The organism is Paenibacillus sp. J31R120 (assembly GCF_056269225.1).
This window is the reverse complement of record NZ_JBWDNN010000006.1, coordinates 115,344-173,014: the sequence shown is the minus strand read 5'-3', so window position 1 is coordinate 173,014 and position 57,671 is coordinate 115,344. Positions and strand designations below refer to the sequence as shown.

The window sequence follows — 57,671 nt, the reverse complement described above, 5'->3', positions numbered from 1 at the left end:
GCCGTGCCGCTAAGCGAGTAACCCGCCTTTACATTAGTTGGATTATTGCTTGCTGCGCCTTTTATCCAGTTCGACATTTTATCCACGATTGTCTTGCCGCGCGTCTCGCCGTACATGGCATAGTCCATGACCATTCTGAGCGGTACTCTGGCTGCATTGTAGTAATATTGGTTGGTCTGCTGGAACTCGTTCAGGAACCATTCCGGAGCAGGCTGAGCAGGACTGTTAATGATAAAGTCGGAGATTAGTCCCGTAGTCGGCGCATACGTATTGCTCACTTGGGAATAAGCCGTATAGAGCGCATTGATGACATTCAGCCACGTATTGTCCCCAGTCACATCGTAGAAAGCGCGCAGATGGCTCATCATCCAGTCCGAAGGTCTGGAATTGTGAGTTGTCTTCGAGTCCCAGTCTCCCAGATTCAGACGATTGTTGTTCGTTACGTTGCTCGATTTGATCGCATTGATCATCTTGGTCGCTTCTTGCAAGTAGTTGATCGTACCGCCCGATCCCCATTGGTTATGGGCCAAAATAAGCGAATACGCAATATCCAGATCGCCATCCGTTGCCGAGCTGAAATTGCCCTGTGCATTCACATGGTCGGCTACGACCCAGCCCATCAGATTGGAGTTAACAGAGCTTTTGAAAGCTCTTGCTGTCTTGAACAATCCGTCATAGATCGTTTTGGCATTGGCATCATGACCAGCCATCAGCGCGGTAATAATCATGCCGTAGCCCTGTCCCTCGGAAGTGCCAAGCGGTACGAATCCGCCTGAGCTGCCTGTAATCTCACCCTTGACATAGTAGCCGCCCGGCAAAGAGGCAAGATTGTTTTTCAGATACTTCCCTTTCCAATAGTCATAGTAGGATGCGACCGATGCATTCATAGCTGCCTGGGTTACATGATTGGGCTTAATAATGCCGGAATAGGAAACTTGCTGTGGGAAAGGGCGCAGCTCACCCGCTCCATATGCTGTATCTAATAGTAATGATTGCGTTTTCATTAAAGTCATGAGCAAAGCCATTACAAGGCTTATCATCATGACTTTCCTCATTGTCTTACCTCTTTTCAAGTCTTTCCCGCAATTAGCCAGATTCGTGTTCATCACGACACCTCCAACGGTTTTTATGAGACTTGAAGAGAAGAAATCGAGCAAGCCTTGCTCATCGCTATGCTATTCCTTACTGCCCAGTGTGAATCAGCCTTCTCGTAGATTCTCTAACGATCAATTCCGGTTGAAGCTTGATATGCTCCACCGCATCATGATGATGCTCTTCCTTGCTCCCGATCTGCTTGAGCAGCAGCTCGATCGCTTGTGCGCCGATCGATTCGACGGGCTGGCGCACGGTTGTTAGCAATGGACGAAGCTGAGTCGCGAACAACTGGTCGTCATACCCGACGACTGATACATCATCCGGTATACGGAGGCCGTTGTTCTTCAGCGCGTCCATGACGCCGAATGCCATCATATCATCCCCGGCAAAGACAGCCGTCGGAAGACTTCCCGACTTGATCCAGCGCTCCGCAATCTCGTATCCCGACGGAATATCGAAGTTGCCTTGCTCAATCCGGGGTTCAAGTCCCGCTTCCTTCATAGCTTCCTTGTAGCCGCGAACCCTCTCTTTGCTGCTTAGGAACGAATCGGAACCGCATATATGAGCGATGGAGATATGTCCAAGATCAATCAGATGTCTCGTCGCCTCGTAGCCGCCGCGGAAGTTGTCCACTTGCACAGACGGCGCGAGGGAATTCTCCTGCTGATTGTCGACGAGGACGTAAGGGATATTTTTGCGCGTCAATTCTTGCTCATATCTCTCTTCGTTAATCGGGGACAGCACGATCATGCCGTCTACCCGATCCTCTTGAAATATAGCATTATGCATATCATTTTCATCTTCTTGCGAGATGAAGAGCGCCAACAAGTAGTGATGCTCCGCCATCTTATCATTGATTTCCTTCACTACGGCATCGAGGAAAGAGTCGTTCAGCGTCATGATCGCAATGCCGATAACCCCTGTTTTCCCCCGTGCCAGGCTGCGGGCAGCGGCGCTAGGAGAATAACCCAGCTCCTTCATGGCATGAAGAACCTTCAACCGATTCTTCTCCCGCACCGTTCCCGCGTTATTAATGACCCGTGACACCGTCACAACTGATAGTCCTGACTTCCGTGCCACGTCGAATATGTTCACTTTCATCCGTGCTTCTCTCCTTGCGATAGTCCGCGTATCTCTTTACGATATCACATTTTGAGTGAAGTTGGCAGTACCGCTGCCTGGCACGGATCGAATCGATGTCTTAGGCGCTCGCAAGCGTCCTTAGTAATGTGATGGCTTCTGCGCGAGTAAGCGCAGCATCCGGTCCGAACGGCTGCGATTGCGGCTGGAACAACCGGGCGCCCGCTTCGCCAAGAGCCAGAATGGATGGTTTGGCCCAAGCTGGTATAGCAGCATCATCCGAGAAGCCCGTTGCTGCAGATTCAGCCGACAGCTCCAGCTTCCTCGCGGATGCCAGCAATACGGCCGCTTCTGCTCTCGTCAGCTTCTGCGACGGCAGGAATTGTGCTCCGAAGAGGCCATTCGCAATTCCCGCTTCTACGAGCTGTGCTACATAGCGGTTAGCCCAAGGCGCGATGGCTGCCTTGTCTTCGAATGTCAGCGCAGCTCCATTGCCATTCAGCTTCAGCGACTTCGCCAGCATGACGGAGAATTCAGCACGGGACACGCCTTCATCCGGCTTGAATGTGCCGTTCGGGTAACCGTTCACGATGCCCTCTGCAAGCGACTTTACGATATCCGCTTCAGCCGCGTGGCCTGCAATATCGGTAGAAGCTACGCCCGTCGGCGACCACCAGTTGCCAGACACTACGATCATGCTAAGCAGGCGGATCGAGTTGCCATAGTAATAGCGCCATTCCAGTGCGACGGAGTTTGCTTCCTCTGTGTGGTAATCCCACAGATCGTTCAGCCACTGCTGATTGCTCTTGTCGATCATCGCGCTGACCATGAGCGGAGCCGTAAATTCAAGGCCGCCGTCCCACTCGCTCAGCTTCGTCTTGCCGTCAAGCGAATAGCCGGACCATACTTCATATGGTGCGGTATGCTTCTCAGATACAAATGTGTTCAGCGTAGACAATTGATCATACGCTCTCTTATCGCCCGTCAGCAGGAAGTCGGACGCAATCCGCCAAGGCGTGCGGCAAGAGTTGTAGTTATACGCGCCGTCGAATTCCGACTCCAGGAAGTGCCCGCTTTCTGTCGTCCACTTGAATTCCGATACCGGCTTGTATGTGCCGTCCGCATCGCGATAGACGAAGTCCGGCAGCAATCCCGTTTTCGGGCTGTACGTCTTGTGTACATCATTAACGATGCCGTATGTTGTCTCAAGCACATTCAGCCAGCGCTTGTCGCCAGTCACTTTGTAGAATTCCTTCAAATGCTGAAGCATGAAGTCCGAAGGACGAGTAGCCGGCTTGAAGCTTGGCTCGCTGTCAGAGATCGGAACCCAGTCACCCAATTGCAGGTGGAAGTGCTCTGGATGAACTTCGCTCTCCATGATCGCATTGATCACTTTGACCGCTTCGCCCTTGTAGTTAATCGCGCCTGCGCTGCCCCATTGCTTATCGGCAAGCAGCAAAGCGTAAGCAATATCCATATCGCCGTCGATAGCGGAGTCGGTGCCGTTCACGTCGATGATTGCGCCATCGCGGTCAGCCTGCTGCCATGCCATCAGGTCAGGATGAAGCTCGCTCGGATGTGCGCGGAAAAACCGGTACATGCCATCGAAAATCCCTTTCGCTTCCGGATCATGTCCCGCCATTAGCGCAGTAATCATCATGCCATAGCCATGTGCTTCAGATACGGTAATGGCATCCCCGTTCCAGCCGCCGTCGTTGTACCAGATATAATACTGGCTGTTATCGTACGGGTTTTTCTTGATGTATTTCAGCTTGTATTGGTCGTACAGCAATGCAACCTCGGCATCCATCTGCTTCTGGGTCACATGGCTCGGCTTGATGCTTCCTTCCGCATAGCTCATATGCTGTGGGAAGGGTCTAAGCGGCTTATCCGACTCGCCCGAGCCGCTAGCAGCGCTTGCGGCATATCCAATCGGTGCCAAGGTAAGAGATAAGGCCAGGGCAACGACCAACACCATGATGGAGATAATCGCCACAGGTGAGTAAGGCTTGTAGGAATCACGAATCTTCATGTTCTTCATCACTGCCTTTCAGTAAATAGTTGAGAACTAAAAATTTAAGCGCTTTAACTTTTGATGTGCTTAACTCCCTTGCTACTGAGCTTCTCTCACTCCCTTCGATATGAAAGCGCTTATATACGTATTGTAAAATCGTGCTAATTGAAAGTCAATAAGAAAATTAAAGCGTTTTAACTTTTCGTTCAAAACGCACAATAGACGGGCTATTTTTAACACTGCGCCAGGGCTGTTCCGATCATCCTATTCAAAAATAGCTTCATTAATAGCTTTATTATTTGATTCATTCATTGCTTCATTAATAGCTATATTTATGGCCCGCCAATAAAGATTGATAAGTTTGTGTAAAGCGAATTTGTTTGACAACCTGATTCGGAATGTGATTTAATATCCTATGCATATAATGAGAATGACTATCATCATCAACATCTACAGAAGGGTTGGCGTTCCAACAATGAGTCGAAAGTTACTTGCTCCATTTATTCTTATGATGGTGTTGATCATCAGCGCGTGCGGAAGCAACAATACCGCTAGCAATCCATCTCCATCCCCAAGTGCGAGTGAATCCACAGCCCCCGATGCTGGCAACAACGGCAATAGCGGGACGATTACTTATCAATCCGAGCTTGGCCCGGTAGAAGTCCCTGCTAATCCGCAGCGTATTGTCGCGCTATCCAGCGCACCAAATTTGCTCTCGCTCGGCGCTAAGCTCGTCGGGGTCGACGAGTGGACTTACGGCAATCCCCTCTTCACAGAGATGTTGACAGATACGGCTGTTGTGTCTGATACAAACCTGGAAAAGATCCTGGAGCTGGAGCCGGACCTGATTCTGGCCGGGGCTCAACTGAACAACATCAGCAAATTGCAGGAGATCGCGCCTACAGTTGTGTATACATGGGGCAAAAACGATTACCTGACGCAGCAGCTGGAAGTCGGCAAGCTTATCAATAAAGAAAAAGAAGCGCAGGCTTGGATCGAAGATTTCACCAAACGCGCTGAAGAACTGGGCAAGAAGGTTAAGGAGAAAATCGGCGAAGACGCAACCGTATCGGTAATTGAAGTTGGCGACAACAAGACGTTCTATGTATTCGGTAATAACTTTGCCCGCGGAACTGAGCTGCTGTACCAAGCGATGGGGCTGAATATGCCGGAAAAAGTAAAACAAGACGCGCTTGAAAGCGGCTTGTTCACACTATCGACTGAGGTGCTGGACCAATATGCCGGCGATTGGATTATCCTGAGCCGCAACTCGAAGGCTGACGTTTCCTTCATGGAGCTGGAGACATGGAAGAACATCCCTGCAGTCAAGAACGGCCACGTCATCGAGATCGACACAGAAGCTTCTTCTTATAGCGACCCTACTACTCTTGATAATCTGTTTAAGATTTTTGAAGAAGGGTTTTTGAAGTAAAGACGTTATAATTGTCAAAAAGACCGAGATCGCTTAGCGCGAATCTCGGTCTTTTTGTTTGTTTCTTATAAGGCATTGGTGAACATTGTGCCTTCAATCAGTCACATTTAACATTAGCCAAACTTCCGCTGCCGCAAAGCCTCGAACAGCAGTACCGTTGTCGCCATTGCGACGTTAAGCGACTCCGCGCCGCCCTCCATCGGGATGATGACCGATTCGTCGACGAGCGCCCGTACTTCCGGGGACAAACCCTCGGACTCGCTGCCCATCAGCAGCCATGTCGGCTGGCGCCAGTCGTAACCGTAGCAGCTATGATCGGCTTGCAAGCTGGTGCCGATTGCTTTCGCCCCGGCCGCTCTTGCTTGCGGGAGCATCTCCGTCAGATCGCCTTGAATAATGGGAAGATGGAATAGCGAACCCATCGTCGAGCGAACCGTCTTCGGATTATAGAGATCGACACAGCCCTGCCCCAGCACAACCGCATCCGCGCCAGCGGCATCTGCGCTGCGAATTATGGTCCCGACATTGCCGGGATCACGGACCCCATCCAGCGCAATGACCAGACTTGTGGAGCCCAACAGCTTGTTCATCGGCATGTCCGGCTTGCGAAGCACGGCAAATACCGGGGGCGGCGTATCCGTGCCGGTACACTTCCCCATCACAGCTCGGGACGCACTGATCCATTCCGCATTTGACTTATCCGTCAAAGCCATGTCCTCAAGCTCGGCAGGCATGCCGCGCTCTTCATCATAGACAATTTGCAGGACTGCCGCCTCAGACTTAACGGCCTCTTGTATGAGATGCACGCCTTCAATAATAAATTGACCCTCGCGGTCACGATTTTTCTTTACCAGCAAGGAAGCCCAATGCTTGACCTTGTCATTCTGTGGTGAGCCTATGTATATATGATTCATATCGCGCATCGAAAATAACCTGACCTTCCATCGTTCATTTCGTAGGTACAGTATACCATAACCTGCGCCACGGATGCCTTTCTCCGTTGCTGGGCATAGTAAGATTGCACAATTTTGAACCTTAGGAGGTACAACATCTTGCAAATCATCGATCTTCGCCAAGCGATTGTCAATCGCGTCCACGATAACACCAAAGAGCAGCTTACCGAGGTTATTGTCGATTCCGTCGATCACGACGAGAGGGCTTTACCCGGACTAGGCGTGTTGTTCGAGATGATCTGGAAGGAATCAAGCTCATCGGAGCAAAGCCAGATGGTCGAATCGCTCCATCGCCATCTTCATCAAGAGGATGCAGGCAATCCGTCTCCGTCCTAATATCTGACATCCGCAGCATACACATGTACGCCGTCCACGATCGCATCAGTGACCCAAGGCATTCCTTGGAACCGGTCGACTACAATGAGGTCGGCGAATTTGCCCTTTTCAATGGATCCAAGCTGATCGCTGGCGCCTAGCGCCTCAGCAGGATGCAGCGTTGCCATACGCACTGCGCCAGGAAGATCTGTTATGTGTTCATCTGCTAATTTGAACAGGGCAGCAAGCATGGATGAGGGGTGGTAGTCAGAGCATAAGATGGCTGCCGCTCCTGATCGGATCGCCTCCGAGGCACTTAGATTGTGATCATGCGAGCCTCCCCTTACGACATTGGGAGCTCCTACACAAACGGACATTCCTTGCTCCATGCCGTATATCGCGACTTCCATCGTAATCGGGAATTCGCTTACGGATACGCCATAACTCCGGTTATCATCGACCTTCTCCAAGGTATCATCATCATGAGAAGCGATAGCCATCCCTTTATCTATGGCCAATTGGCATAACTCCCGCAAGCGGTTCCAGTCTACGCTTTGCTGCTTCACCATCAAATCATCGACAATTTGCCTGACCTCTTCGATGCTTACACCCTGATTTTTCATCACATAAGCCTCGAATGACCCTGGCTTGCGGTATTGACCTTGACCCGGAGAATGGTTCATGAACGATAAATAATGAATCTTGCCCTCTTCTATGAATCGTTCGATTATCGGCAGACCATCCCGGTGCGTGACTTCATAGCGCAGATGCACGCGATTGCGAATCATGGACCGCTGTTTGCTGTATCGGTGAATCAGCTCCACCATCTCCGTCAGCAAATGATCCCCTCTCAAGCTAAGACCGACTCCCAGCGACAAGGAATGATACATCGTCGTAATGCCGTGAACAGGCAGCTTGCGCTCAAATTCCAGAAACGCCATATCGAGCGGAAACAGCGTATTCGGTCTCGGCTGCACTTCCTTCTCAATCGCATCACAGTGAATATCAATCATTCCAGGCATCACGTATCTCCCGACCGCTTGCAGAACCGCCGCATCCCCATTCCAGTGTTCGAACCAGTGCTTCTTGTCTTTCTCTTCAATAATCGCCGCAATTCGTCCATTCTCCACGGCAATCGAAGCCTGAATAATCCGATCTTGCAGGACGACATTGCCATCTGTAATCAGCAATTTGCCGCCTGGACATGAACTTCCGGGATGTGAAGGCCTAAGCATGGGACTTCGCTCCTTATTTATATAAATTGTTAATTTTAGCATATCATAGTATTTATTCCATGCAAAATCAATCCATCCTATACCCTTCTATCCGCATAAAAAAACCGCAAGCTGATTGGCAGCTGCGGTTATCGTCCCTATTCTTCTCTTGGAAAATATTGATAGATCTCTCCGGACTCGAAAGAATCGATCAGACGGTCCAGCCATTTATAATATTTTAACGCTTCGTCGATTTTCGATTTGTCACTTTCAAGCAGTGTTCTGAAGGCTTCATCCTCATCATGCTCTGCTATAAGCGCATCGATCTCTTTCATGCTGCGGCCAAGCGCGATCATGTTTTGTTCCAGGGCCTTCCTCCATTTAATAGAGAAGAAATCGGCAAAGTTCTGATGCCAATCCGGGACAACCTCATACAGATCCTTCCGCGAGCCTTTGCCCCACACTTTATTGATCATCTTCAAATCATGCAGCGTCCGCATCCCCGTGCTCATCGACGTCTTGCTCATGCCCATCGTCTGGCTCATCTCATCGAGCGTAACAGGAGTTTGATTGAAATACATATTCCCGTATAAATGGCCGATCGATAACGTGATACCGTATAAGTCCATGTTTTTGCCGATCGATTCAATGACGCGTCTTCTTGTATGCAGCAGTTTGGCCCGCTGCTCTTCCGTCAATCCCGCAAGCTCGTCCATATTGTCCCTCCAAAATCGTACGCCAAACCCCTTCAAACTTACTACAGCTATTGTAATCAATTGCCCTCAGAGATGTAAAGAAGGCAATCGGATCGAAAAACGGAGTTATACGGAGTATTCTGTACGTAAAGTTTGTAAAGTTATAACTGTACACTCCTCACGCTGGCTCACGCTCTTTGACCATAACAAAGTTATCCAACTACACTAGTAGAGTCGAATTTTTCCACGAGGGGGCACGAAAGGGGAACGTTAAATGGCGATTTTAGAAGCCAAACAGTTAACCAAGATTTTCGGAGATGATCCGAAAAAGGCCATACCGCTGCTGGAGAAAGGTTGGTCCAAAGAGAAAATATTAAAGGAATCGAAGCTGACCGTTGGCGTCAATCAAGCGGATTTCTCCATTGAATCCGGTCAGATCTTCGTCATCATGGGCTTGTCAGGCAGCGGCAAGTCAACGCTAGTCCGGCTGCTTAACCGCTTGATCGAGCCTACGACCGGACAACTGCTGTTCAACGGGAACGACGTCTTGAAGATGAACCCGGAGCAGCTGCGCCAATACCGCCGGAAGAATATCGGCATGGTATTCCAGAAGTTCGCGCTCTTCCCGCACCGGACCGTCATTCAGAACATCGAATACGGCCTGGAGATCCAGGGGATCGAGAAGAAGAAGCGGCGCGAGATGGCGATGGAGTCGCTGAAGCTCGTCGGGCTATCGGGCTACGAGAACAGCTACCCGCATCAGCTCAGCGGCGGCATGCAGCAGCGTGTCGGCTTGGCGCGGGGTCTCGCGAATGATCCGGAAGTTCTGCTGATGGATGAGGCGTTCAGCGCGCTTGATCCGCTGATCCGTAAGGATATGCAGGACGAACTGCTGGAGCTTCAGACCAAAATGAAAAAAACGATCGTGTTCATTACGCATGATTTGGATGAGGCGCTGAGGATCGGAGACCAAATCGCGTTAATGAAAGACGGCAGCATCGTTCAGATCGGGTCGCCGGAAGAAATATTGATGCAGCCGGCCAACAAATATGTGGAGCGGTTCGTTGAGGACGTCGACCTGTCGAAGGTGCTAACCGCATCCCACGCGATGGAGAAGGCGGAGACGATTACGATCGACAAAGGTCCGCGCGTCGCCCTCCAATTCATGCGTGATCGAGGCGTGTCCAGCCTGTATGTCGTTGACCGTTCGATGAAGCTGCTCGGACTCGTGTCAGCTGAAGATGCGGCAGCGGCTGTGAAGGAAATGAAGGGTCTTGAGGACATCATGCAGAAGGAAGTGCCTGTCACTTCTCCGGACTCGCTATTGAATGAATTGTTTGAATTGATGGGCAACGCGAAGCTGCCTGTCGCAGTTATCGATGACACAGGACGCCTCAAAGGCGTCGTCATCAAAGGCGCTGTGCTTGCCGCACTCGCTGGCAATGGCAACTCGCTGCTGGATGGAGGTGGCTCCCATGAATCTGCCTAAAATTCCGCTCGCAAATTGGATTGAGAGCATCGAGAAGTGGCTCGAAAATAATCTGGGGCCGCTGTTCGACTTCATCGGCATGATCATCGGCGGTACTGTCAACGGGCTTGACGACGTGCTTAGAGGACTTCCGGCGCTCGTCATCATCGCTCTGTTCGTCGTGCTGGCCTGGTTCCTCGGCAAGTGGAAGATGGCTCTCTTTACCGCTGTCGGTCTGCTTATTATCGAGAATCTGGGCTTATGGGGCCCGACGATGCAGACCCTTGCGCTTGTCCTGACAGCCGCAATCATATCCGTCGTGATCGGCGTACCGATCGGAATCTTATGCGCCAGAAACAATGCGATGCAGAGAATCTTTACCCCCTTGTTAGACTTCATGCAAACGATGCCTGCATTCGTATATCTGCTTCCGGCCGTAACCTTCTTCCGACTCGGCGTCGTACCCGGCGTTATCTCATCCATTATATTCGCCATCCCGCCTACGATCCGCTTAACCAATCTGGGGATCAGGCAAGTACCGGGCGAGCTGGTGGAAGCGGCGGACGCTTTCGGCTCCACCCCGCTTCAGAAGCTGTTCAAGCTGCAGCTGCCTATCGCTGTGCCGACCATTATGGCAGGCATTAACCAGACGATTATGCTGTCCCTGTCCATGGTCGTTATCGCATCGATGATCGGCGCCCAAGGCGTCGGGGAATATGTCTACCGTGCGGTTACGCAAGGCCGGACAGGTGTGGGCTTCGAGGCAGGTCTTGCCATCGTCATCCTGGCCATTATATTGGACCGGCTTACGCAAAAGGTCGTTCAACGCACCGAAAAGCAATCCTGATGAAATGATGCTTACCAAGCCATCTTTTTATACCTTCGAAGCAGTATTGCTTCACAAAACTTTTTTAGGAGTGATTTGATGAAGTTGAAAAAATGGAGTTTAATCGTAGCGGTAGTAACAGCTCTAGCTTTGCTGGCAGCGTGCGGAAACAGCGGATCTAACGGAAACGGTAACGGCACCGCAAAAGATCCGAAGAAGGAAATCAAGCTCGCTTACGTGGCTTGGGATTCCGAGATCGCCAGCACGAATGTCGTTAGGGAAGTATTAGAGCAGAAGCTCGGCTATAAGGTCGACATGCTGCAGGTTGACGCAGGCCCGATGTGGTCAGGCATTGCGAACGGCAGCGCTGATGCAATGGTAGCCGCATGGCTGCCAACGACTCATGAAACTTATGTGAAGGACAATGAAGGTAAATTCGAGGATCTTGGCCCGAATCTGAACGGTACGAAGCTTGGTCTTGTCGTTCCTTCCTATATGGACATTACAAGCATCGAAGACTTGAATGACGCTGTCGGCGATTCCGTTAAACACACCATCGTGGGAATTGAGCCGGGTGCTGGTTTGATGATGGCTACAGAGAAAGTTCTAGAAGAATACGGCTTGGCTGGTAACTGGAAGCTGCTCTCCAGCTCATCTGCAGCTATGACGCAAGAACTGGAGAAAGCCTATTCCAACGAAGAACCGATTATCGTAACGGGCTGGACGCCTCACTGGAAATTCGCCAAGATGGATCTGAAGTATCTGGAAGATCCTAAGGGCGTATATGGACAAGATGAGCAAATCCACACCATCGTTCGTAACGGTTTGAAAGATGATCAACCGGAAGCCTATGCATTCCTGGACGCGTTCGAATGGTCCCCTGATGATATGGCTGAAGTTATGATTCAAATCGTTGAAGGCGCATCTCCGGAAGATGCAGCCAAAGCATGGGTTGAAGCCAACTCGGACAAAGTTGACGCTTGGTTGAAATAATTCTATAACGCGTCATCCTAGATTCAAACAAGAGAGGACACCGCAATCGCGGTGTCCTCTTTTTTGCTCTATAAGTGCCTGTTAAGCAGCTTCTTGCGCTTCAGCCGCAGGAGCCTCGGAAGGAGCAGCCTGTGCTTGCTGCAGCAGCGCAGCATAGATTTGATCTGCCGGAGAGAAGTTCAGCGAGAACAAGAATGCCGCTTCTTCCGCACGGTTCAAGATTTTACCAGACAGGAAGTCGATTGTTCCGTCTTCTCTCTGTTGTACCTCAGGTCCGTGAACTTGGAATGCAATCAATGCGCGTACAGCGTCGATAGCCCACTCATCTGTACCTTCAGCCAGCTTAATGCTTGCGAATACCTCCGGCGAGTATTGTCCGACAAGCATTCTCCACAGGATAGCTGCCGCTTCCTGACGGGTAATCGCTTGATCCGGCTTGTAGCTGCCTTTGCCATTGCCTTGAACGAGTCCGATCTCGAATGCTGCCTGCACGTAGCCAGCATTCGGATGGCCAGCCAAGTCCGTGAAAGCAGTCGGCTCCGTTTTGCTTGCCGGAACCGTGAACATCGAAAGCGCATTTTTCACAAATTCACTTCTTGTTACAGCCTGTTCTGGATAGAAGTTTTGGTTGCCTTTATTTTCGTAATAACCTAACGATTGAAGTCCATGGATGACTCGTGCGTACGGATGGTCGGCCGAGATGTCCGCATAGCCCGCCGCAGCGTCGCCTTTCTTCGCGTAGCCGAATGGATTCAGATACGGCTCTTTCATATAGAGCGCATTACCGCTCGCGTCCAGCTTGAACGCTGTGAACTGACCGGTTAGCTGATCAACAAACAGATTATCGTCCACTTGCTTCAACTCTCTCGTCCCTAGAAAAGCATCATGAATCGCGAGCTTTTCTTCGCCTTGAACGGCTGTCTTCAACACATTAAGGCGCAAGTCGGAGTAGAAGCCTGCGAACTTGGCCAGTTCACCAGGTTTCGCCTCGTACGCATCCAGCTTAGCCGGAGCCGCATATTGCGGGAAAAAGGTCGAAATGAACTGCGGGTAGAGCAGGTTGCGCAGTGCGCCATTTTGGTTGTAAGTCAGAAACACGCCTGTGTTTTGCTCAGGAATAAAGAAAAGATAAGAGCTGTAACCGCCCAAATCGCCTGCTTTGGTAATCACTTTCGAGCTGCTGCCCGCGCCGGGAATCTGGAACGGAGCTTCAAAGCCGTATGTCGTGTTCGGGATGAGTTCATGAATATAGGAGCGGTAAACTCCCATCTGCTTCACGGAATCCTCAGACAGAATACGGTTCGTGCCGCCGCTTAGGAATGCCAGCATGAACTTGCTCATGTCCTCAGCCGTGGACAACATGCCGCCTTGCGGCATCACGGTTGGCGTCAAGGCATAAGGTTCGATTGGCGTATTCGCTGGTCCATAGCCGACAGCCAGGTTGTCCTTCAGCTTGCCTTCAAGCAGGAACCCGCTGCTCTCCATGCCAAGCGGCTTGAAGATATGCTTCTCTATGTAGTCGGCATACGGCTCTCCGCTTACCTTCTCTACGATCAAGCCCAATACCATGGAAGCATAATTGTCATACATGTAGGAGCTGCCCGGCTCTCTGACAACCGGAGGCACATTCGCACGGACGTAATCCTCGATTTCAACAACTTTCTCAAAATCTTGATGGATATCCTCTGGCTTCGGATCACGGATCTCAAATCCGGTTGTATGCGTCAGCAGATTCTCAATCGTAACCGGTTTGTTGACTGGATTTTGCAATGTAAAGTCGTTGATATGCTTCGTGAAATCATCCTGCAGACCAAGCTTGCCCTGCTCGGCCAGTTGCATGATCGCTGCCGCCGTAATGCTCTTGGACACAGAAGCGATACGGAAGACCGAGGTTGCGGGATCTACAGCTTTCTTGCCTTCCAGGTCAGCATAGCCGTAGCCCTTCTGCGCAAGTACTTGACCATCCTTCACAATTACGACAGAAGCTCCAACATAATGAGGCTTGGTCGTCTCAGCCGCAAAGAGATCATCCAGGAACGCTGTTGCACTCGTGGCATCCAGCGTCTTGCCCGCCGCAGGCGTATCCGCTTCGGCAGCCGATGCCTGGAAGGCCGGTGTCAGAAGCGTAAGCGACAACGTTGCTGCTATGACAGATTTGAACCAGAAAGAGGATCGTACCGATAAAGTTTTCAATCTCTCACTCCATTCCTTTATTTGCTAGACTCTATCCTATCTACGAGATTGGAGCTGGAATCGTTTCATCATTTTGGCAGTAAAAAACCGCCGACGCTATGATTAGCGCCGACGGCTGAATTCCCGAGTTACTTTATTTTTTAATAAACAACACCTGCTGCGAAGGAAATCGCATCCTTAATCAGCATGTACACATCGCCATTCGTCAGGTTGTTCGGGTCCTTGATCGTGGCTAGCGTAGCGTCAAGCAGCGTTCCGTTCGTCTTCAGACGCTCCAGAGCGCCTTCCTTCTGCGCGCCCTCTTCGAGCGACAGAGCGAGCGTGTACGCCGCCTGTTCCAGCGTTAGCGGCTGTTTGGCCGGTTCGTCTATGCCCCCTACAGAGGCATCCGCCGAATATGGGAAGGCTTCGGCATAAGTTTTCGCCACGCCCTTCATATTCATCAGCATGCGCTGCGGATTGGATGCAGCGTCCAATTGGAAGTCATTCGCGTAAGCGCCTTGCGCGATGCCGATGCTTGCAGCCACTTTAAGCCCCTCATAAGCCGGATGGCTGATAAACTTGTACGGCTCCGTCTTTGGTGCTTTCAGATCCACGCCCTGCTCTGTGAGCAGCGTCCGCAGCGACTGCACCATAGCATCATCCGCAGCCAGCTGGCGAAGCGTCACCTTCTCATCCATTGCAATCTTCACAGCCGCACCGGCTGCTTGTCCCGTCGCCATGCCTAGCGGAACCACGCGCGCGCTGCCATGCGGAAGCGTATCGAAGCTCGCGGAACGGCCTACGACAAGCAGACCGTCAACCTCTTGCGGAACCAATGCTCCGAATGGAACGCCATACAGCTTCGGCGCCATCAGCACCGTGCCGCGATCCGTCTTCGCCGACGATGTGCTCTGAATATCTACCGGATAAGAACCGAATGCAATATCATCCGCATGCGTCCGCTGCTCCAGCAGATCAATCATATTCAGGCGATACATGCCCACCAAGTGGCGCGTCTCGCGAATGTACAACTCCGGAGCCAATTCGCCAAGCTCGATCGTCTCAAATTCAGGATACAGCTTCTTCGCATGCTCCAGCATAAGCGGGATTTCTTTGCGGGCAATTTCGTAAGCTTCTTCCTTCGATGCCGGGTCAAACGGGTCAACCCCAAATATTTGGACGGAGTTAACCAGCATTGTCTCATTATTTTGACGGCCGAGGTTGAAGCCGCGCGAACGGATACGCTCAGGGTTCGTAGACGGGTAATCCCACATCTCAATGTAGCCCCATGCGCTCTGATCATTGGCGCCAGTACCCGGATATTCGTCGTTGTTTAAGCGATGCTTGATCTTGCCCCATACTTCAGGTGTTACATTCTTCAGTGTAAATACCGGCGTTACTGCCATCAGCAGTTTATTATCGCCGATATCTTCACGGCCGAATGTAAACTCCGCACCTGCGGCTGCAGCAATGTCAGCGTCCTGCGTGGCATCGATAACCGCGCTTGCGCTCACATTCTGCTCCTTGCCGTCTTCCAGCGTCAGCTTGACGCCTTTCACGGCCTGTGTGCCGTCAGCTGCCTTCTCTACAATCGGCTCGATGGACTTAGCGCCCATGCGCACTTCAATCAGCTTCTCTGCTTCCACCAGCTTGTGGAATGCGTTAGCAGCTGTCGTAATATCGAAGGAATCGCCTTCGATCAGATCGAACCATTCCTTGAACAATCCTTTATTGTAATAGTCCTTGCCGTCCGGCATGCGGTTCATGTCCAGGCTGTTCAGCCATCCGAGCGTGAATAATCCGCCCAATATCTCCCGATCCTTGCCGTCAACAAGCAGCGTCTTCAGGCCATTGCGCGCAGCGGATACCGCTGCCGTTACGCCCTCCGGGTCTGTACCGACAACAATGACGTCATATTGCTCTTGAGGTGTCTCCACTTGCGGAATTTCCGTAACACTCGTCGGCTCCGGTGTTGGTCCGGCTTTATCAGACCTTGTTGCGTACCACACAACCAAAATACATGCGGCAATGACCAAAATTCCTGCGGGTAATAACCATTTCATTTTTTGATTCTTCATAACGTTCCGTGGATGCACTCCTTTGTACTGCTCTATTTTCTGTACCTCTATCAGTCTACCAAAACATAGAGTGCCTGTGGTTAATATTTTCTTAAGAGATTTGAAGAAAACCTAAAAAAATCCTCCTACGGGGCATTTTGCTCCCGTTGGAGGATTGTTATCCTAAGCAAATTATGGAGCCGTCTCCAAGAATTTGGAGTTCGGGTTTTTGTCCATTGCTGTCCGCATCGCATATTCATTCTCGAACAAAGCGACATAGTTGCCCTTCTTATCCTTAACCAGCGTAGAGTTGATCCGGAACTTGGAGGGGTCAATCTGTTCATCCACAATCCATCTTGCGAATTGGAACGTCATCCGGTGCAGCTGGATATCGACGCCGTATTCGGCCTTCATCCGATGCTCGAACACCTCGAATTGCAGATGGCCGACAACGCCCAGAATCGTCTCATCGAAGTTGCCCGTTGAGTAGAACACCTGAATGGTGCCTTCCTCCGTCAACTGGTCGAGACCCTTCTGGTATTGCTTATGCTTCAGCGCATTCTTCACCGTCACTTTGGAGAATATCTCCGGCGAGAAGGTCGGCAGCTCGTCGAATTCTACTTCCGAGCCTTGAGAGAGCGAATCTCCAATGCGGAAGATGCCGGGATCGAACAAGCCGATAATATCGCCCGGATATGCCGTCTCGACAATATCACGGTCTTGAGCCAAAAATTGCTGCGGCTGCGACAGCTTGATTTCTTTCTTGTTGCGGATATGCTTGACGGCCATGCCCCGCTCGAATCGTCCTGAGCAGATGCGCAGGAACGCAATCCGGTCACGGTGAGCCGGATTCATGTTCGCCTGAATCTTGAATACAAAACCGCTGAACTTCTCGTTCGACGGCTCTACAGGACCTGCAGTACTGTTCCGTGATGTCGGCTTTGGCGCAAGCTGGAGGAAGTTCTCCAGGAACGTCTGCACACCAAAGTTGTTCACGGCGCTGCCGAAGAAGATCGGCGTCAGCTCGCCCGCCTGTACCTTCTCATAATCGAACGGATCGCCCGCGACATCAAGCAGCTCCAGCTCCGAGATCAGCTGATCAGTCAAATAATCGCCCGCCATCTCGCGGATAATGGAATCGTTATAATCGCTGACCTTCCGCACCTCGATCGTAGAATGATCGTTGCCCTGGAACAGCTCAACCTGTGACTTCATGCGGTCGTATACGCCGCATAGCTCGCGTCCCGTTCCGATCGGCCAGTTCATCGGCACCGAACGAATGCCCAGTACCTGCTCCAGCTCTTCCATCAGATCAAACGGGCTTTTCCCTTCACGGTCCAACTTATTAATGAACGTGAAGATCGGAATGCCGCGCTTGCGGCAAACCTGGAACAGCTTGATCGTCTGCGCCTCGACACCCTTGGCGACGTCGATCAGCATAACCGCGCTGTCCGCTGCTGTCAACGTACGGTACGTATCCTCGGAGAAGTCTTGGTGACCGGGGGTATCCAGAATGTTGACCCGGTGGTCCAAATAATCAAATTGCATAACGGAAGACGTAACGGAGATCCCCCGCTGCTTCTCAATCTCCATCCAGTCCGATGTTGCATGGCGGCTGGCCTTGCGAGCTTTGACGGACCCTGCAAGCCGAATGGCTCCTCCGAATAGGAGGAGCTTCTCAGTCAGGGTGGTTTTCCCTGCGTCAGGGTGGGATATGATGGCGAACGTACGCCTTCTGTCCACTTCCTGTTTAATTTCATCACTTAATGATTGACTCATGCTTGCCTTCCCTTCACTTTATGCAAGGTTTACGACAACGCATAGCTGGAATGCTATTTGCCGCTGTTCGTGATCCAAATGACATTGTCTTCTTCCTGGCCATTCACCGGCCACCAGTGGAAGCCCTCTTCATCCAGCAGCTTTCCTGCCTCTTCCGGGCCCCACGATCCTGCCGGATAGAAGGCGAGATCGCTCTTGTCTTCGCGCCATGCTTGCGCAATGCGGTCGACGAATTCCCAGGCATGGGACACTTCATCCCAGCGGGTGAAATACGTAGAATCGCCGCGTGCGGCGTCATGAATGAGACGCTCGTACGCTTCAGGCGTATTGATGCCGATCTGACAGCTTTGGCAGAACTCCATCGATACAGGCTGTACCGCATTGTCCGAGCCCGGCTTCTTGGCATTGATCTTGATATAGATGCCTTCCATCGGATTAACACGGATTACGAGCAGGTTCGGCGCCAGATCATGGCGCTGCGCGAACAGCACGTTATTAGGCATAGACTTGAATTCCACGACGACTTCCGTCGTCTTCACTGGCATCCGCTTGCCCGTACGAATGTAGAACGGAACGCCGGCCCAGCGGAAGTTGTCGACGAATACTTTCGCCGCAAAATACGTCTCGGTCGCTGATTCTGCATCTACGGAATCCTCTTGGCGGTAACCAAGCAATTCCTTGTTCCCTACTTTGCCTTCCGCATATTGTCCGCGAACGACATTCTTGCGCACGTCATCGCCGGAAGTGTAGCCTCTCAGCGAACGAAGCACTTTCACCTTCTCGTCGCGAATATCTTCGCCATGCAGGCGGCTTGGCGGCTCCATCGCAATCATCGTCAGCATCTGCAGCATATGGTTTTGTCCCATATCTCTCAGCGCGCCAGACTTGTCGTAGTAGCCACCGCGTTCTTCGACGCCTACCGTCTCCGACAGCGTGATCTGAACATTGGCAATATAGTTATTGTTCCACAATGGTTCGAAAAATGCATTCGCAAAGCGCATAACTTGAATATTCTGAACCATTTCCTTGCCAAGATAATGGTCGATGCGGAAGATTTCTTCCTCTTTGAACACCTGGTTCAACTGCTCGTTCAGCTTCTGCGCGGACGGCAGGTCGTAGCCGAACGGCTTCTCGATAACAAGGCGATGCCAGCCCTTGGACTCCAGCAGGCCGCCGTCACGAAGGTTGAAGGATACAGGTCCGAACAGGGAAGGTGCAAGCGCCAAATAGAACAAGCGATTGCCCGGAATGTCGAACTTCTGGTCCAGTTCCGTGGACAACGCGTCCAGCTCACGGAAGCCATCGACATTATTAATGTCGAGCGACATATAGACGAAGTGCTCTGTGAACCGATTCCATAGCTCGGCATCATCCGCTTTGTAGCGGCAAAATTCGTTAATGGAATCATACAGATCAGAGCGGAATTGCTCATTCGTGCGGGGACGGCGCGCAAGGCCAACAACCGCGAAGTTTTCCGACAGCTTGCCTTCTTTATATAAACTGAAAAGCGCCGGGAATAGCTTGCGCCGGGCCAAGTCGCCGGTCGCACCGAATAGATAATAGACGGCGCCATCTGGTGAGATCGAATCTACAGTCGTATTGTAAGTCATATGCCTCATTCTTTCTATGGAATTTTTATACGAATTACATGTTATGTAGTGTAGCATATTCACCCTTTTTTCGCCATTGAACGGCTCATAAAAAATAATGATAAGTTGCACAAGTTCTTCTGATTGCAGAATAATCAGATGTTTGTATCATTGCCCTCATCTCTATCTGCAGCAAAAAAGGCGTCAGTGGCGTCAAACAGGGATATTCCCGCAGCAGCACAGCGATTTTTCGTTGTCGTCGAGGACATGCCGTTTTAGCAGTAAGGGTTGCGCCCGGAAAGCTCCCGTCCTAGTAGGCAGCGGGCAGCTCGTCGGCAGTCTTCTCAGCTTCTTCGACCGATTCAACAGCGCCGAATTCCCCCGTAATCAGCGGCACACCGAGCGTCAACTCTGTCATCCGCTTCTCCGTATGCTCATGAACCGCGATCTGAAGATTCGCCGTTCTCCCTTTGCCAATCGGCTGTGATGTCTGCAAGAGCGCTGAACTGTATGTCGTGCTTTGCGTTCCGCGGTCCCGGTATTCCTCCAGCGCTTTGCCTTGCGACAGACGCTCAAGCCGCGAAGCCATCTCGGGGCTAGACACGAACCCATGCGACTTCACACTGGCGGTTGCTGCTAGCGATACTTGTCCGATTCTTCCGGCTATTCCCTTTGCGTCGGCGAGCAGCGCATTCAACCGCACATCGCTGTCTGCATCTCGATCCAGCATCACGAGCAGGCGCGCGCCGGACTCCGTCTCCTCCACCTTATGCAGCGATAGCATGCCCCCTTGACCCGACCATTGTCCTTGCATCGTCTTCCCTTCATTCAACACGTTCCTGTCACTCGGCTTTCCATCTGAATCGGCAAATAATAAATCGGCCAAGCACTCATAATCTCCCTCTCCGGCCACCTCTACCTGCCAGCGCAAATGCCAGTCTGCAGCTGAGGAACCACCTTGCATCGTTTCGTCGGCCCAACCCCATAGCTTGGTTAAATCATGCGAAAGCTGGTTTATAGCGGACTCGTTTTGGGTATCGGATTTAGAGAGAAGGAGCGCCAGGAGAATAAGCACCGTCAATAGAACGAGGGCGCCCGCCATGCCAAAGAAACGATTTTTACGGGCGGGCCTTCGCTTGGCGGCTTGCGCCGATGAACCAGCGCCAAGATGAAGCGCGGATTTTTCCGGAATATACATACCGTTGCCTCCTTATACACGTTCGCCCTGCGGGTGAATACACTGGTTGCAATAATACTGGCGAGGTGACTGGTGATATGGAACAGATTTATCCATTGAGAGAAGAAGTGCTCTCGACGTATGGCGGGATGCCGGTGGTGGTGATCTTCAAATCAGGCTACAGGCAAATTGGAATTATTCGCTCTTGCCAAAGCGGCAAGCTGGTTCTGGGCAATCCTTACGACGAGCCCGCTCATTACGGAAGAGGAACGTACAATGGCGGCTTTACTCCGACAGAGACGGACGAATCTCCAAGCAAGACCGCGGAAGAACAACCGATGTCAGCAGGCAAGAAGAACGGGAAAAAGAAAAAGGCAAAGGCGGCGGGACTGACCCATTCCACTACTAAATACGCTTCCGAGGACCATAATCCTTCCTTGTCCGCTCGCCATGAAAGCCCCAGCGACACGCTTAAGCTTGACTTGGACGACATCGCTTTTGTGTTCCTGGTCGTGTAATCGACAGAAGCCGCGCGCAAGGGGAGAACTTTCTTCCGCTTTCGCTTGCAAACGCCAAGCTTCGCCTCCGCCATTCGCCAGCCTTCTCGTCTTGTTTAAGCTATGATGAGCCTAAAATATTTTTTGGGGAGGACGGACCATGACCCTTTATACTCGGGCAATACGAGGCATTGAACGAACGATGCATTACACGAAGCTGCAGCCGGTGAACCGCTACGCGGCGTACCGGCTGACCAACTTCGAGCAAGCTTCTGTCGTGCAAAGAGAAGATTGGAATCGGATGTATAGCGATGCGGCGGATAGCGCGGCGGTATGGCTGAGGCATGCGCAAGAGGCGCAGAAGCGTCTCGACCGCATGCTTCAGGAGCTGGGCCGCGACAACGGCATACAAAACGCCTCATTCGTTCGTTCGCGGATCGATGAGCTGGTGGGAATGATGAATGAGTTGGAGAGTAGCTTCCGCTCGCATGAAGAACAGCTACAGCCGGAAGTGTGGGAAGCGATGGAGCTGGCGCTGCGCCATCCGGCCAAGGAAGAGCTTGGCATTCGCAGAGATTCGGACGGCAAGCTGCGCTGGGATGGCTCCAGCACCGTCTCGGCGGAACGCGAAGGAGTGCAGGACAATCCTTCTAGGCGCGGTACATCTGGCCAAGAGCTGCCGGACATTCTGGAAGACAGCGGCAAGCTGCGCAGGCTGCTGCTCGGTGCAGACGGCTTTATCCAGGACTTGAAGCATGCCCTCAGCTTTGCGGAGCAGCGCCAATCCATCGATTTGCTCCGGCTCCCGTTCACGGCTGCATATCCCTACACGATATATTATGGCGCTATGCAATCCTATTGGCCGCTTCCGATGCGGGGAGTCCTCCTGAACAAATATTATTGAGGCAGAAGCCATGCCTCTACAATGCGTCCCGCCTCGGCGCCGCTTGAGCCGGACGGAATGACGGCAAGCGCTTCCGCTTCCGCAATCGAAGCTGTCATGCTTGACTTGCCAAAGGCCAGCGGATCGGCGTAGACGCTGCCGTCTTCTCTGTACTGCAGCGATACGCGAAGGTAGCGGTCATGCGGACTGCCTTTCCCGATATCCCGGGCCAGCACTGCATGCAGCTTGCGGTGAAACGGAGAGGGGTCGCCCTGCATGGCGCGCAGAACAGGCACACCAAACAGCTCGAAGCCTACGAAGCAGGCTCCCGGATTGCCGGATAACGCCAGGACAAGCCTGCCGTCCATCCAGGCGGCCGATGTCGGGCTGCCCGGCCTCATGGATACACGATTAAACAAGAGCATATCCTGGGAAGCGTCGGACTCTTGCTGCTCCCCCCCATAGGGATGCAGAGACCGAAGCAGAATCGCCATCGCATCATAATCGCCGACGGATACGCCTCCCGTCGTCACGATCATATTCGCTTCCCCGACGATGCCGCGGAGCGCCTCGCGCACCGCCTCCGGCTCATCGGGAAGCGCTCCGCACAGCAGCGGCTCGCCCCCATGCTGGCGGATCATGGCAGCGACCATCGCGCTGTTGCTGTCGCGGATGAGGCCCGGCGCGAGCGGAGCCGCCACGGGGAGCAGCTCGCTCCCCGTGGCGAATACCGCGACGCGGGGGCGCCTGTATACGGGCACGTCGGCATAGCCGAACGTGCCCAGCAGCGCGATGTGGCCCGGCCGCAGCAGCTCGCCGGGCGCAGCGATAGGGCTCCCCAGGCGGAATTCCTCGCCCTGGGGAGCCACGTTCTGGCCGGGGCGGGCGGCGGCTTTCACCAGCGCCGTCCGCTCGCCCCCGGCCATGCCCTCCGCGGTCTGCTCCAGCATGACGACCGCGTCGGCCCCCCGGGGCACAGGCGCGCCGGTCATGATGCGCGCAGCTGTGCCCGGCTGTACGGCCGCCAGGGCGAGTCCGCCCGCCGCGACCGTGTCCACGACGCGCAGCGCCGCCGGGGCCTGCGGCGACGCCTGCGCCGTATCTGCCGCGCGCACGGCATAGCCGTCGAGCCCGGCGCGCGCGAAGGGCGGCCAGTCGCTCGTCGCGAGCAGCTGCTGCGCGAGCCGGCGGCCGCCTGCTTCCGCAAGCGGCACCTGCTCGCTTGCGGTTTGGCCTGCAGCGGCAAGTACACGCCGCTGCGCCTCTTCTACCCTGATCGCGCGCCGGTTGAACCGGCCGTCGCTTCCTCCGCTCCACATGCTGTCCAAGCTAATCTCCTCATCCACCCGGATTCCCCCACCCCTGCAATGTTCCCTTCCGTAATCCCTTCATGATTGCTCTTATTGTAGCATAGCGAGTGTACGATCTGGTCTGGATATCGTGTTCTTAAACAAAACATCCTTAGGCGGCCTCAACCTCGTATATGATACACTTGATCCACCGATACATATAAAGCTCTTTCGCTAACTGAACATTTAGACGATAGCCATGAGTAATACAGATATCCTTATTTAACCACGAGGAGGTCCCTGCCCTTGCCCCATCATAGACCTTTTATTGTTCAATTGGTCGGATACAAAAACACCGGCAAGACCACCTTGGTCTGCCGGTTAACGGAAAGATATAAAAGTAAAGGGCATCGCGTCGGCACGATCAAGCATGATGCACATGACTTCCAGATCGATACGCCGGGCACCGATACCTGGCAGCACCAGGCAGCGGGTGCGGACATAACCGCCATCACCTCTGCCAGCCGTACCGCGATTCTGAGGTCGTCCGGCACCGAACTGGCCGCATTAATCGCTGCAATGGCGCAAGACGTTGACATTATTCTGATCGAAGGCTTCAAGACAGCGCCTTATCCCAAGATCGTCTGTGCCCGTGAAGCCTCGCAGCTCAGCTTGCTGCAAGCGGTCAGTCAGCCCTTAGCGGTGGTATGCTGGCCGGAGGCTATCGCAGCAGCCTGCTCCCGTGCAGCAGGAAGCCAGGGCTCTGCCCCTCTTCTGCCCGTCATCCCGATTCATGATGATGAAGCTCTGTTCACCCTGCTTGAAGATCGCAGGCTCAGCTTAACGCCTTAGTCCGCAATCCCTTGCTTATGCGCGTAGATCGCAGCTTGCGTGCGGTCCTCCACATTCAGCTTGTTGAAGATATTCGTAACGTGGAATTTAACGGTCTTCACACCGATAAAGAGCTCGTCTGCGATCTCCTGATTGGATTTTCCCTGCGCAACCCGCTTCAGCACATCCATCTCACGTTCGGTCAGATCATCATGCAAGCGCGGCTGCTCCTGCTTTGGCGCGCGGAAACGGTTCATCATCTTGGCCGCTACCTGCGACTCCAGCACGGATTGCCCCCTCGCAGCAGCGCGGATCGCTTCCGCAATCTCACTCGCACGGGAAGTTTTCAGCAAATAGCTGAACGCTCCCGCTTCGATAACCGGGTATATTTTGCTGTCATCAATAAAGCTCGTAAGAACAATGACTTTGCAGTCCGGATGAGTCTCCAGCAGCTTGGCAGTCGTCTCCACGCCGTCCATGCCCTCCATGACCAGATCCATCAGGACAACATCCGGCCTGTAGGACTGCGCCAGTCGGATGCCGTCCACGCCATTACTGGCTTCACCTACAACCTCAATTCCATCCTCCGTATCGAGTACGGCCGCAAGTCCGATCCGAACCATCTCGTGATCGTCAACCAGCAACACCTTTATCGGTTCCTCCATATGTCCCGCTCCTTTCGCTATGCTTCTATCTTAACTCCCTGCCTTTTGTCCGTCCATCGGCACCCACAGATGAATCGTTGTGCCTTCTCCCGGCTGCGAGATCATCTGGAGTGAGCCGCCAAGCTCATTTACCCGTTCTTCCATCGTCAGCAAGCCATAAGACGTCTGCTTCTTCGCTTCCAGATCGAAGCCGACACCATTATCCTGCAAGGTCAAATGCACCTTATTGTCCAATCGAAGCAGCCGGATACGCATGCTGCCTGCCTTGGAGTGACGAAGCGTATTGGAGAGCGCCTCTTGGACAATCCGGAACAGATGATCCTCCGTCTGCGGCAGCAGTACAATCGATTCATCCACCTCTAATACAATTTCCATCGGCACTTTCTGCTTTAATTCTTCAACCAGCGTCGTCAAAGCCTGTCCCAGATTTTTGCCGTCCAGATGAACGGGACGAAGATGAAGCAGAAGCGCTCTCATCTCAGACTGTGCGACCGCGGCCATCTCCTCGATCAGTTGCACTTGGCGCTTCGCCCGCTCCCAGTCCCGCTCAATCGTACGGCTTACAGCTGTCGCCGTCATGGAGATCGCGAATAATTGTTGGCTGACTGCGTCATGCAGCTCGCGTGCAAGACGCTGGCGTTCCTCCAGCACCGCCGTGAATCTCACCTTCTCGGTCCACTGCGGATCACTCTCCCGCTCGTGATCGTCATCCCCTGCGTCAGACGGATGATCATTAAACGTTACGTTATAGCGTTTGCGCTGCTGCTCGGTAAGCCGCTTCAGCCTGGCTTTCAGCTTGGAGTTTTGCAGATAACCGTTAAGCGCCGCCACCGCAAGTCCCGCACCTACTAGACCAAGGCCTGTAATTGCCCATCTGCCCTGCAGGATGAACGGCTCGACGATATCAAGCCCCTGCAGCAAAATGATGACCAGACTCGCTATAATGAGCAGCCAAAGCAGCGTCTCCACCACGTTGCGTCTGCGTTCGGCCTTCCCTTGTTCTCCCGGTTTTTTTTCCTGATCCTGCATGCCTACAGCTCCTTATGTAGCCGGGTCATGATGCCAATAGCGCCCATGTCGGCTATGCTAGCGAGTCCCCTCATAAAAGCATGAAAGAGCAGACCGGTAGCCGGTCCGCTGCTTCCATCCTTAGTATGGTCCTTATTCCGTTTCCGCTTTGCTAGGAGCCGCTCCGTTCAACTTGCTCTTGAGCGCTTCCAGTTGCTCATCCACCTTCATGCGTTTCTCAAGATCAGCCGCATTTACTGGGGAAGATGTGCTGCCGCCGCTGTAAGACGAGGAGTAAGGTGTGCGAAGCACATCCGCTTCCGCTTCCAACTGCATGATTTTCTCTTCCATCCGGTAGAAACCGCGCGATGCTGTGCCGCTGTCGATGGTATGGTTCGAGCTCAGCTGAGCCATTTGCTTCTGAGCCTTCGCCACTTGAGCGCGGGACGCCAGCTCATTGCGCTTGTTGCGAAGCTGGTAGAACTCTTCTTTCATTCCGTGCAGCTGCCCAAGCAGCTCTTCCGCTTGACCTTTCGCCTGAGCATGAAGATCTGTGTATTCCACAACCTTCTGATCGAAGTACAGCTTCTCTTCCAGCAGCTTGCGAGTCAGTTCCTCCTGGCCTGCGCGAAGCGCTGCTTCCGCTTTGGACTCACGCTCTGCCGCATTGCGTACGGAGTCGTCCAGGCGCTGCTTCATGCGGCGCTCATTCGCCATTTGCTTGGCTACTGTTACTTCTGCTTGATGAATCTCCGATTCCATATCACGCAAGTATTGATTCAACATGACGACCGGATCTTCCAGCTTGTCCAGTACCTCGTTCATCGACGCTTTTGTCATATCCTTCATTCTTTTAAAGATTCCCATTATGTTATTCTCCCTTCTCTTGTTTCGCTAATTTGGCTTTCAGTTCTTCGATCTCACGGCGCAATGCCTTTTTCTCCAGATCATCCATCATGCTATCGAATTGCGAGCCTGCAGCAGGCTCTTCCTTGGCGTATGAAGTGCCCCAATTGTTCGGAGGCGTATTGTTCTGATATTGGTTAAAGCCGCCGTTATAGCCTGTGTGTGGCCCATTCTGAGGTCCGTTTTGAGGACCGTAGCCGCCGCCAAAGCCGCCGCCGTAGCCATTATTGTGTCCGTTGCCGTAGCCCTGTGGACCGAACGCGCCATAGATGGGCGGTTCTTTCGGCACAACCATACCCGCGATAATGTAGATGAAGATGGCCATACCGCTCGATAGGACAGTGATGACAATGAGCAGTATCCGTATAAGTGTCGCATCCACATTCAGCATTTCACTTAGCCCGCCGCACAGGCCGAGCAATTTCTTATCCCGTCTGGAGCGATATAGCTTTTTCAAGACGACCAACCCTCCTTCTCAAGCTTGCGTTTCAACTCGGCAAGCTCGCGTTCGATCACGGACTTGACCGTATTGCCGACGCCGCCTTGGTCGAACTCTCTGCCCATTCTGCGCACATCCCGCAAGCTTCTGGCTTCCTGCTCCAGATCGCTGATACGGTCTTCCATTTGGCGGAACATCGTGCCTGGGTGAGCTCCGTCGGATACGCCTCCCTGTACTCTGCTGTTCATGCGCTGCTGCAATCTGACGGATTCCATACGTGCTGCATAATATTCGCGCTTATCGTACACCGTCTGGTATTCACTGCGCATCTCCCGCAATTGCTCTTCCAGATCCATCGTGTTTTGCCGGCTTTGCTCATATAACTCTCTGTACTGAGCGGAACGTTCCTCGCAGCTGGCCTTCTCATGAAGGGCAATCCGCGCCATGTTCTCTTCTCCAGCCTTGAGCGCAGTCATTGCTTGCTGCTCGCGGCGTTCCTTCTGAGCTTCAGCTTGCAGCCACTGCGACCGAAGATGGTTGCTGTGATTCGCATATTGCTGATGGAGCTTCTCCGCCTGGATGATATCCTCTCTCGTTGACCAGAGGAACTGATCAATCATCCGCACCGGATCTTCCGCTTTCTCCAATCTCTCGTTCAACGTTGCGACTGTAATGTCTCGGATTCGACGTGCAATGCTCATCTATATGTCCTCCTAACCCATTTATCTACCCTTATATTAATAGGATCTCTTGTTTTTGAACAGCGATACGCCGACTGCGATAAGCCCGATGGCCAGCAAGAGCATGAAGATTCCGCCGAGCTTGCCCAGCAGCATCACACCGCCAATCGCGATCAGGACGCCGCCGATTATTTTCTTATTGTTCATCCACCCTACTACGCCGAAGCCGATCAGGATGAATGGGAGCAAAAGTCCAAAAATCCAACCCAGATTAATATTGAATACGTTCAACACGGCCAAGCCGCCAATGACAATTAGCAGTACACCAAGTGCGCTTTTTCCATTCATGTCCAAATCTCTCTCCTTTCTTCTATTAGAATTCTTTCATTTTTGATGATTCAACCTTGTTCAGCAGCTCTTGCTTATGTACTTAGTATAGATCGTTCAAACCCTTTATAAAACGGACTTTCGGCGGTTTTTGAACTAGACTTAGGTCGAGTCGCCTCCCCGCCTTAAGAGGCGGAATTGGGCACAGGACCATATTTTGTGGGTTAAAACGGTTGCAAACCCTATGTTACGGTAGTTGTACCAACCAGGAGGTGCAAACAATGAAACAAAACATATTCGCGAAAACACTTATTGCAGGAGCCGTTACAACAGCATTGCTTGTAACAGGAATTACACCGCTTCAACATGGGGCAGATACGGCGTATGCCGCAACCGCTTCTAGCAAGTCAGCCAAGATTGAAGCAGCCATTAAGCTCGGCGGCAAGTATATGGGTACGCCTTACGAATTCGGATCGAACCGCAGCAATACGAGAACGTTCGATTGCTCCGATTTCGTCAAGCATATCTTTAAACAAGCGGCAGGCGTGACACTGCCCGGATCTTCCGCCACTCAAGCAAGCTACGTGAAGAAGCATTCCACTGTGAAGACAAGCTGGTCCAGCCTGAAGCGCGGCGATCTCGTATTCTTTATGTCCTACAAAGGCTCCGGCGCATCGAACTATTCCAAGCTCAACAAGTCGAAGCAAAAAGTAACGCATGTCGCTCTGTACTTGGGCAATGGCAAAGTATTGCACACGTATTCCAAGAAAAGCGGCGGCGTACGCGTCGACTCCATCAAAGGCACACAATGGGAACACCGCATGATCTTCGGCGGCAGCGTGCTGTAGTAGCCTAATCATATTGATTGTCCGTCATCGCATTTATGATAACCTAAATTCCAAAAGAGCCGAAGGAGAGCGACTAATGCCGCTCCTTCGGCCCTTTTCTTATTTAATCGTAACGTAGCTCATCTTATCACGAGCAAGCCGTTTGCCTTCTGTCATTTTATAAGCTCTCAGATCAAGGGCGAGATAACGCGAGCTGCTGTCATTATCTTGCTTGTTGAGGAAAGATGTCTTGTCTTCACCCTTGTTCCAGTCGTTCACTACCCATACAAGCTCTTCCGAATTGCTGCTGTCAATCCACGTTCCTTCAGGCGAAAGCCTGGCGATATAACCTAACGCCTTCCTTCCTCGAAGGGCTCCCAGTTATACGTATGAATGATTGCCATCTCCCGCTTCATTCATCCAGTTATTCGAGTAGCTTCCTAAACTTCCTAATTCCTTCATGTCATCGGCTATTGTTATTTTCTCTCCAGTTAGGATGTCCAGCTTTACAATCTGATAACGGTAAAGATTAAATTCTTCGCCGTTCTTCATCGTTATATATATGAAGTAACGTTCATCCATAAAGCCATATCCTTCTGCAAAGTCATGGTTCGGCTCTTCATCTGAATACGGTAAATGATAAAGCGGATAGATCTCGAACACTCCTGTTCTTGGATTACTCCAAATATTGTAATTCCCCTAACTTATTGCACGATAATATAGAACAGGCCGCTTACTCGTCTCTTCATTTATGTACTGAGACGCAAAAACGCTGACCTATGTTGGATATAGTCAGCGTTACATGTTCTATAAAGGAGTGCATCTGTTCATACTTACCAATGAATTATTCGGAGTGTTGCTGTAACAATTCATTCATCGCTTGCCCAAAATGGTTATTGTTCTTCTGTAGTATGGAAATGAGCTCTTCCTTAGGCAAGCCAAATTTAATCATCAAAATAGCTAGTCTTGCATCTCCTTGCGCTTGCTCGCTGTAATGCTTTGCGGTCTGTTCGTCAACATTTGCGGCCTTCATAACAATTCGAACGACTCTTTGACGAAGCTTGGCGTTCGTAGCTTGTACATTCACCATCAAGTTTCCGTATACCTTGCCGAGACGAATCATGACGGTAGTAGAAATCATATTAAGGATCATTTTCTGGCTAGTTCCTGCCTTTAGTCGTGTAGAGCCCATAATGACCTCCGGTCCTACAAATACTTCAATCGGACAGTCCGCCAGAGAACCAATAGCCGTATCCTTATTACAAGTTACCCCGACCGTTAAAGCACCCAGCCGCCTGGCTTCCTTTAGCGCTCCAATTACATAAGGCGTACGTCCGCTTGCTGCCAGTCCAACAACAACATCTATGGAGGTTATTCGGTGACGAATATCGCTGCTTCCCGCTTCCTCATCATCCTCTGCATTTTCAACCGCATGAAGTAAAGCGGCGTCTCCGCCTGCAATAATTGCATTTACCATATTCGAGCTGACTCCGAAAGTAGGCGGACATTCCGCAGAGTCCAGCACACCCATTCGGCCGCTTGATCCGGCGCCAATATAAAACAACCGTCCCCCTTTTTCCATTCGTTCAACAATTTGTTTAATCGCATATTCTATCGCAGGCAATTCCTTTCTAACTGCCACAGCCACCTTCTGATCCTCTTCGTTCATCGCCTGAATGATTTCGCCTATCGACATTTGGTCAAGCCCTTGGGTGTTCCCGTTGTTTTCTTCCGTAATCATCATACGATTTCCCTCATTCATCCTGTATTCCCCTTATCCATCAATCCAAGATTCTATTGCATTTTTTCTAATCTCATCATTAATCTCTATCCCGTGATCAAGCAGACCCATTATGCATGCGCCTAGTACAGGCGGAGTACGCAGTAAAATGGATTCCAAATTAACGTTATGAGCTGCCAAATGGCTATTGAATTTCGATATGAAATATTTATTTTTGAATAAACCGCCAACAAGCACAAGCCTCATAGGTGAAAGGAGCAGGCTCTGATCATGTTGCCAAACGTTTGCTTCATCCAGCTTCTTTTGAGCAGATATAATAAGTTTTCCAAGACTCGCAATTGCCTCATTAATAATGCTTATCGCTACGGAATCTCCCTGCTCTGCCTCTTGAAGTACGAGTGTAGCCAAATTCGCGATTACTTTACGCGCGTTGCTCTGCTCATAAATGAAATCAATTAACTGTATCGGCTCATGAATAGAAAAGAACTCTAATATGGCTGGCGTTAACGCCGTAGGCTCTCCAACTCCGTCCACGCTTCGCGTAACCGCTAGAAGCGCTTGTCTTCCGATGTCGAAGCCGCCTCCTTCATCACCGAGCAAATAGCCCCAGCCTCCCAAACGGATATTAAGCTTCCGCTCAGGAATCACTGCATGCACAATTGAACCGGTTCCTGCAATAAGCACCATGCCTGCTTTTCCCCATGTACCGGCCGAAAGCGCAGTCTCGGCGTCATTGTAAACGTTGACGCTTGTATGCTCAAAGAGATTGGGCTGAAGAAAATGAATCATTTTTTCTTTATCAGCAATACGATGCCCCCCTGCAAGCCCAAGCGTCACAGACACAATGTCCTTAAGTTCTGCGCCGCTCTGCCGAATCACAAGATAAATGAGCTCCAATAAGGTCTGTTCCACCTGAGCGCGGGGTCTTGATTTTACATTGCTGGATTCTCCAATTGCATAAGCTAAAATGTGACCTTGCTCGTTACACGCTGCACAGGCCGTCTTACTTCCTCCCCCATCCATGCCGATAAAAATACGCTTTTCCTTATTTAACTGCACCAGCGGTCAGCCCTTCCATAAATTGCCTTGAAGCAAAGATGAACAATATAATAATGGGCAGAGACGCAATCGTTAAACCTGCAAACAACACACTCCAATCTGTTGAGTATTCACCAAACAGAGAGGACATGCCAATCTGAATCGTTTTAACCTTTTCATTCTGTGTAAATAATAAGGGAAAGAAGAAGTCATTCCATACATTTATGAATTGAATAATCATAACCGTACTAAGTGCAGGCTTCATAAGCGGCACCATCACTCGGAATAAAATACCAAGTTCGGAAGCGCCGTCAATTCTTGCGGCTTCTTCAATTTCTTTTGGTAACGTATTAAAAAAATTAGTTAAGATAAGCAGCGCCAGGGGGATTCCTATTCCCGCGTAAATAAGAATCAAGGACCATATCGTATTAATTAAACTCAAATTTTTCATAAGCATAAATAATGGAACGACGCCAAGCTTGATTGGAATCATCATACCTAGCAGGAAATACATATATAGCGCCGAATTCCAGCGGAAGGAGTATCTCGACAAATAATAGGCGGCCAGCGAACCAAATACGAGAATCGCGAACACCGAAATACCTGTCACCAAAATACTATTCATAAAATAAGTGCCATACGGCAATTGATTCAACAGCTTGGAATAAGAAGCAAAATTCAAACCTGTTGGCATGGATAACGGATTTTTGATAATTTCAATATTTGTTTTGAAAGAAGAAAGAACCATTAAAAGGATTGGGGCAAGCCCGGTTATCGAAAAAAAGATGATCGTTATATATTGAAAGATTCGAGTTGATTTGTTGATTTTCAATAGATTCGCCTCATTTAATGTTGAACTTGGTATTTTTTTGAGATGCTTAAAAACAAGGAAGAAAGCACACAGATAATGACGAACATAACGACAGCAAGCGCTGAACCGAGACCAATGGAAACAGAATCTCCGCCAGAGGTACCGCCAAATGCATTTCGGTAGAAATAAGTAGCTAGCGTATCCGTTGACATATAAGGTTCTCCTTGCGAGCCTTGCATCGCATACACAAGTTCAAATGCTTCAAAGGCATGAATAAACGTAAAGACTGTAACGATCACAATGGAAGGAACAATAAGCGGAGCAATAATGGTACGTATAAATTTAAAGCCTTTAACCCCTTCCAATCTCGCAGCTTCGATAACCTCTGTGGGAATCGATTGCAATCCCGCTAGCAATATCAAAAGTGAGAAACCTACACCAAACCAGTTATTTACCATAATAATAGCTGTCAATGCGGTATCAGGATCACCTAGCCATGACTTTGCCCAGCTCCCTAATCCAACTTCCCTGAGCAACGTATTCAAGACTCCTGAATTCGGATTCAAGATCAATTTCCATAAAAATCCGACAACGATAACCGATAAAAGCCTTGGCAGAAATATCGAGGCTTTAAACCACTCTGCCCCTCTGACCTTCGTGTAAATAATATAGGCTAAAATAAAGGCAATTCCATTTTGTACAATCATCTCTAAAATAAAATAGTAAGTGTTATGACCAAGGGCATTCCAGAACATATCATTATACGGCTTTTCAGTGAACAGCTTAACGAAATTACCTAATCCAATAAAGTCGCCTCTCGTCAAGCCTTTCCAGGAGAATAAACTATAGCCAAATGCGGCCATCATCGAATAAACGATAATGATGGAATAGATGATGATGGCAGGAATCGGAAACAAATGAATGATATACTTCTGCCACTGAATTCCGGATTTTTGCAAACCTGCGTTGCTTTTTGTCCCCATTGAATTGCCTCCGTGACTGATTAGTGCTTGATGGCCTCGCGAGTTCTTTCTATTGACTCGATGCTAGAGTCGTAATTTTGAATCACCATTCCTACATATAGCATATCAATGACATTTAACTGAGCGATTCTTGAAGCCATCGCGCCTTTTCTGAAGTTTTGCTCTAAAGAACTTGTAAATAATTGATAATCAGCCTGATCTGCAATTGGACTTGTTCCAAAATGCGTTAGGGATATAATTTTGGCTCCATTTTTTTTCGCTACTTTTAACGCATGCAAAACGTCATTATTGTTGCCCGAATAAGAAATGCCAATAACGACATCCTGTTCATTCAAATTCGCGGCAACCACCGCTTGCATATCTCCGCTATAGGCTGTTTCGCACCATTTATTAATCCGGTTCACCTTTAATTTAAAGTCCTCCGCAATAATAGCTGAGGCTCCTACTCCAAATACCGCAATCTTTCTTGCCCGATTCATGCATTGTACGGCTGCTTCAACGATTTCCTCATCGATGACAGCCAGTGTATCCTTTAGCGACTTCATATTATTATTGGTAACCGACTCCATCACTTCTTTCATCGATTGACCAACTTGAAACGGCTGATATTCATGATTTTCTTCTCCAGCGGAAGATAAATCGGCTGTGATGCGCAGCTTCATGTCTGTATATCCTTCAAATTTTAACGATCGACACAACCGCATAATCGTAGCTTCACTCACCTCTGAAGCTGCTGCTAATTGCTGCAAAGACATACGAACGACTTCAGAAGAATGTTGTAGTATAAAATCAGCAGCTTTCCTTTCCTTACTGCTTAGGCCACTTGCTGCCGCTTCAATACTTACTAGCGCGCCTTTCATAAATACTCCCCCATTAGGGTATTCAAGGGCTGAAGCGTCTTTCGGCCCTTGAATACCAAATTTACATGCCTTAATTCAAAGGCTTAAACCAGGTACCGACACTTTCCTTCACTTGTATACCAACATCCGCAGCTTCCAGTTTCTGAAGAAGCATACCCTGAAGCGCTGTTTCCAACGCTAGCTTCGAGGATGGATTGCCTGCCGCAAAGTATACATTGAATAGATACGGCGTAACAGCGCTTTCATCATTTGCAAAAGCAGAAATTTTCTTCATTAAGGCATCTTCATTCTGTACAGAAGGCAGCGTGCTTTGCCGCAGCAACCGATTAGAAATAATGGTGCCAAACTCTTCCGTTAAAGCAAACTCAATAAATTTCTTCGCTTCTTCCTGATGCTTGGAGTTTTTATTGACAGCGAAGGAACCATCCACCCATGTTGCTACAATCGGATTGCCTTCTTTCGTTGGAATGGGGAACGCATCCAATTGCAGATCTGGGTTCATGCCGCGAATAACTGTAACTTCCCAATCGCCCATAATCATCATGCCCGCTTGCTCGGTTACAAGCATATTGCGCATATCATCCATAGAAATCCCTTCAAAGTTGTTCGGATAATATGGAATCAGTTCTTGTAGCAGTTGAACGGATTGGGTAAATTCTTCGGAATCAAATCCAATCTGTCCTTTGGTAATTTTATTAACAAAATCATTGCCGCCATATCCCACAGGCCCAATTCCGCCATGAACCAACGACAGAATCCAGCCTTCTTTTGCTCCGAAAGCAAAAGGCACTACATCGTTCTGCTTCAGTGTTTCCGCAACTTGAATCATTTCATCCCATGTCTTTGGCTCTGTAAGCTTTAAATCATCAAACATCTTTTTATTATATAGCACTTGAATACTATTTTTTAGAATTGGCGCTCCATATACCTTTCCATCTGAACCTTTTGCCGCAATAAGCAGTTCACTAGGAATTTGATCCAAACCCTGTAAGCCGTCAAGCTCAACCAAATAATCTGAATCAGCAATTTGTTGGCCTGCTACATAAGGCCGCAGATGAATAATATCGGGACCTTCGCCTGTCATTAATTCTGTATTAAGTACTGTGTTGTATTCCGTATTTTTGGTTGGAGCAAATTCCACTTTAATATTTGGGTATTTCTCAGTAAATTTCTTAGCTGCTTCCTCGTAGGCAGCTTTATCCTCTGTTCTCCAGCTTCCAATTTTCAATGTGACCTGTTCTCCAGGACTTTCTGTTGCTGTATCGGTCCCTTTCCCAGGTGACGAAGTATTTCCGTTATTATTTCCCTGTCCGCAAGCTGATAATGCAACTAACATCAAAACCATTAACATTGAAGCAATTCCTTTTTTCATACAACTGCCCCCTAAATTATAGTTAGTTATTACCAAACTGCCCCACTATAATGACTGCCTAGATGAGAATGACACCCCTTTCATAAAAGAACTAATAATTATTTAATTCTGTTTATTCAAGAAGTTTTAATACTTCATAAAATGATTATATATACGAAGTTTTAATTTGTCCATTCATTCTTGCATTTTCATATAAAAAAGCCCTTAAGATTGACATCTTAAGAGCTACACTGCATGTTCATGATTGAATCAGTCAAACCCACTTCATTTTGGCTTTGATCTATATATTGAATTCTTCTATCGTGTCACTTCTGCCGTACCACTGTGTAATCTCTGAACTTCCTCACAGGTTGGCAGCCCCTCCCAATCACCGCGAAACTGTACGGCGAGCGAACCGAGTTCATTCGCCGTTCTTAACATTTGTGTCAAATGCTCCAGATGAGGCGCAATCAGATCGCCATGGTTCCTTTCCTTTAACAAAGTTGATAAAAACCCGACTGCAAAAGCATCCCCTGCGCCAACCGTATCGATGACCTGGGATACCGGGACTCCCTCGACTGCTACCGTCCCATATGGCGTATAGGCAATAGATCCTTCCGCTCCCAGCTTGATCACGACCACCTTAGGACCCATCGACAAGAACTCATTGCCCAGTTCATCCAAATCCTGCTTACCGAGCAAAAATTCAGCTTCATCGATACCAGGCAAAAAGTAGTCACAGTAAGGGATTAGCTCAGTTAATTTGCTGCGAGCTTCTTCCTCGCTCCAAAGTTTACGCCGCAAATTCGGATCGTAAGATATCATGAGCCCCATTTCTCTAGCTAGCTGCATCGCGTATCGAATGGCTTCAAAAGCAGACGAACCAAGAGCCGGCGTTATGCCTGTCACATGCAGATGTCTGACCCCGTCAAACCACTCCTTACGCACATCTTGTGGAGACAAGCCACTGGCCGCTGAGCCTTTGCGATAATAATAAATGGAGGGATCAGCGCCGATCCCGCGATACTCTTTAAAGAAAACAGCCGTTGGAGCTTTTAAATCTTTGATGACAAACGATATATCAACGCCCTCCCCTCCCAGTGTGGATACGATCAGATCGCCGAACGGATCATTCCCCACCCTTCCAATCCAGCGCGCTTTATGGCCTAATCTGGTCAGTCCAATCGCTACATTCGATTCCGCACCCGCTATTGTCTTGGTGAACAAAGGCGCATAGCGAAGCGATTCGCCTTGAAACGGCTGAAACAGAACCATGCTTTCTCCAATAGTTACGACATCCGTCATATGGACTCACCTTTGACTGCGGCCAAATATTGATTCGCCATATCGGTGATTTCCGCATATTTTCCCGCCTGGATCCATTGATGGTTAATCAATTGTCCGCCCACCCCGAGTGCGCACGCCCCAGCTTGTAAATAGGCTGCCGCATTGCCGGGTTCAATTCCTCCCGTTGCAATAAGCGGTATCTGATCTAGCGGAGCTCGAACAGACTTCAAATAATCGATGCCCAGGACGGTTGCAGGAAACAATTTGACTGCTTGAGCACCGGCTTCCCAGGCAAGCACAATCTCTGTCGGAGTCATCGCGCCCGGCCAGACATGAAGCCCTTGTTCCACTCCATAACAGATCATGGCTGTATCTACATTCGCAGATATTAGAAATTCCGCGCCTGCTGCGGCTGCTTCTCTGGCTAATTGCACATTGGTTACCGTTCCGGCACCAATATGCAATTGCGGAAGTCGTTCTCGCAGCATGGCAATGCTTTGTACGGCTTTCTCACTGTTCATCGTTATCTCCATAAATCGAATACCGCCCAAGGACAAGGCCTCGGCAACAGGAAGCACCCGTTCAGGTGCAACCCCCCGAAGAATGGCTACTATTTTCTGCTGCTTTAATTGTTCAGTTAGATTCATAGGGAGGACACCTGCTTCAACTCTACAATCATTTCAATCTCAACCGGTATATTAAAGGGGAGCTCACTCGTACCGATCGCTGACCTTGCATGTTTGCCTCGCTCACCAAATACTTGCTCTAATAGCTCGGAAGCTCCATTGATCACATATGGCTGATCAACAAATCCGGGAGCACTATTGACGAAGGCGAGCAGCTTTACAATTCGATGAATCTGATCCAGATCTCCCAAATGACTTTTTAAAACAGCAAGCAGGTTGATCATCGTCTGTCTGGCCGCTTCTTGACCTTGCGTAATCGTCAAGTCCTGCCCCAGCTTGCCCACATAAAGAAACTTGCCGTTCACCCGACAGTCATTACCTGAAGTAAAGACCAGGTTTCCCGTAGTCACTGCCGGAATATAGATTGCCGCAGGCGCAGGAGGCTCGGCCAATTCGATCCCTAATTGCTGCAGACGTTGTTCAATGATTCCCATACCGGTATTCCTCCTTCGCAATGTTAAATCCTACAATTATAGCACCTTACTAAGAAACGCCTGTGTGCGTTCATTCTTGGGATTCGTGAATATGTCCTTTGGCGGCCCTTCCTCGATAATAATGCCTTGATCCATAAAGATGACGCGATCAGCGACTTCACGGGCAAATCCCATCTCATGTGTCACGACAACCATGGTCATGCCTTCTTTGGCCAAATCCTTCATGACAGACAACACTTCGCCCACGATTTCCGGATCCAGCGCTGATGTCGGTTCATCGAACAGCATCACTTTCGGGTCCATTGCAAGCGCCCTGGCAATTGCAACCCGCTGCATCTGCCCCCCGGACAAGCTGCTTGGATAAACATCCGCTTTGTGACTCAGCCCGACCTTCTCCAGCAAAGACATCGCCTTCTGACGAGCCTTGTCCTTATCCATCTTCAATACCTTAATCGGTGACAATATGATGTTGTCTATCACCTTCATATGAGGAAACAGGTTGAATGATTGAAATACCATGCCCACTTCCTTGCGAACTTGATTAATATTCATCTTCGGGTCTGTCAGATCATGCCCATTAATCTTGACCGTCCCGCCTGTGATCGATTCGAGCAAGTTCAAGCAACGCAGGAACGTACTTTTTCCTGAGCCCGATGGTCCAATCACGCAGACAACTTCATTCGTACGTATATGGCAATCTATACCCTTTAGCACATCGACTTTCCCAAAACTTTTATGCAAATTTCCCACCTGAATCATAGGCTGTTCCTCCTCGGCCATCATTGACGTTACGTGTTTGTCCGCGCCATCTTTGCTTCATAATATTGTGCCAATCTGGAAAGTGCGTAGCAAATGATAAAATAAAAGACGGCTACAGCCAGGAACGACTTTAACGGATCAACGGTTAAATTGCTGACGACTCTTCCTGCTTTGGTCAAATCAATAAATCCGATTGTTGACACGAGAGAGGAATCTTTCACCAAGGCAATAATAAAGCCGATTCCCGGCGGAACGATCACTTTCATCGCCTGCGGCACAATAATGTATCGATATTTTTGAAAATAGCTCATGCCAAGGGCATCTGCCGCTTCAAACTGTCCTTTGTGTATGGACTGAATGCAGCCTCGCACAATTTCACCCATATAGGCTCCGGCATAAACAGACAAAGCGATGACTGCTACCACTTCTTTCGATAAATCCATACCCGGTACCAGCAGAGGCAAGGCGAAATAGATAAAAAAGATAATGATCAATAATGGAATACCACGAATCAGATTAATATAAATAGCGCTGATCCACCGCGCCCATCGATTGTCCGATGTAGCACCCAATCCCAGCAACAGCCCGATTACACCGCCCAAAATAATAGAGAAAAAACAAAGCACAACGGTAAACCAAGCACCTTTGGCAATAGGAACCAAATGATGCCACCCAAAATCTTCAAACATTTGTTCCCACCTACCATCTAAATAATTTCTTTTCGATTACTTTCGATAACATTGCAAATATAGATGAACTTGCATAATACAGAATAGCTCCAATCGTTAATATCTCGAAAGTTCGGAACGTTTTTGAATCAACATTCATGATTTGATAGGTCAATTCTTCCAGAGAAATGACAGAAGCCACCGACGAGAACAGAAAAAGCAGGATCAACTGGTTCGTCAACGCCGGAAAAACGCTGCGAATAGCTGGAGGCAATATGATGTGCCTAAAAATCTGTGTTGACGTCATTCCCAAGGCACACCCTGCCTCCCTTAAGCCTTTCGATACCGAATTGAACCCTGCTCTGAATATCTCCGCCGTATAGGCCGCATTATTTAAGGTAATGCCGATTATTGCCGACCAAAGCGGATTAATATTGATTCCGAGCTGACCCAGGCCAAAATAGATCAAGTACAATTGCACCAATAGCGGTGTATTTCGGATGATCTCAATATAAGCAGAACTAATTTTTCTTAATACTTTTGACTTTCCCGTTTTGGCCAAATTGACGAATACGCCTAGCACACTTCCAACAAGCATGCCGAATACGGTGATATACAAGCTAATGGCTAATCCTTTCAGCAATAGGGGGATGTACGGAAATACATCGCCAAAATAAAAAGTCATTGTCCACCCCTCGCTCCTACTTTTGGCGTGAATGAGACGATCCATTCGCCTCATTCACCCCAATAGATTTTCTATTCCGAATATTCAGATTAATAATTAACCAATTTTGGCAAATCTCTTCCGAACCATTTCTTGTACAGCTCTGCATTATCGCCTGAATTGTTAAAATCGCGAATGAAGTTATTTAAATAATTTAACCAGATCTGATCGCCTTGCTGCACAGCCATCGCAATATAGCCGGGCTTGTACGGATCAAGCGGAAGCGCTTCCATTTCTGGGTTTTTGTCAGCAAACTCATAAACGATCGGGTTTTCCTCAATTAATGCATCGACTTTACCGGTCTTCACAGCCATAAATGCATCTGCAATCGTATCAAAACGTACAACCTCAGTATCTGGAAAATACTTCGACATTACACTATCGTTCGTGCTGCCCCGTGTCACTGAAACTTTCTTGCCAGCCAAATCATCATAGCTTGTGATCGGATTGTCCTTGCGGTATAAAGGCAACGGACCTGCTGCGGCATAAGCTTCCGTAAAAGCGATCGATTTCGCTCTTTCATTGGTCGAAGTGTATGAAGCGATAACAACGTCGACCTTGTCTGTCTGAATTAACGGTAGACGATTGGCTCCATCCGTCGAGACAAACTCAACCTTGAGCCCGCCCATGGCTTCAGCGAGTCTGTAGGCAATATCAATATCATATCCTTCAAAATTTCCTGAAGCGTTCAGAATACTCCATGGCGGATTGTCAGGCAGTACGGCCACCCTGATTTTCTTCGTTTTCATCATTTTGCTCAAATGACTTTCAGAAACCTCTCCGCTTCCTCCAGACGTGCATCCTGCCAAAGCAAAGGCCATAACCAGCAGCGGCAGTAAAAATAACTTTGTAAATCTTTTAGACATTGTCCATTCCCCCTGGTGTTTAATTATATCGTCAACAGCTTCTTCAGCTGCTCCGAACTGTTATCGACGATCGGCGCTTCTTCTACAGGGCCAAGGTTATTCATATCCTTTAATCCATGTCCTGTAAGAATAGCGACCACAAGATCGTCACTGCTGATTTGCCCCTCATGCAGGCTCTTCGCTACCCCGGCAATTGCTGCTGCTGCTGAAGGCTCAACGAACAACCCCTCGTCCTTGGCCAACCATTGCTTAGCCTCCAATATCCGTGCATCGCTGACATCGATAGCGAAGCCATTGGACTTCCTGATCACATCAAGGGTGAAAGCCCCATCTTTCGTATAGCCCACAAGTCCATCAGCAATTCCTCCGGCGATCGTGTTGGGAGCGGGTTCTGAGCCCACTATCGTGCTCCCTGACAGAAAGGCCTTGACAATCGGATTGTTTCCTTCCGCCTGAACGCCTACCATTCGAGGCAAACTTACCTTCCCATCTGTTTGCTGATAATCGACAAATCCTTTATAGGTGCCGACGAGCAAGGGTCCTGCTCCAATCGGCACATAGATGGCATCCGGCGATTCTTTCATCTGCTCGAATATTTCATATCCGACCATTTTATCGCCTTCAACCGTGTAGGGATTGTAGAATGTGGTTGTCAGATTGTACAGCTCCCCGGACTGGGATAACTCTTTAGCCAATCCAAAGCAATTACTATAGGGCCCCTGTACCCGAATGACCTTCGCCCCATAAGCTAAAGTCTGCATAATTTTCTCTCCGGGCGTTGAAGCAGGCACCAGTATAATGGCTTCGAGGCCCGCCCGCGCCGCGTAGGCGGCTACGGAAGCCGCACCGTTGCCGCTGGAAGCGACAACGACTTTGCGGTACCCGAATTCAACCGCTTTTGCAACCCCGATGGCAATCGGACGATCCTTGAACGACCCGGTAGGATTCGTAAATTCGCATTTCAACAATAACCTGCGGAGACCCAATCGTTTCGCCAAATGACCCGCTTCTATCAAGCTGGTATTGCCTTCTCCAAGACTGATCGCCTGTTCTCTACGTATCGGCATACATTCATATGACTGACTTAACGGAAGCTGAGTCTTGTCCTGTAATTCTGCATGATCATAATAGACTTCGAGAATTCCCTGGCACTTAGGACACTCATAGATTGGATTGAGTGAAAGTCTGCTATCACATTGTATACAACGCAGACCTGATGCTGGCATAACGACCCCACCCTTATCTTCATTATTATTTCATCAACAGTTGGCACACTTATGTCTACAGGGCTGATCTAGCTTCGCAAACGCATACTGGGAACATAGCCCATCCTTCTGGATATTTGTTCGCCGCTCTCCACCACTTTTGACAGGATGATCTCTTTACTCGATTGAACCTGGTTCGTTGGTCCTGCACAACTGATCGCTCCAACCACTCTTCCGGAATAATTGAAAATCGGTACAGCATAACAGGAAAGCCCTATCTCCCCTTCTTCATTATCCGTAGCCCACCCTCGCAGACGAGTGCGGCTCATTTCCTCATGAAACAATTGTCGATCGGTAATGGTGTTGATCGTTTTTCCTTCCATGCCTTTATCCTCAAGAATGCGATCCAGCTCTTCCATCGAGAATGTGGAAGCGATTGCTTTGCCGAGACCTGTACTATGAAGTGGACGCCGCGATCCCAGTTGAGCCGAAGTGCGGATTGAATTCGTCCCTTCTACTTTGTAAAGATATACAATCTCTCCTTCGTTATAGACAGCCAAAAAAGCGGTTTCCCCGGTCATTGTGGAGATTTCCCTCAAATAAGGGGCAGCGGCGTCGACAATTTCAATGTTGATCAAGCCAGTAACCCCGATCTCGATCAGTTTCAAACCGAGTGCGTATTTTTCTGTATTCGGCTCCCATTCTACATATCCCCGTAATCTTAATGTTTCCAAAATTCGATGGACTGTGCTTTTGGGTAACTCGACCTTCTGTACGATTTCCGCCAAGGATATGCTGCTCTTGCAGTTCGCCAGCAATTCAAGCAGGATTAATGCACGCTCCACACTTGAGTTTGTTTGAGCCTCTCCATCTTGCTTAACAGACACCATCTTCTCCCCCTTTCAATAAAACGCTTTCATTAACGATTAAAAAAATAGTTGCATGCTGGGCATACAATTCCTTACGATGAATATTGTCATAAATTATGATAACGGGACATCGTTCCATTATTATGATGTAAGTTCATAATAACGGGATGCCATTTCACTTGTCAATGGAAATGTTTTCAATCAAAAAACAGGCTTCTTAATGGCAGTTGCTGCTGGCCATCATGAACCTGTTTGATCTATTCCCCCCGGCGATTGTGTTCCGCCCCATCAATGGTATCATAACAATCATATGGACTATTCTTAATGGATTGAGGGAACCTAAACGATGTGGAAACCTGACCGACAGAGCAAAAAACCGCTATATGCCCAAATAGCGGATCATCTGGAACAGCGCATATCCTACGGCGAGTTTCCGCCCGGCAGTCTGCTGCCTTCCGAGCGCAAATTGGCAGAGCAGTTGGACGTGAACCGGAGCACCGTCATTCTAGCCTTCTCCGAGCTTCGCTCTATGGGCATTATTGAAGGGAGATCCGGCAGCGGTACACGGGTCACTATGACCAAATGGGGAGCGACGCCCAAGCATACGCCGAATTGGAAACGATATGCGGAAGGGGGCAATTTTTTACCCAATCTGCCGTTCATGAGGAGGATTCGGGAAGCGCTGGCGCAATCTCCATCCCTGATTGATTTCGCCAGCGGAGAGCTGTCTGCGGATCTAGCGCCAAGCGAAGAAATATCAAGCCTGATGAGTCGCCATGAGTATACCGCCTATCTGGGCTACGACCATCCTCAAGGCTACGTTCCGCTCAGAGAGGTGCTGGTCCCCTATCTGGGCAAGCATCGGCAGATCCATACGACCGAATCATCCATCCTGATCACATCTGGTTCACAGCAATCCCTATATCTCATTACCCAATGCCTGTTGTCCCCAGGTGACGCCGTGGCAATCGAGGACCCGTCTTATTCTTACTCTCTTCCGATGTTCCAATCCGCCGGCCTCAGGCTGTTCCGTCTGCCCGTTGACCGGGATGGTGTTTGCCCAGAGGATATTCGCACCTTGTATAGACGGCATCGGATCAAGATGGTCTTCCTGAATCCGAACTACCAGAATCCTACGGGTACCGTACTCGGCATGGAGCGCCGCAAGCGTCTGCTGGAGCTGGCGAGCGAGCTCGCGCTTCCCATCGTGGAGGATGACCCCTTCAGCCTCACTTCATATGCAGGCATGCCGCCAGCACCGCTGAAATCCATGGATTCGACCGGTTCCGTTCTCTATATCGGGTCTTTCTCCAAGATTGCGGCATCCGGTCTGCGCGTAGGCTGGATGGTTGCGCCGAATGCCATTGTAGAGAGGCTGGCGGATGCCAGGCAGCAGATGGACTTTGGCTTAAGCGTTATTCCTCAGCAGGTCGCCGCCCAGTTTTTGAAATCCGATTATTTCGAGCCTCATCTGGAACGGCTGCGGATGCAATTGCAATTTAAGCGTGACTTGCTGATTGCTGCTCTGGAAAGGGAGCTTCCGGATATGATTTCCTTCACAGCGCCGGAGGGTGGATTACATCTGTGGTGCAAGCTGGCCCCGGAGGTCCATGACGGCAAGCTGCTGGAGGAAGCCATTCGCAGAGGCGCTGTATTCGTGCCAGGCAGCGTGTATGGCTCCGATTCCGGCTATGTCCGTTTCACTTTCGCCCGGGCCAAGGCCGAGGAAATCAACTCCGGCATATCCCGATTCGCAGATGCTCTGCGTGCATTGCTTGGGGAAACGAATCCCTAAAACGAACTAACCGCCGGGCTCATAGCCCGGCGGTTACGTATATCGGAGCATAGCCTCCCTATTGCGCCTGCCCTTAAAGCCATATTAAGATAGCCGCTACGATAATAATACCAACAACGTAGATGACGCCAAGTCGCAGCCATTTGCGTCCGGTCTGCTGGGAGTAGCGCGGATCCTCTACCTTGTTGCTTGCAGAGCGGCCGATCCATATGGTCGAGATCAATCCAACTGCCATAACTAGAATAATAATAAAGTACAACCATTCCATGATTATCACCTGCCTGATGAATGATTATACTGCCATTATAAAGAGACCTTACCCTTCGCACACCCGCCATTGCAGGATTGTTTCCACCATCCATTTGCCGAACCGAAAAGGCTGCCCTCCATTATACAAGTGGAAGCTCAACATGTACTTCCGTTCCAGCATAAAGCTTGCTTCTTACATCGATACTGCCCTCAAAATGATCCGTCAGCTTCTTGACCATAAACAACCCGATTCCTTGACCGCTTTTGTCCGTATTCATCTTCTCATATTTGCGGAACAGCTTCTCCAGCTGTTCATTCGTCATGCCGACGCCTTTATCTCTAACATCGAATTGCAGCATCCCTTCCCGGACATGGGCATGCACCGATACGGATGAACCTTCGTGGCTGTATTTGATCGCATTGCTAATGAGATTAGACACAATGAGCTTGAAGCCGATACTGCTTCCATAGATCTGCGCCTCCTGCACGTCAATCTCGGCGTGGCATTCCACACCTTGCGTCCGTGCCTTTGTCGTCATCATGTGCAGTACCTCATCCAGAAGCGGCTTCACGTTGACCGCTTCCTTCTGCCACAGCGTATCTGTCGAGAGAAGCTGCTCCGTATTAATAATATGGGCGATTTCATGATCGATTACGTCCACATAGTCGACAATCGCTTGCAGCTTGCGCATATGATCTTCGCCCATCTCTGTTCGCGGATTAAGCATGAGCATCGCATACGCCCGAATCACCGTAAGCGGATTGCGAACCTCATGCGATACGGCATGGGCAAAATCAAGCTTTTGTTTATACAGATCCATCTCCGACTGCATCTCCATATGGACGGCAGGAGACGGAATAATGACCGATCGTTTGGTATCCCGGTAAAACATAGAAGGAGCGAGAGAATCATCCGTCATAAAATATTCATGTGATCGCATCATCTCATTTTGAATATGAGCGGGTATCGTCTTGGCGTCATAAGCACACACCCCCAACATCTGGGCGTTCAGTATGGAAGAATCACAGCGATCCTCATAAATCAGAAGCTGTTCCTCGATGTTTCCGTTCTCATCCCATGGCACGTGGCCCCAGGAGCGGATTGCTCTGGGGTTTTGCTGCAAAGGGGCGAACAGTTCCGCAAAATTGTTCATCACATCGGACACAAGCAGCATGCCGTGCTCATAATAAAAGTCGATATGATTGACATAGTGAAACCGTTCCAAGGCATCGCTTCCAACGCGGCTAGACAGTGATTGGATCACTTCCAGATAATTCGGTTCGCTATCGATGAATACGACATGTTCGTCTTGAATAAGTCCGTTGATGAGAAACGATGTGGCGTTTTTAATATAGGCATCATGATTCGTATAATAATAGAGAATATGCGCACCATTGGTCACGTCGACTTGATCCATCAGAGATATCGTATTAGGGATCATCACAAACTTCCTTCGCATTTAATGTTGTTATTCTCCTATCTCATTCTACGTGTGGACACTCTTCCCTTTATTGCCAACCAAAAAGACATAAAAAGATTGAAAAATTCATATTTATTTCTATTTATTTCAATAAAATGAAATTATATTGTGGAGATTTTATTGCTTTAGCTCTCTATTGCAATTCCTCCTGGTCGTCATAATGAGAATAGAAGAAGAAGCAGGCATGAGGAGGACCCGTAGTCCTCCGCACCTGCTTCTTGCCAACTCTCGTATTATCGAATGTCTTAATCGGTTTCGTTGTCTGTGTACAGCCTCATCAACAGCGCAATCGATTCCGAGCGCGTGATGTTCGCTTGCGGCATATACTGGTTCGCGCCGCGACCGCCGATTATCCCTTCAAGGCGGAGTGCCTCGATGGCCGCCTTGGCCCATGACGGAATACTGCTATCATCCGCAAAACCGGTGCTTGCCGCGCTGCCTTTGCCAATGCCGAGCGCTCTGGCAATGATGACAGCAGCTTCAGCTCGAGTGATCGATTGGTTCGGACGGAAGGTTCCGTCATCATACCCTTGCACCCATCCCAGCTCCAGCGCATGAGCGGTAGCTTGCTCCGCCCATGAGCCTATCGATGCTTGATCCGTGAATTCATGAGTGGCGCCGCTCCACTTAGGTTGCAGCAGCTTCACCAGCATGACGATAAACTCTGCACGGGTAACGGATTGATTCGGACGGAAGGTCTGATCCGGATAACCATTCACCAGCCCCAAGGCCACCGCTTGCTTTATCTGATTCTCAGCCCAATGTTCTGCGATATCAATCAGTTCCTTGAGCGGCGGCTTTGGCTCGGATGCTTTGCGCTGAATGTTCAGTCTATATACGCGCTCTGTTCCATCTTCCGCAATGATGGTAATAGTAAATTTGTTTTCACCTGCTTGCAGCTTCCATAGCTTTCCGCTAATTTCTTTGCCATCCTGGAGCACCGTTGCCTTCGCTCTTTGATGCGCGAGCTCTAAAGTAATCTCCAGTTCCTCCGCTTCTGTCTCGATGGTGTAATCGGAAATGGATGCCGAGAAAGCAGGAACAAGCTCAATACGGCTGTTGCCGGCCATAATGGTTAATTGCTTAAGGTGGTTATTGCCAGACCGCTCCGGCTCAATAGACGGGCCGCCTGGATTGGTTGGTCCAGGCTTGATGACAGAGTCATCATAGGCGGCAATGGCCTGCTGCAAAACAGATGCAGCTGCGTCTATCGCTACTTGCAGGGAGTCGGTCTTATTTACTTCCGCTTCAGCCGTAACAATAGCGGTTGTCAGCGCGGTTCGAGCACTTGCTGGGTATGTTCCGGGACGCGTACCCTCACTGGTATCCGCCAAACGCTTCTTCGCTGCCTGAATTTGTTCAAGAAGAACTGTTTTGTTCGCCAATGTGACGACTTCAACGGATAAGCCTATGCTCTCTCCCGCGTCATTAAATGCTTTAACCGTAAACGTATAGCGAACGCCAGAATCGAGATGGTCGACAAGATAGCTGTTCTCTTGTCCAACTGCGATCTCAGCCAGCGGTTCCGGATCGTTGTTCATATAAATGCGATAACCTGTTACACCGACGTCAGCCTTTGCTTCAGGCCAAGTAAACTTCAGGGCTGTATCTGTCACTCCCGATACCTTGGCATCGCCGCTCGTCCAGATCGGTGCGTCCGGCTGAGGCACCTCCGATGACCGATACGTTGCGAGTGCAGCGTTCAGATCGTTGCGAGCCTTTTCCACTTGTGCAGCAGTCGCTAGCGCATTAGAAGCTATAGCTTTCGCTGAGGTGATCGCTTGGCTTAATGTTGCTCTAGCACTTGCAGGGTACTGACCTGGGTTCGTTCCCTCCACTGTCGAGGCTAGTTCTGCCTCTGCTTCTGCAATGACTGCGTTCAGCGCATCCTTGCCCGCTTCCGGCACTTTGGCTGTACGGTACGTTGCGAGCGCAGCGTTCAGATCGGTACGTGCTTTTTCTACCTGCGCCGCTGTTGCTTGCGTATTAGAAGCGATAGCCTTCGCTGCGGTGATCGCTTGGCTTAATGCTGCTCTAGCACTTGCAGGGTACTGACCTGGGTTCGTTCCCTCCACTGTCGAGGCTAGTTCTGCCTCCGCTTCTGCAATAACTGCGTTCAGTGCATCCTTGCCCGCTTCCGGTACTTTCGCTGCACGGTACGTTGTGAGCACAGCGTTCAGATCGGTGCGTGCTTTTTCTACCTGCGCCGCTGTTGCTTGCACATTAGAAGCGATAGCCTTCGCTGCGGTGATCGCTTGGCTTAATGCTGCTCTAGCACTTGCAGGGTACTGACCCGGGTTCGTTCCCTCCACTGTCGAGGCTAGTTCTGCCTCCGCTTCTGCAATGACTGCGTTCAGCGCATCCTTGCCCGCTTCCGGTACTTTCGCTGCACGATACGTTGTGAGCGCAGCGTTCAGATCGGTGCGTGCTTTTTCCACCTGCGCCGCTGTCGCTTGCGCATTTGAAGCGATAGCTTTCGCAACAGTGATCGCTTGGCTCAATGCTGTTCTAGCGCTTGTTGGGTACTGGCCTGGGTTCGTTCCCTCCACTGTCGAGGCTAGTTCTGCCTCTGCTTCCACAATAACTGCGTTCAACGCGTCCTTGCCTGCTTCCGGTACTTTCGCTGCACGGTACGTTGTGAGCGCAGCGTTCAGATCGGTGCGTGCTTTTTCTACCTGCACCGCTGTTGCTTGCGCATTTGAAGCGATAGCTTTCGCAACAGTGATCGCTTGGCTCAATGCTGTTCTAGCGCTTGCCGGATATTGGCCTGGATTAGTTCCTTCCACTGTCGAGGCTAGTTCTGCCTCTGCTTCCACAATAACTGCGTTCAACGCGTCCTTGCCTGCTTCCGGTACTTTCGCTGCACGGTACGTTGTGAGCGCAGCGCTCAGGTCAGTACGTGCTTTTTCTACCTGCGCCGCTGTTGCTTGCGCATTCGACGCTACCGTTTTCGCAGCAGTGATCGCTTGGCTCAATGCTGTTCTAGTGCTCGGTGGGTACTGGCCTGGGTTCGTTCCCTCCACCGTCGAGGCTAGTTCTGCCTCTGCTTCTGCAATGACTGCGTTCAGCGCGGCCTTGCCTGCTTCCGGCACTTTAGCTGCGCGATATGTCGTAAGTGCTGCACTCAAGTCCGCGCGTGCTTGCTCTACCTGTGCGGAAGTAGCTTGGGCATTGGACGCCACTGCCTTAGCTGTAATTATTGCTTGGCTCAACGCCGTTCTGGCGCTAGCAGGGTACTGGCCTGGATTTGTGCCTTCCATTGTCGAGGCCAGCTCGGCCTCGGCTTCCACAATCACTGCGGTCAGCGCATCCTTGCCCGCTTCCGGTACCTTGGCTGCACGGTACGTTGTGAGTGCAGTACTAAGCTCATTACGTGCTTGTTCCACCTGCGTCGCTGTCGCTTGCGCGTTGGACGCTATTGTCTTCGCAGTATTAATTGCTTGGCTCAGCGCCGTTCTGGCGCTTGCCGGATACTGACCCGGATTTGTGCCTTCCGTTGTCGAAGCCAGCTCTGTCTCAGCTTCCACAATCGCCGCATTTAGTGCTGTCTTATCCGCTTCCGGCACCTTCGCCCCATGATACGTGGTAAGCGCTGAGCTAAGATCTGCACCTGCTTGCTCAACCTGAACTGTCGTTGCCGACACATTAGACGACACCGCCTTCGCATCAGCAATCGCCTGGCTCAACGCTGTTCGAGCGCTGACAGGGTACTGACCCGGATTTATGCCTTCCATTGTCGAAGCCAGCTCGGCCTCGGCTTCCACAATCACTGCGTTCAGTACGGTCTTATCTGCTTCCGGCACCTTCGCTGCGCGATAGGTTGCAAGCACAGCGTTCAGCTCTATGCGTGCTTGTTCAACCTGAGCTTCTGGCGTTTGTATATTCGACACCACAGCCTTAGCAGCAGCTATCGCTTGACTTAAAGCCGATCTTGCAGCTGCCGGATACTGCCCCGGATCATTTCCTTCCACCGTTGACGATAACTCCGACTCTGCTTCCGCAATCACCGTATTTAGTGCCGTCTTATCCGCTTCCGGCACCTTCGCTCCGCGATACGTTGTGAGTGCAGCACTTAGGTCGGACCTAGCCTGCTCTACTTGTGCAAACTTGGCAGATACGTCGCTTGACACCGCTTCAGCTGCAGCAATAGCTTGGCTTAAAACCGTTCTTGCAGCTGCCGGATACTGCCCCGGATCATTTCCTTCCACCGTTGACGATAACTCCGACCCTGCTTCCGCAATCACCGCATTTAGTGCCGTCTTATCGACTTCAATAATTTCTGAATCCCAAAAATCCATAATTGCATTCAATAGATTTTTGCGCGCCGTATCATAGAGGGTATAAGGAACCCCAGGTTCGGCAGAGATAGCCTTCGCCTCTGCTATCGCATTGGCAAACGCCAATCTCGCGCTTGCTGGATATTGTCCCGGATCAACACCTTCTTCAGTTGCTGCCAGCTCCGCCTCCGCATCCGCAATAACAAAATCGAGCGCTTCCTTGTACTTCGTCTCCGCCGATACGAATTTTACGTTTTGCTTTGCCGGAATAGCAATGCCATTGATGCTGGCAGATATAACGGCATTGCCTTCTGAGGCGCTTGCTACTTTAGCGATGAATTGCCCATCCCCTGTATATACAAGCTGATTAACGGCTCCTATACTGGATTGAATATCGATTTTATCGGTGCCGAACTGGGATACGCGCTTCCAAAAATCCGCCAGCTGCAAGCTCACCGTAACCTCTTCATTCAAAAAGACTTCCGTTTTACTAATCGCCCAATAAGCTTGACGGGGATCTGTCATCGTCATTTGAGAGAAGCGTGCCAGATGCGTCTCCGAACGGTTGCCGCCCAGTTGACCATAGTTGTTGCTGCCTGCGCTCCATACCGTCCCGTCCTTGCGCAACACGACACTGTAAAACGCGGCAATAGCAACCTGCTCCATATCGGAAATCGTCGTTCCATTCTCCGCCAGTTCAACTTTCTCTGGCGATAAAACAAAAGGGGTATCGTTCCCGAGTCCTAATTGCCCAGTCACTATATTGCCATAAAAATCAAGTCCACTTCCCCAAGCCCATAGACTGCCATCCTCCTTGACGGCAATCGTATGATTGAATCCTCCGTCAACCATCGCCACCCCTTGAAGTGCATCACCCGACGGAAACATTATTTTCTCTGCACGGGTTCTAAAATTGCGATCATTCAAACCTAGCTGTCCGGATTCGTTGCTTCCCCATGCCCAGAGCGACCCGTCCTTCGCAATGGCAAGCCCATAAGCCTCACCGCTGCCGATCGCCCGGATCTGATCAAGCGGCGTACCGTCCCCCTTCGTAACCGGAGTTGGATAAGCCCGATGGGTATAGGTGCCGTCACCCAATTGCCCTCTTCCGTTATACCCCCAAGCTAGCAGCTTGCCCTCATCGCCCTGAATGGCGTAGGTCTGGCTGCCTTTGGACTGAATATCCCGAATATCCGTCAAAGGAACACCGGCCGAGGCAAGCACTTGGATTGGGGCCGGAACGTAATTGTTCGTAGTGCCGATTCCGGCCTGCCCTACCTGATTATCTCCCCAAGCCCATACCGTGCCATCCTCCGCCAAGGCTGAGGCATGTGTGGAACCAGCCGATATTTTCACAATCTTGGGAAGCCCTGCAATTGGCTCCGCCGCATAACTCACCATATATTCCGGAGCACGTCCAAGCTCATTGCTGGCATTAAATCCCCATGAATAGACGACCCCGTTCTCATCCAAAGCCAAAGAATATTGAGGACCCGCCGAAATCGCCGCAATCTTGTTCAACATCCGATGCTGTCCGTTGTATAGTTCATAGACCGGCATGGCTACATTCAAAGACTGGATGGAGCCATTGCCAAATTGCCCAAGATTATTTCTTCCCCAGGCTCTGACTGTCCCGTCGTTCAGCAGTGCCAATACATGCGAGTCACCTGCGGATATGGATACCACCTTCAATGTAAAAGGCTCGTTCCCCGCAGCCGCGTTGACAGCAACGGGAGCCGCGAGCGCTCCCAGAGCCAGCGCCGCTATCAGAACCCATTTCAGAGCCAAGAGCACTCCGAAATATCCTCTCTTCCTTATGTAAGTCGCGTTCATCTTCTCCTGCTACCTCCCTTAATTTAAGTCCTCTATGTCTCGACATGAAATGACACAATTCTATTCATTGTATGGAAATTCGTCCCCGAAACAATTTGCAAATGTTAATTCCGCCTATTTTTATATCAGGGGTTCCGCTATACTAAAAGCAAGAAAGCTTGTCTGCATATGGAGGAAACATGAAGCTAAAGAATGACGACAGCCATATCAACCTGCTGAAAACAAAAATAACCGCTCCCCGGCTAAGGGAGGGGTTGATTGAACGCAGCCGCTTGCTGCTGCAACTGGACCGAAGCTTGGAGGGGAAGCTCACAGTCATTTGCGCCCCCGCAGGCTTTGGCAAATCTACTTTGCTCGGGCAATGGGTCCGCAGCTCGGAATCTCGTACGGCGTGGGTCTCTCTTGATGTACGGGATAATGATGCCGTACGCTTCTGGAGGTATGCTGCCTCAGCACTATCCGGCTCCATATCGGAAGCAACAGCCAGCCGGATCGAGTCGCTTGTCCGCATGCTTCCGAATGTCTCCCTATACACCTTTATCGATGCCTTAATGAATGAGCTGCATGATCTGAATCACCCTCTTGCGCTTATATTGGACGATTACCATGTCATCATTGATCAGCATATTCATGATAGCCTGTCCTATGCCATTGCGTACTTGCCTGCGCATGTGCATCTCTTTGTGGCTAGCCGGACCGAACTGCCCTTCTCTACCAGCAGATGGCTGGCCCAAGGAGAGCTTACCGTTCTCTCTCTTAAAATGATGCAATTTGATGAGGGAGAAGCTGAAGCTTTCTATATCAAAACGCATAACCTTCCCCTGTCCAAAGAGCATATCCAGAGCCTTCATCAACGGACCGAAGGCTGGGTCACCGGTATGCAGCTTGCTGCTGTATCGCTCGCCCAGACGGCGGAGCGCGACCGGTATATCGAGCAATTCCAAGGCAGTGAACGCCGCGTATCCGATTATTTGTTCGCGGAGGTATTCAGCTCCCTGCCTGCGGATATTCAGCAATTTCTTCTTCGATCGTCCGTCCTGCAGCGAATAGATGCCTCTTTGGCGAGCGCTGTTACGCAGCAGCCGGATTGCGGTGCCATGCTGTCCTGGCTGGAGACAAACCATCTGTTTCTGCTGCCGATCGACTATCAGGGAGACTGGTTTCGCTATCATCCCTTGTTCAAGGAATTTCTGAATATGATATTCATGCGCAATGCTCTCTCGGAATGGCTGGAGGCTCATCGCCGGGCCAGCGCAGCCCATGCGGAACGCGGCATGATCGACGATGCCATTGATCACGCCATTGCCGCTCAGGAATATCGCATGATGGAGCAGCTGTTGGAGACTCATGTGGAGGGCCTCTTGAAGCAAGGGGAGTTTTGGAAGGTGCTTCGCTGGTTCGAAAGCACGCCTGCCGAAGCCGTTTCTTCGCCAGAGTGGTCCATTCTGTATATCTTCATTCTTACCGTAACGGGACATACCGAGCGGGCAAGCCAGCTGCTGCTCAATCTGGAAGAGCAGGCGGCGGCCATTGAGGATCAGCAGCGTTTGAAATCTATCCTAAGCGGCATCTTTTTCGTCCGCTCCAATATTCTGTTCTTCGGCGGAAATTACGAGGAATGGCATCAGTTCGCCCATCGTCTGCAGGATGGAGTTCTGAGCGATAACATCGTCTTTTACAGCTACAACTTCAACATATCAGAGACACAGCTGAATCGGACGCCTATCGGACTAAAGGGTGTGCTGTCCAAAGAGGTGGAGCTCATCGGGCTCAAATTCAGCCAGGTGCTGGAATCGCAAGGCTGGAAGAACTCCCTGTTTAATTTATACGTCAAGCTCTCGCTATGCGAAGGGTATTATGAATGGAACCGGCTTGAGGATTGCCGGGAGCTCCTCATTCAGATCGGCGCGTTCAAAGACATGCGAGACACACCGGGATTGTTCATCCCTTACCGCATCCTTCAAGCTCGGCTGTATATGGCGGAGGGACACGGGCAACTGGCTTATGACTGGATTGCGGAAGCGATGGAAATCGCCATCGCTTATTCCGACATGCGGTGGTTAATGGCGCTGCGCGCATACCGCATCCGACTGCATCTGCTCCATAATGAAATCGGCTTGGCCAAACAAGAAGCCGCCATGCTCCAGCTTCCGGATAAGTCCATGCCTACTCTGAGCAGAGAGTTCGACTATCTGTCCCTGGCAAGGCTGCTCATCCGGCAGCAAAAATCATCGCAGGCGCTGCAGCTATTAGCCAGACTAAAGCCGCAAGCGGAGCGTGAAGGCATTGTCGCAAGCATCGTGGAAGTCACCTTGCTCGCTGCGATAGCAGAGCGTCAGCGCGGACAGCGCAAGGCCGCTATGGACCGACTGGGAGAAGCGCTTGCCATCGGCCAGGGTATGGGTTACGTTCGAAGCTTCCTGGACGAGGGACAAGCGGCGGCCGAGCTTCTGAGAGACTTTGTCCGCTTCATGCCTTACCCTTATGAGCAGAATACAGAGTCAGCCGTTGCCTATGCCCGCTCCCTTCTGGAGACGTTCCGGACTGAACAGTCATCACCTGATTCGACTGAACCGCAAGAAACGACCGATCTGGAATCATTAACCGAAAGCGAGGTCGGCTTGCTGGGGCTTATCTGTCAGGGCGCATCGAACAAGCAGATTGCCTCAGAGCTCGCGCTCTCTGAGGGAACCGTACGCGTCTATCTGTCGCGTCTCTACCATAAGCTTGGAGTTTCCTCACGTACACAAGCCGTACTGGCGGCCCGCACCCGGGACTTGTTCTAATCATCCGTTTATAAATAAGTGATGCAAGTAAAAAACGCTGAATGTACCTGGTACATTCAGCGTTTTTTCATTATAGACAGTCGTATTGGGTAAATAGTAGTTGAAATTACCAAGACCAAGGCGAAGGAATGATCCCGGTCCATTCCCTTATTACGCTCCATGTCGTACGGGGGACCGGCTTCATCCGGTCAGCTGTACAACCAGACTCAGGCTCGTATTCGCTTGTTTTGATTTTGTGCCATGACGTCTCTGACAAATAATTGGTCAGTTCCGCATCATTAAAGCATGGGGGAGCTATGTATACCTTCAGGGTATGATCTACGATCATTCGGGTATCACCCGGCGGCTGATAAGGCACAGGCACAAGAAATAGAAACAACATAATGATCAGTAACGAAATGATCCACCACTTTTTGATTTTATTCATGCGAATCCACCTTATCTATATCTATTCATCTTAGGATGAAATTTTATCTGGACTTCGAATTAGAAGATAGAGCTGTCATGACAGGTCGTGTGCGTTGCCGCGCACCCTCCGGGTAACTATTAAGCAAGGCAGCATGCCATCCCTTTGTACTTCGTCAGACCTCCATTCTCCCTGCTCCTTCATACCGCAGTTGACACCTTTCCTTGGCGTATGGCTCGTAAGCTTGGGATATGGCGAATTGATGAATAAACCCGATATTTCACCTAAACGTTTAGGAAATGTAGCCCTAAGTGGTCATAGAACGGCCACAGCGTTTTCGGTAAAATAGGAACCGCCAACCATCAAATCAGAGGAGATGATCAAGACGTGACCGAAGTTCGCAAATCTTCAGGGCGCTTGTATTTGATTCTAGCCTTGCTTCTAGCCGCGGCCACTATCGCTTATTTGCTATGCGATCCCTTCATGCGATCCAAGTCGCTTCCAGTCAAGATGGCTTCTCCCCCTTTTTCCTTGGTTGATCTGGAAGGGGACTCCGTCACGGAAGCTCGTTATGACGGCAAAATACGAATCATGTCTTTTATTTTCACCCGCTGTCCGGATATTTGCCCTGCTACAACCGCTAATATGGTGCTGCTTCAATCTGAGCTGAAGCAACAAGGCTGGTTCGGACAAGAGGTCGAGTTTGTATCCATTTCCTTTGATCCCGACAATGATACGCCTGAAGTGCTGCAGCAATATGCCGATCGAATGGGCATCGACCAGAGCGGCTGGACTCTGCTGCGAGGCGAGGAAGAAGAAGTGAAGAAGCTTGCAGCAGAGTACAATCTTTCGATCGTGCGTCTTGATGACGGCTTGTTCGCCCATTCCATCACTTCATTGCTGCTGATCGACGGCAAACAAAGGGTGCGCAATATCTACAGAATGGGCGAGGATATGGACAATGCTGCAATAATGACCGATATTAAAACTCTGATCGACAAGCAGCAGCGGGCATCATAGCCGGCTGCTGCTTGTCGGGGATACCTCATGAACCTCATCTATCTTCCCGCGCCAGGTTTGTCTGCTGCTTCTCCGAACGACTTGCTTGCAGCAAGGAGACAGCAATAAGCAAAAAAGCGGCCAAAGCCAGCATTGGAATGGTGAGCCAGCCGAACCAGTTCAAATAATCGTCTTGGCAAGACGTTACTCCACAGGCGGCAACATCCGACTCTTCGGGAAGCTTCTGAATGATTATATGATAGATCGAGATGGCTCCCCCTACTCCAACAAGCGGCATTGCATAAGGCAAAATTACTGTCTTCTGCCTATACGAAGCAATACCCAAAAC

At 50.3% G+C, this 57,671-nt stretch carries 51 protein-coding genes and 1 pseudogene (2 of these 52 cut by a window edge); 12 read left to right on the top strand and 40 right to left on the bottom strand.

Features of this window, described 5'->3' with window-relative positions:
- The 3 genes and pseudogenes from AC0YNW_RS21365 to AC0YNW_RS21355 form a co-directional block, all read right to left on the bottom strand.
- A pseudogene (locus tag AC0YNW_RS21365) lies at window positions 1–1,055 on the bottom strand (family 8 glycosyl hydrolase); its annotated part reaches 184 nt to the left of the window's first position; the annotation flags it as partial.
- A gap of 127 nt (window positions 1,056–1,182) precedes the next feature.
- On the bottom strand, window positions 1,183–2,196 hold the full coding sequence (locus AC0YNW_RS21360; RefSeq protein WP_475833675.1) for a LacI family DNA-binding transcriptional regulator: 1,014 nt from the start codon (window positions 2,194–2,196) through the stop codon (window positions 1,183–1,185).
- Between the two features lie 100 nt (window positions 2,197–2,296).
- Window positions 2,297–4,207: a glycosyl hydrolase family 8 gene (locus tag AC0YNW_RS21355; protein ID WP_475833674.1), complete on the bottom strand. Its 1,911-nt coding sequence runs from the start codon at window positions 4,205–4,207 to the stop codon at window positions 2,297–2,299.
- A 457-nt stretch (window positions 4,208–4,664) separates the two neighbouring features.
- Here AC0YNW_RS21355 and AC0YNW_RS21350 point away from each other — a divergent pair, with 457 nt between their 5' ends.
- Complete coding sequence (locus tag AC0YNW_RS21350; protein WP_387476701.1) at window positions 4,665–5,621, top strand: iron-hydroxamate ABC transporter substrate-binding protein; 957 nt, start codon at window positions 4,665–4,667, stop codon at window positions 5,619–5,621.
- 113 nt (window positions 5,622–5,734) lie between these two features.
- Here AC0YNW_RS21350 and AC0YNW_RS21345 read toward each other — a convergent pair whose 3' ends face one another.
- Complete coding sequence (locus tag AC0YNW_RS21345; protein WP_475833673.1) at window positions 5,735–6,535, bottom strand: TrmH family RNA methyltransferase; 801 nt, start codon at window positions 6,533–6,535, stop codon at window positions 5,735–5,737.
- Window positions 6,536–6,673: 138 nt separating this feature from the next.
- On the opposite strand from AC0YNW_RS21345, the gene sspI reads away from it, so the two are divergent.
- Window positions 6,674–6,910, top strand: coding sequence for a small acid-soluble spore protein SspI (sspI, locus tag AC0YNW_RS21340; RefSeq protein WP_475833672.1), 237 nt, complete (start codon window positions 6,674–6,676; stop codon window positions 6,908–6,910).
- Here sspI and AC0YNW_RS21335 read toward each other — a convergent pair.
- Complete coding sequence (locus AC0YNW_RS21335) at window positions 6,907–8,124, bottom strand: alpha-D-ribose 1-methylphosphonate 5-triphosphate diphosphatase (protein ID WP_475833671.1); 1,218 nt, start codon at window positions 8,122–8,124, stop codon at window positions 6,907–6,909. The genes sspI and AC0YNW_RS21335 overlap by 4 nt on opposite strands.
- A 137-nt stretch (window positions 8,125–8,261) precedes the next feature.
- Window positions 8,262–8,819, bottom strand: a complete 558-nt coding sequence (locus tag AC0YNW_RS21330) for a GbsR/MarR family transcriptional regulator (protein ID WP_475833670.1) — start codon at window positions 8,817–8,819, stop codon at window positions 8,262–8,264.
- Between the two features lie 253 nt (window positions 8,820–9,072).
- Here AC0YNW_RS21330 and AC0YNW_RS21325 point away from each other — a divergent pair, with 253 nt between their 5' ends.
- The 3 genes from AC0YNW_RS21325 to AC0YNW_RS21315 all read left to right on the top strand — a co-directional run bounded on the left by AC0YNW_RS21325 (window position 9,073) and on the right by AC0YNW_RS21315 (window position 12,085).
- Window positions 9,073–10,287: a quaternary amine ABC transporter ATP-binding protein gene (locus tag AC0YNW_RS21325; RefSeq protein ID WP_475833669.1), complete on the top strand. Its 1,215-nt coding sequence runs from the start codon at window positions 9,073–9,075 to the stop codon at window positions 10,285–10,287.
- Entirely contained in the window at window positions 10,274–11,113 is an 840-nt protein-coding gene (locus tag AC0YNW_RS21320; RefSeq protein WP_475833668.1) for an ABC transporter permease, read from the top strand. Before AC0YNW_RS21325 ends, AC0YNW_RS21320 begins: the two co-directional genes overlap by 14 nt.
- Before the next feature lie 78 nt (window positions 11,114–11,191).
- A complete protein-coding gene (locus AC0YNW_RS21315; RefSeq protein WP_475833667.1) occupies window positions 11,192–12,085 on the top strand; it encodes a glycine betaine ABC transporter substrate-binding protein in 894 nt (297 codons plus the stop codon).
- A gap of 81 nt (window positions 12,086–12,166) precedes the next feature.
- Here the strand turns inward: AC0YNW_RS21315 and AC0YNW_RS21310 are convergent, their stop codons facing one another.
- From AC0YNW_RS21310 to AC0YNW_RS21290, 5 genes are all read right to left on the bottom strand, one after another.
- Window positions 12,167–14,278 carry a serine hydrolase gene (locus tag AC0YNW_RS21310; protein WP_475833666.1) on the bottom strand — a complete coding sequence of 704 codons (2,112 nt, stop codon included), beginning with the start codon at window positions 14,276–14,278 and terminating at the stop codon, window positions 12,167–12,169.
- 140 nt (window positions 14,279–14,418) lie between these two features.
- A complete protein-coding gene (locus AC0YNW_RS21305; protein ID WP_475833665.1) occupies window positions 14,419–16,323 on the bottom strand; it encodes an FAD-dependent oxidoreductase in 1,905 nt (634 codons plus the stop codon).
- A gap of 186 nt (window positions 16,324–16,509) precedes the next feature.
- Window positions 16,510–18,096, bottom strand: coding sequence for a peptide chain release factor 3 (locus AC0YNW_RS21300; protein ID WP_387476741.1), 1,587 nt, complete (start codon window positions 18,094–18,096; stop codon window positions 16,510–16,512).
- A gap of 53 nt (window positions 18,097–18,149) precedes the next feature.
- Window positions 18,150–19,706, bottom strand: coding sequence for a glucose-6-phosphate dehydrogenase (gene zwf / locus AC0YNW_RS21295; protein ID WP_387476743.1), 1,557 nt, complete (start codon window positions 19,704–19,706; stop codon window positions 18,150–18,152).
- Window positions 19,707–19,995: 289 nt separating this feature from the next.
- Window positions 19,996–20,883: a YwmB family TATA-box binding protein gene (locus AC0YNW_RS21290; RefSeq protein ID WP_475833664.1), complete on the bottom strand. Its 888-nt coding sequence runs from the start codon at window positions 20,881–20,883 to the stop codon at window positions 19,996–19,998.
- A 77-nt stretch (window positions 20,884–20,960) separates the two neighbouring features.
- Here AC0YNW_RS21290 and AC0YNW_RS21285 point away from each other — a divergent pair, with 77 nt between their 5' ends.
- Both AC0YNW_RS21285 and AC0YNW_RS21280 read left to right on the top strand, forming a co-directional pair.
- The gene (locus AC0YNW_RS21285; RefSeq protein ID WP_475833663.1) at window positions 20,961–21,380 is read left to right on the top strand and encodes a hypothetical protein; all 420 of its coding nucleotides are present in this window, start codon (window positions 20,961–20,963) and stop codon (window positions 21,378–21,380) included.
- Window positions 21,381–21,519: 139 nt separating this feature from the next.
- Complete coding sequence (locus AC0YNW_RS21280; RefSeq protein ID WP_475833662.1) at window positions 21,520–22,263, top strand: hypothetical protein; 744 nt, start codon at window positions 21,520–21,522, stop codon at window positions 22,261–22,263.
- Here the strand turns inward: AC0YNW_RS21280 and AC0YNW_RS21275 are convergent.
- Complete coding sequence (locus AC0YNW_RS21275) at window positions 22,257–23,561, bottom strand: molybdopterin molybdotransferase MoeA (protein WP_475833744.1); 1,305 nt, start codon at window positions 23,559–23,561, stop codon at window positions 22,257–22,259. The two genes, AC0YNW_RS21280 and AC0YNW_RS21275, sit on opposite strands and share 7 nt — an antisense overlap.
- 276 nt (window positions 23,562–23,837) lie before the next feature.
- Between AC0YNW_RS21275 and mobB the strand changes: the two genes are divergently transcribed.
- Entirely contained in the window at window positions 23,838–24,383 is a 546-nt protein-coding gene (mobB, locus tag AC0YNW_RS21270; RefSeq protein WP_475833661.1) for a molybdopterin-guanine dinucleotide biosynthesis protein B, read from the top strand.
- Here the strand turns inward: mobB and AC0YNW_RS21265 are convergent.
- The 6 genes from AC0YNW_RS21265 to AC0YNW_RS21240 form a co-directional block, all read right to left on the bottom strand.
- The gene (locus tag AC0YNW_RS21265) at window positions 24,380–25,027 is read right to left on the bottom strand and encodes a response regulator (protein ID WP_387476753.1); all 648 of its coding nucleotides are present in this window, start codon (window positions 25,025–25,027) and stop codon (window positions 24,380–24,382) included. The two genes, mobB and AC0YNW_RS21265, sit on opposite strands and share 4 nt — an antisense overlap.
- A gap of 30 nt (window positions 25,028–25,057) precedes the next feature.
- On the bottom strand, window positions 25,058–26,056 hold the full coding sequence (locus AC0YNW_RS21260) for a sensor histidine kinase (protein WP_387476755.1): 999 nt from the start codon (window positions 26,054–26,056) through the stop codon (window positions 25,058–25,060).
- A gap of 132 nt (window positions 26,057–26,188) precedes the next feature.
- Entirely contained in the window at window positions 26,189–26,902 is a 714-nt protein-coding gene (locus AC0YNW_RS21255) for a PspA/IM30 family protein (RefSeq protein WP_387476757.1), read from the bottom strand.
- 4 nt (window positions 26,903–26,906) lie between these two features.
- A complete protein-coding gene (locus tag AC0YNW_RS21250) occupies window positions 26,907–27,398 on the bottom strand; it encodes a PspC domain-containing protein (RefSeq protein ID WP_387476759.1) in 492 nt (163 codons plus the stop codon).
- Window positions 27,395–28,081, bottom strand: coding sequence for a PspA/IM30 family protein (locus tag AC0YNW_RS21245; protein ID WP_387476761.1), 687 nt, complete (start codon window positions 28,079–28,081; stop codon window positions 27,395–27,397). The genes AC0YNW_RS21250 and AC0YNW_RS21245 overlap by 4 nt, the downstream gene beginning before the upstream one ends.
- A 36-nt stretch (window positions 28,082–28,117) precedes the next feature.
- On the bottom strand, window positions 28,118–28,408 hold the full coding sequence (locus AC0YNW_RS21240; RefSeq protein WP_387476763.1) for a LiaF transmembrane domain-containing protein: 291 nt from the start codon (window positions 28,406–28,408) through the stop codon (window positions 28,118–28,120).
- A gap of 260 nt (window positions 28,409–28,668) precedes the next feature.
- Here AC0YNW_RS21240 and AC0YNW_RS21235 point away from each other — a divergent pair, with 260 nt between their 5' ends.
- Window positions 28,669–29,235, top strand: a complete 567-nt coding sequence (locus AC0YNW_RS21235; RefSeq protein ID WP_387476765.1) for a C40 family peptidase — start codon at window positions 28,669–28,671, stop codon at window positions 29,233–29,235.
- Window positions 29,236–29,334: 99 nt separating this feature from the next.
- Here AC0YNW_RS21235 and AC0YNW_RS21230 read toward each other — a convergent pair whose 3' ends face one another.
- The 17 genes from AC0YNW_RS21230 to AC0YNW_RS21150 all read right to left on the bottom strand — a co-directional run bounded on the left by AC0YNW_RS21230 (window position 29,335) and on the right by AC0YNW_RS21150 (window position 43,517).
- A complete protein-coding gene (locus AC0YNW_RS21230; RefSeq protein WP_475833660.1) occupies window positions 29,335–29,493 on the bottom strand; it encodes a hypothetical protein in 159 nt (52 codons plus the stop codon).
- A 102-nt stretch (window positions 29,494–29,595) separates the two neighbouring features.
- The gene (locus AC0YNW_RS21225) at window positions 29,596–29,796 is read right to left on the bottom strand and encodes a hypothetical protein (protein ID WP_475833659.1); all 201 of its coding nucleotides are present in this window, start codon (window positions 29,794–29,796) and stop codon (window positions 29,596–29,598) included.
- A 262-nt stretch (window positions 29,797–30,058) separates the two neighbouring features.
- Complete coding sequence (murQ, locus tag AC0YNW_RS21220; protein ID WP_475833658.1) at window positions 30,059–30,976, bottom strand: N-acetylmuramic acid 6-phosphate etherase; 918 nt, start codon at window positions 30,974–30,976, stop codon at window positions 30,059–30,061.
- Window positions 30,977–30,988: 12 nt separating this feature from the next.
- Window positions 30,989–32,014 carry an N-acetylglucosamine kinase gene (locus AC0YNW_RS21215; RefSeq protein WP_475833657.1) on the bottom strand — a complete coding sequence of 342 codons (1,026 nt, stop codon included), beginning with the start codon at window positions 32,012–32,014 and terminating at the stop codon, window positions 30,989–30,991.
- Window positions 32,001–32,825, bottom strand: coding sequence for a carbohydrate ABC transporter permease (locus AC0YNW_RS21210; protein WP_475833656.1), 825 nt, complete (start codon window positions 32,823–32,825; stop codon window positions 32,001–32,003). The genes AC0YNW_RS21215 and AC0YNW_RS21210 overlap by 14 nt, the downstream gene beginning before the upstream one ends.
- A 14-nt stretch (window positions 32,826–32,839) precedes the next feature.
- Window positions 32,840–33,787: a carbohydrate ABC transporter permease gene (locus AC0YNW_RS21205; protein WP_387476775.1), complete on the bottom strand. Its 948-nt coding sequence runs from the start codon at window positions 33,785–33,787 to the stop codon at window positions 32,840–32,842.
- A gap of 20 nt (window positions 33,788–33,807) precedes the next feature.
- Window positions 33,808–34,647, bottom strand: a complete 840-nt coding sequence (locus tag AC0YNW_RS21200) for a MurR/RpiR family transcriptional regulator (RefSeq protein WP_475833655.1) — start codon at window positions 34,645–34,647, stop codon at window positions 33,808–33,810.
- Window positions 34,648–34,717: 70 nt separating this feature from the next.
- Entirely contained in the window at window positions 34,718–36,019 is a 1,302-nt protein-coding gene (locus tag AC0YNW_RS21195; protein WP_475833654.1) for an ABC transporter substrate-binding protein, read from the bottom strand.
- Between the two features lie 297 nt (window positions 36,020–36,316).
- Window positions 36,317–37,303 (bottom strand): sugar kinase, encoded by a 987-nt coding sequence (locus AC0YNW_RS21190; RefSeq protein WP_475833653.1) that lies wholly within the window; start codon window positions 37,301–37,303, stop codon window positions 36,317–36,319.
- A complete protein-coding gene (locus AC0YNW_RS21185) occupies window positions 37,300–37,932 on the bottom strand; it encodes a bifunctional 4-hydroxy-2-oxoglutarate aldolase/2-dehydro-3-deoxy-phosphogluconate aldolase (protein WP_475833652.1) in 633 nt (210 codons plus the stop codon). The genes AC0YNW_RS21190 and AC0YNW_RS21185 overlap by 4 nt, the downstream gene beginning before the upstream one ends.
- Complete coding sequence (locus AC0YNW_RS21180; RefSeq protein ID WP_475833651.1) at window positions 37,929–38,405, bottom strand: RidA family protein; 477 nt, start codon at window positions 38,403–38,405, stop codon at window positions 37,929–37,931. The genes AC0YNW_RS21185 and AC0YNW_RS21180 overlap by 4 nt, the downstream gene beginning before the upstream one ends.
- A gap of 36 nt (window positions 38,406–38,441) precedes the next feature.
- Window positions 38,442–39,164: an amino acid ABC transporter ATP-binding protein gene (locus tag AC0YNW_RS21175; RefSeq protein ID WP_475833650.1), complete on the bottom strand. Its 723-nt coding sequence runs from the start codon at window positions 39,162–39,164 to the stop codon at window positions 38,442–38,444.
- A 29-nt stretch (window positions 39,165–39,193) separates the two neighbouring features.
- On the bottom strand, window positions 39,194–39,853 hold the full coding sequence (locus AC0YNW_RS21170; RefSeq protein WP_387476789.1) for an amino acid ABC transporter permease: 660 nt from the start codon (window positions 39,851–39,853) through the stop codon (window positions 39,194–39,196).
- Between the two features lie 10 nt (window positions 39,854–39,863).
- A complete protein-coding gene (locus AC0YNW_RS21165; RefSeq protein ID WP_475833649.1) occupies window positions 39,864–40,517 on the bottom strand; it encodes an amino acid ABC transporter permease in 654 nt (217 codons plus the stop codon).
- Window positions 40,518–40,606: 89 nt separating this feature from the next.
- The gene (locus AC0YNW_RS21160; RefSeq protein WP_475833648.1) at window positions 40,607–41,422 is read right to left on the bottom strand and encodes a transporter substrate-binding domain-containing protein; all 816 of its coding nucleotides are present in this window, start codon (window positions 41,420–41,422) and stop codon (window positions 40,607–40,609) included.
- A 23-nt stretch (window positions 41,423–41,445) separates the two neighbouring features.
- Window positions 41,446–42,648, bottom strand: a complete 1,203-nt coding sequence (thrC, locus tag AC0YNW_RS21155) for a threonine synthase (RefSeq protein WP_475833647.1) — start codon at window positions 42,646–42,648, stop codon at window positions 41,446–41,448.
- A gap of 68 nt (window positions 42,649–42,716) precedes the next feature.
- Window positions 42,717–43,517, bottom strand: coding sequence for an IclR family transcriptional regulator (locus tag AC0YNW_RS21150; RefSeq protein ID WP_387476797.1), 801 nt, complete (start codon window positions 43,515–43,517; stop codon window positions 42,717–42,719).
- A gap of 325 nt (window positions 43,518–43,842) precedes the next feature.
- Between AC0YNW_RS21150 and pdxR the strand changes: the two genes are divergently transcribed.
- A complete protein-coding gene (pdxR, locus tag AC0YNW_RS21145; RefSeq protein ID WP_475833646.1) occupies window positions 43,843–45,291 on the top strand; it encodes a MocR-like pyridoxine biosynthesis transcription factor PdxR in 1,449 nt (482 codons plus the stop codon).
- Window positions 45,292–45,364: 73 nt separating this feature from the next.
- On the opposite strand, the gene AC0YNW_RS21140 is transcribed toward pdxR, so the two are convergent.
- The 3 genes from AC0YNW_RS21140 to AC0YNW_RS21130 form a co-directional block, all read right to left on the bottom strand.
- A complete protein-coding gene (locus AC0YNW_RS21140) occupies window positions 45,365–45,559 on the bottom strand; it encodes a hypothetical protein (protein WP_475833645.1) in 195 nt (64 codons plus the stop codon).
- Window positions 45,560–45,680: 121 nt separating this feature from the next.
- On the bottom strand, window positions 45,681–47,000 hold the full coding sequence (locus AC0YNW_RS21135) for an ATP-binding protein (RefSeq protein ID WP_475833644.1): 1,320 nt from the start codon (window positions 46,998–47,000) through the stop codon (window positions 45,681–45,683).
- Between the two features lie 266 nt (window positions 47,001–47,266).
- Window positions 47,267–53,131, bottom strand: coding sequence for an RCC1 domain-containing protein (locus AC0YNW_RS21130; protein ID WP_475833643.1), 5,865 nt, complete (start codon window positions 53,129–53,131; stop codon window positions 47,267–47,269).
- Between the two features lie 179 nt (window positions 53,132–53,310).
- Between AC0YNW_RS21130 and AC0YNW_RS21125 the strand changes: the two genes are divergently transcribed.
- A complete protein-coding gene (locus AC0YNW_RS21125; protein WP_475833642.1) occupies window positions 53,311–55,917 on the top strand; it encodes a winged helix-turn-helix domain-containing protein in 2,607 nt (868 codons plus the stop codon).
- 106 nt (window positions 55,918–56,023) lie between these two features.
- On the opposite strand, the gene AC0YNW_RS21120 is transcribed toward AC0YNW_RS21125, so the two are convergent.
- On the bottom strand, window positions 56,024–56,344 hold the full coding sequence (locus tag AC0YNW_RS21120) for a hypothetical protein (protein WP_475833641.1): 321 nt from the start codon (window positions 56,342–56,344) through the stop codon (window positions 56,024–56,026).
- A 366-nt stretch (window positions 56,345–56,710) separates the two neighbouring features.
- Between AC0YNW_RS21120 and AC0YNW_RS21115 the strand changes: the two genes are divergently transcribed.
- Entirely contained in the window at window positions 56,711–57,343 is a 633-nt protein-coding gene (locus tag AC0YNW_RS21115) for an SCO family protein (RefSeq protein ID WP_475833640.1), read from the top strand.
- Window positions 57,344–57,377: 34 nt separating this feature from the next.
- Here AC0YNW_RS21115 and AC0YNW_RS21110 read toward each other — a convergent pair whose 3' ends face one another.
- Window positions 57,378–57,671, bottom strand: the 3' portion of a protein-coding gene (locus AC0YNW_RS21110) for a disulfide oxidoreductase (protein WP_475833639.1). Its footprint extends 159 nt past the window's final position; 294 of the gene's 453 nt are visible here — the last part of the coding sequence; the start codon falls outside the window, past its right edge; the stop codon is at window positions 57,378–57,380.

What these genes read in the sequence shown, in the direction of transcription:
- AC0YNW_RS21360 (WP_475833675.1), bottom strand. Translation starts at nt 2,196, where the DNA reads ATGAAAGTGAACATATTCGACGTGGCACGGAAGTCAGGACTATCAGTT.
- AC0YNW_RS21355 (WP_475833674.1), bottom strand. Translation starts at nt 4,207, where the DNA reads ATGAAGATTCGTGATTCCTACAAGCCTTACTCACCTGTGGCGATTATC.
- AC0YNW_RS21350 (WP_387476701.1), top strand. Translation starts at nt 4,665, where the DNA reads ATGAGTCGAAAGTTACTTGCTCCATTTATTCTTATGATGGTGTTGATC.
- AC0YNW_RS21345 (WP_475833673.1), bottom strand. Translation starts at nt 6,535, where the DNA reads ATGAATCATATATACATAGGCTCACCACAGAATGACAAGGTCAAGCAT.
- AC0YNW_RS21335 (WP_475833671.1), bottom strand. Translation starts at nt 8,124, where the DNA reads ATGCTTAGGCCTTCACATCCCGGAAGTTCATGTCCAGGCGGCAAATTG.
- AC0YNW_RS21330 (WP_475833670.1), bottom strand. Translation starts at nt 8,819, where the DNA reads ATGGACGAGCTTGCGGGATTGACGGAAGAGCAGCGGGCCAAACTGCTG.
- AC0YNW_RS21325 (WP_475833669.1), top strand. Translation starts at nt 9,073, where the DNA reads ATGGCGATTTTAGAAGCCAAACAGTTAACCAAGATTTTCGGAGATGAT.
- AC0YNW_RS21320 (WP_475833668.1), top strand. Translation starts at nt 10,274, where the DNA reads ATGAATCTGCCTAAAATTCCGCTCGCAAATTGGATTGAGAGCATCGAG.
- AC0YNW_RS21315 (WP_475833667.1), top strand. Translation starts at nt 11,192, where the DNA reads ATGAAGTTGAAAAAATGGAGTTTAATCGTAGCGGTAGTAACAGCTCTA.
- AC0YNW_RS21305 (WP_475833665.1), bottom strand. Translation starts at nt 16,323, where the DNA reads ATGAAATGGTTATTACCCGCAGGAATTTTGGTCATTGCCGCATGTATT.
- AC0YNW_RS21300 (WP_387476741.1), bottom strand. Translation starts at nt 18,096, where the DNA reads ATGAGTCAATCATTAAGTGATGAAATTAAACAGGAAGTGGACAGAAGG.
- zwf (WP_387476743.1), bottom strand. Translation starts at nt 19,706, where the DNA reads ATGACTTACAATACGACTGTAGATTCGATCTCACCAGATGGCGCCGTC.
- AC0YNW_RS21290 (WP_475833664.1), bottom strand. Translation starts at nt 20,883, where the DNA reads ATGTATATTCCGGAAAAATCCGCGCTTCATCTTGGCGCTGGTTCATCG.
- AC0YNW_RS21285 (WP_475833663.1), top strand. Translation starts at nt 20,961, where the DNA reads ATGGAACAGATTTATCCATTGAGAGAAGAAGTGCTCTCGACGTATGGC.
- AC0YNW_RS21280 (WP_475833662.1), top strand. Translation starts at nt 21,520, where the DNA reads ATGACCCTTTATACTCGGGCAATACGAGGCATTGAACGAACGATGCAT.
- AC0YNW_RS21275 (WP_475833744.1), bottom strand. Translation starts at nt 23,561, where the DNA reads ATGTGGAGCGGAGGAAGCGACGGCCGGTTCAACCGGCGCGCGATCAGG.
- AC0YNW_RS21265 (WP_387476753.1), bottom strand. Translation starts at nt 25,027, where the DNA reads ATGGAGGAACCGATAAAGGTGTTGCTGGTTGACGATCACGAGATGGTT.
- AC0YNW_RS21260 (WP_387476755.1), bottom strand. Translation starts at nt 26,056, where the DNA reads ATGCAGGATCAGGAAAAAAAACCGGGAGAACAAGGGAAGGCCGAACGC.
- AC0YNW_RS21255 (WP_387476757.1), bottom strand. Translation starts at nt 26,902, where the DNA reads ATGGGAATCTTTAAAAGAATGAAGGATATGACAAAAGCGTCGATGAAC.
- AC0YNW_RS21245 (WP_387476761.1), bottom strand. Translation starts at nt 28,081, where the DNA reads ATGAGCATTGCACGTCGAATCCGAGACATTACAGTCGCAACGTTGAAC.
- AC0YNW_RS21240 (WP_387476763.1), bottom strand. Translation starts at nt 28,408, where the DNA reads ATGAATGGAAAAAGCGCACTTGGTGTACTGCTAATTGTCATTGGCGGC.
- AC0YNW_RS21235 (WP_387476765.1), top strand. Translation starts at nt 28,669, where the DNA reads ATGAAACAAAACATATTCGCGAAAACACTTATTGCAGGAGCCGTTACA.
- AC0YNW_RS21225 (WP_475833659.1), bottom strand. Translation starts at nt 29,796, where the DNA reads ATGGATGAACGTTACTTCATATATATAACGATGAAGAACGGCGAAGAA.
- murQ (WP_475833658.1), bottom strand. Translation starts at nt 30,976, where the DNA reads ATGAATGAGGGAAATCGTATGATGATTACGGAAGAAAACAACGGGAAC.
- AC0YNW_RS21205 (WP_387476775.1), bottom strand. Translation starts at nt 33,787, where the DNA reads ATGGGGACAAAAAGCAACGCAGGTTTGCAAAAATCCGGAATTCAGTGG.
- AC0YNW_RS21200 (WP_475833655.1), bottom strand. Translation starts at nt 34,647, where the DNA reads ATGAAAGGCGCGCTAGTAAGTATTGAAGCGGCAGCAAGTGGCCTAAGC.
- AC0YNW_RS21195 (WP_475833654.1), bottom strand. Translation starts at nt 36,019, where the DNA reads ATGAAAAAAGGAATTGCTTCAATGTTAATGGTTTTGATGTTAGTTGCA.
- AC0YNW_RS21190 (WP_475833653.1), bottom strand. Translation starts at nt 37,303, where the DNA reads ATGACGGATGTCGTAACTATTGGAGAAAGCATGGTTCTGTTTCAGCCG.
- AC0YNW_RS21185 (WP_475833652.1), bottom strand. Translation starts at nt 37,932, where the DNA reads ATGAATCTAACTGAACAATTAAAGCAGCAGAAAATAGTAGCCATTCTT.
- AC0YNW_RS21180 (WP_475833651.1), bottom strand. Translation starts at nt 38,405, where the DNA reads ATGGGAATCATTGAACAACGTCTGCAGCAATTAGGGATCGAATTGGCC.
- AC0YNW_RS21175 (WP_475833650.1), bottom strand. Translation starts at nt 39,164, where the DNA reads ATGATTCAGGTGGGAAATTTGCATAAAAGTTTTGGGAAAGTCGATGTG.
- AC0YNW_RS21170 (WP_387476789.1), bottom strand. Translation starts at nt 39,853, where the DNA reads ATGTTTGAAGATTTTGGGTGGCATCATTTGGTTCCTATTGCCAAAGGT.
- AC0YNW_RS21165 (WP_475833649.1), bottom strand. Translation starts at nt 40,517, where the DNA reads ATGACTTTTTATTTTGGCGATGTATTTCCGTACATCCCCCTATTGCTG.
- AC0YNW_RS21160 (WP_475833648.1), bottom strand. Translation starts at nt 41,422, where the DNA reads ATGTCTAAAAGATTTACAAAGTTATTTTTACTGCCGCTGCTGGTTATG.
- thrC (WP_475833647.1), bottom strand. Translation starts at nt 42,648, where the DNA reads ATGCCAGCATCAGGTCTGCGTTGTATACAATGTGATAGCAGACTTTCA.
- AC0YNW_RS21150 (WP_387476797.1), bottom strand. Translation starts at nt 43,517, where the DNA reads ATGGTGTCTGTTAAGCAAGATGGAGAGGCTCAAACAAACTCAAGTGTG.
- pdxR (WP_475833646.1), top strand. Translation starts at nt 43,843, where the DNA reads ATGTGGAAACCTGACCGACAGAGCAAAAAACCGCTATATGCCCAAATA.
- AC0YNW_RS21140 (WP_475833645.1), bottom strand. Translation starts at nt 45,559, where the DNA reads ATGGAATGGTTGTACTTTATTATTATTCTAGTTATGGCAGTTGGATTG.
- AC0YNW_RS21135 (WP_475833644.1), bottom strand. Translation starts at nt 47,000, where the DNA reads ATGCGAAGGAAGTTTGTGATGATCCCTAATACGATATCTCTGATGGAT.
- AC0YNW_RS21130 (WP_475833643.1), bottom strand. Translation starts at nt 53,131, where the DNA reads ATGAACGCGACTTACATAAGGAAGAGAGGATATTTCGGAGTGCTCTTG.
- AC0YNW_RS21125 (WP_475833642.1), top strand. Translation starts at nt 53,311, where the DNA reads ATGAAGCTAAAGAATGACGACAGCCATATCAACCTGCTGAAAACAAAA.
- AC0YNW_RS21120 (WP_475833641.1), bottom strand. Translation starts at nt 56,344, where the DNA reads ATGAATAAAATCAAAAAGTGGTGGATCATTTCGTTACTGATCATTATG.